General features: G+C 72.5%; 51 protein-coding genes and 1 pseudogene (2 of these 52 running past the window's edge). 21 read left to right on the forward strand and 31 right to left on the reverse strand.

Translation table 11 applies throughout. The features are described 5' to 3' along the window. On the forward strand, positions 1 to 493 hold the 3' portion of the coding sequence (locus ACFVQG_RS09820; protein ID WP_383378821.1) for a SpoIIE family protein phosphatase. Its footprint begins 1628 nt before the window's first position; the window shows 493 of its 2121 coding nt (coding positions 1629-2121); its start codon lies off the left edge, out of view; the stop codon is at positions 491 to 493. A 19-nt stretch (positions 494 to 512) separates the two neighbouring features. Here the strand turns inward: ACFVQG_RS09820 and ACFVQG_RS09825 are convergent, their stop codons facing one another. From ACFVQG_RS09825 to ACFVQG_RS09835, 3 genes are all read right to left on the reverse strand, one after another. Beyond that, positions 513 to 1559: an AI-2E family transporter gene (locus tag ACFVQG_RS09825; RefSeq protein ID WP_383378822.1), complete on the reverse strand. Its 1047-nt coding sequence runs from the start codon at positions 1557 to 1559 to the stop codon at positions 513 to 515. 79 nt (positions 1560 to 1638) lie between these two features. After that, positions 1639 to 2610, reverse strand: coding sequence for a pirin family protein (locus ACFVQG_RS09830; protein ID WP_383378824.1), 972 nt, complete (start codon positions 2608 to 2610; stop codon positions 1639 to 1641). Between the two features lie 113 nt (positions 2611 to 2723). Further along, positions 2724 to 3188: an SseB family protein gene (locus ACFVQG_RS09835; RefSeq protein ID WP_360221135.1), complete on the reverse strand. Its 465-nt coding sequence runs from the start codon at positions 3186 to 3188 to the stop codon at positions 2724 to 2726. A 329-nt stretch (positions 3189 to 3517) separates the two neighbouring features. Between ACFVQG_RS09835 and ACFVQG_RS09840 the strand changes: the two genes are divergently transcribed. The 4 genes from ACFVQG_RS09840 (at position 3518) to ACFVQG_RS09855 (ending at position 7403) form a co-directional block, all read left to right on the forward strand. Beyond that, positions 3518 to 3646: a hypothetical protein gene (locus ACFVQG_RS09840; RefSeq protein ID WP_383378827.1), complete on the forward strand. Its 129-nt coding sequence runs from the start codon at positions 3518 to 3520 to the stop codon at positions 3644 to 3646. A gap of 139 nt (positions 3647 to 3785) precedes the next feature. Continuing rightward, entirely contained in the window at positions 3786 to 5612 is a 1827-nt protein-coding gene (locus ACFVQG_RS09845) for an acyl-CoA dehydrogenase (RefSeq protein WP_383378830.1), read from the forward strand. 135 nt (positions 5613 to 5747) lie between these two features. Further along, complete coding sequence (locus ACFVQG_RS09850) at positions 5748 to 7046, forward strand: M18 family aminopeptidase (protein ID WP_383378833.1); 1299 nt, start codon at positions 5748 to 5750, stop codon at positions 7044 to 7046. 105 nt (positions 7047 to 7151) lie between these two features. Beyond that, positions 7152 to 7403 (forward strand): DUF6458 family protein, encoded by a 252-nt coding sequence (locus ACFVQG_RS09855; protein WP_383378836.1) that lies wholly within the window; start codon positions 7152 to 7154, stop codon positions 7401 to 7403. Between the two features lie 23 nt (positions 7404 to 7426). Here the strand turns inward: ACFVQG_RS09855 and ACFVQG_RS09860 are convergent, their stop codons facing one another. Together ACFVQG_RS09860 and ACFVQG_RS09865 are read right to left on the reverse strand one after the other, a co-directional pair. After that, positions 7427 to 9292, reverse strand: coding sequence for a redoxin domain-containing protein (locus tag ACFVQG_RS09860; protein WP_383378839.1), 1866 nt, complete (start codon positions 9290 to 9292; stop codon positions 7427 to 7429). Positions 9293 to 9415: 123 nt separating this feature from the next. Continuing rightward, positions 9416 to 9808, reverse strand: a complete 393-nt coding sequence (locus ACFVQG_RS09865; protein WP_383378842.1) for a cupin domain-containing protein — start codon at positions 9806 to 9808, stop codon at positions 9416 to 9418. 52 nt (positions 9809 to 9860) lie between these two features. Between ACFVQG_RS09865 and ACFVQG_RS09870 the strand changes: the two genes are divergently transcribed. Together ACFVQG_RS09870 and ACFVQG_RS09875 are read left to right on the forward strand one after the other, a co-directional pair. Beyond that, on the forward strand, positions 9861 to 10871 hold the full coding sequence (locus tag ACFVQG_RS09870; RefSeq protein WP_383378845.1) for a GlxA family transcriptional regulator: 1011 nt from the start codon (positions 9861 to 9863) through the stop codon (positions 10869 to 10871). After that, positions 10868 to 11362, forward strand: coding sequence for an LURP-one-related/scramblase family protein (locus ACFVQG_RS09875; protein ID WP_383378848.1), 495 nt, complete (start codon positions 10868 to 10870; stop codon positions 11360 to 11362). Before ACFVQG_RS09870 ends, ACFVQG_RS09875 begins: the two co-directional genes overlap by 4 nt. Before the next feature lie 23 nt (positions 11363 to 11385). Here ACFVQG_RS09875 and ACFVQG_RS09880 read toward each other — a convergent pair whose 3' ends face one another. Further along, a complete protein-coding gene (locus tag ACFVQG_RS09880) occupies positions 11386 to 12285 on the reverse strand; it encodes a D-alanyl-D-alanine carboxypeptidase family protein (protein ID WP_383378851.1) in 900 nt (299 codons plus the stop codon). 225 nt (positions 12286 to 12510) lie between these two features. On the opposite strand from ACFVQG_RS09880, the gene ACFVQG_RS09885 reads away from it, so the two are divergent. Further along, positions 12511 to 13173, forward strand: coding sequence for a GntR family transcriptional regulator (locus ACFVQG_RS09885; protein ID WP_383378854.1), 663 nt, complete (start codon positions 12511 to 12513; stop codon positions 13171 to 13173). Next, positions 13170 to 14480, forward strand: coding sequence for a nitrate/nitrite transporter (locus ACFVQG_RS09890; RefSeq protein ID WP_383378857.1), 1311 nt, complete (start codon positions 13170 to 13172; stop codon positions 14478 to 14480). Before ACFVQG_RS09885 ends, ACFVQG_RS09890 begins: the two co-directional genes overlap by 4 nt. 19 nt (positions 14481 to 14499) lie before the next feature. Here ACFVQG_RS09890 and ACFVQG_RS09895 read toward each other — a convergent pair whose 3' ends face one another. Together ACFVQG_RS09895 and ACFVQG_RS09900 are read right to left on the reverse strand one after the other, a co-directional pair. Further along, entirely contained in the window at positions 14500 to 15288 is a 789-nt protein-coding gene (locus ACFVQG_RS09895; RefSeq protein WP_383378862.1) for an SAM-dependent methyltransferase, read from the reverse strand. A gap of 58 nt (positions 15289 to 15346) precedes the next feature. Then, positions 15347 to 16171, reverse strand: coding sequence for a maleylpyruvate isomerase family mycothiol-dependent enzyme (locus tag ACFVQG_RS09900; protein ID WP_383378865.1), 825 nt, complete (start codon positions 16169 to 16171; stop codon positions 15347 to 15349). A gap of 182 nt (positions 16172 to 16353) precedes the next feature. Here ACFVQG_RS09900 and ACFVQG_RS09905 point away from each other — a divergent pair, with 182 nt between their 5' ends. Then, the gene (locus ACFVQG_RS09905; protein WP_383378868.1) at positions 16354 to 17148 is read left to right on the forward strand and encodes a carbon-nitrogen family hydrolase; all 795 of its coding nucleotides are present in this window, start codon (positions 16354 to 16356) and stop codon (positions 17146 to 17148) included. A 65-nt stretch (positions 17149 to 17213) separates the two neighbouring features. On the opposite strand, the gene ACFVQG_RS09910 is transcribed toward ACFVQG_RS09905, so the two are convergent. The 3 genes from ACFVQG_RS09910 to pdhA (ACFVQG_RS09920) are packed head-to-tail and all read right to left on the reverse strand — an operon-like array spanning position 17214 to position 20795. Continuing rightward, positions 17214 to 18617, reverse strand: a complete 1404-nt coding sequence (locus tag ACFVQG_RS09910; protein ID WP_383378870.1) for a dihydrolipoamide acetyltransferase family protein — start codon at positions 18615 to 18617, stop codon at positions 17214 to 17216. A 10-nt stretch (positions 18618 to 18627) separates the two neighbouring features. Further along, a complete protein-coding gene (locus tag ACFVQG_RS09915; protein WP_383378873.1) occupies positions 18628 to 19608 on the reverse strand; it encodes an alpha-ketoacid dehydrogenase subunit beta in 981 nt (326 codons plus the stop codon). A 2-nt stretch (positions 19609 to 19610) separates the two neighbouring features. Further along, positions 19611 to 20795, reverse strand: a complete 1185-nt coding sequence (pdhA, locus tag ACFVQG_RS09920) for a pyruvate dehydrogenase (acetyl-transferring) E1 component subunit alpha (RefSeq protein WP_383378876.1) — start codon at positions 20793 to 20795, stop codon at positions 19611 to 19613. Positions 20796 to 21294: 499 nt separating this feature from the next. Between pdhA (ACFVQG_RS09920) and ACFVQG_RS09925 the strand changes: the two genes are divergently transcribed. After that, positions 21295 to 22311: a phosphotransferase gene (locus tag ACFVQG_RS09925; protein ID WP_383378879.1), complete on the forward strand. Its 1017-nt coding sequence runs from the start codon at positions 21295 to 21297 to the stop codon at positions 22309 to 22311. A gap of 72 nt (positions 22312 to 22383) precedes the next feature. On the opposite strand, the gene ACFVQG_RS09930 is transcribed toward ACFVQG_RS09925, so the two are convergent. Then, complete coding sequence (locus ACFVQG_RS09930) at positions 22384 to 23970, reverse strand: protein kinase (protein WP_383378881.1); 1587 nt, start codon at positions 23968 to 23970, stop codon at positions 22384 to 22386. A 408-nt stretch (positions 23971 to 24378) separates the two neighbouring features. Here ACFVQG_RS09930 and ACFVQG_RS09935 point away from each other — a divergent pair, with 408 nt between their 5' ends. Further along, positions 24379 to 26007 carry a protein kinase gene (locus tag ACFVQG_RS09935; protein WP_383378884.1) on the forward strand — a complete coding sequence of 543 codons (1629 nt, stop codon included), beginning with the start codon at positions 24379 to 24381 and terminating at the stop codon, positions 26005 to 26007. A gap of 93 nt (positions 26008 to 26100) precedes the next feature. On the opposite strand, the gene ACFVQG_RS09940 is transcribed toward ACFVQG_RS09935, so the two are convergent. Both ACFVQG_RS09940 and ACFVQG_RS09945 read right to left on the reverse strand, forming a co-directional pair. After that, entirely contained in the window at positions 26101 to 26643 is a 543-nt protein-coding gene (locus ACFVQG_RS09940) for a bacterial proteasome activator family protein (protein WP_383378888.1), read from the reverse strand. A 66-nt stretch (positions 26644 to 26709) separates the two neighbouring features. After that, positions 26710 to 27243: a PadR family transcriptional regulator gene (locus tag ACFVQG_RS09945; RefSeq protein ID WP_383378891.1), complete on the reverse strand. Its 534-nt coding sequence runs from the start codon at positions 27241 to 27243 to the stop codon at positions 26710 to 26712. Between the two features lie 284 nt (positions 27244 to 27527). On the opposite strand from ACFVQG_RS09945, the gene ACFVQG_RS09950 reads away from it, so the two are divergent. Further along, positions 27528 to 27839 (forward strand): hypothetical protein, encoded by a 312-nt coding sequence (locus ACFVQG_RS09950; RefSeq protein ID WP_383378894.1) that lies wholly within the window; start codon positions 27528 to 27530, stop codon positions 27837 to 27839. A 21-nt stretch (positions 27840 to 27860) separates the two neighbouring features. Here the strand turns inward: ACFVQG_RS09950 and ACFVQG_RS09955 are convergent, their stop codons facing one another. Further along, the gene (locus ACFVQG_RS09955; protein ID WP_383378897.1) at positions 27861 to 28841 is read right to left on the reverse strand and encodes an NAD(P)H-quinone oxidoreductase; all 981 of its coding nucleotides are present in this window, start codon (positions 28839 to 28841) and stop codon (positions 27861 to 27863) included. Positions 28842 to 29025: 184 nt separating this feature from the next. Between ACFVQG_RS09955 and ACFVQG_RS09960 the strand changes: the two genes are divergently transcribed. Further along, positions 29026 to 30042, forward strand: coding sequence for an ATP-binding cassette domain-containing protein (locus ACFVQG_RS09960; protein WP_383378900.1), 1017 nt, complete (start codon positions 29026 to 29028; stop codon positions 30040 to 30042). Beyond that, positions 30039 to 30884: an ABC transporter permease gene (locus ACFVQG_RS09965; RefSeq protein ID WP_383378903.1), complete on the forward strand. Its 846-nt coding sequence runs from the start codon at positions 30039 to 30041 to the stop codon at positions 30882 to 30884. Before ACFVQG_RS09960 ends, ACFVQG_RS09965 begins: the two co-directional genes overlap by 4 nt. Positions 30885 to 30999: 115 nt before the next feature. Here the strand turns inward: ACFVQG_RS09965 and ACFVQG_RS09970 are convergent. Next, positions 31000 to 31671, reverse strand: a pseudogene (locus ACFVQG_RS09970) (potassium channel family protein); the annotation flags it as partial. 252 nt (positions 31672 to 31923) lie between these two features. On the opposite strand from ACFVQG_RS09970, the gene ACFVQG_RS09975 reads away from it, so the two are divergent. After that, positions 31924 to 32928, forward strand: coding sequence for a potassium channel family protein (locus tag ACFVQG_RS09975; RefSeq protein ID WP_383379751.1), 1005 nt, complete (start codon positions 31924 to 31926; stop codon positions 32926 to 32928). A 70-nt stretch (positions 32929 to 32998) separates the two neighbouring features. Here the strand turns inward: ACFVQG_RS09975 and ACFVQG_RS09980 are convergent, their stop codons facing one another. The 5 genes from ACFVQG_RS09980 to pdhA (ACFVQG_RS10000) are packed head-to-tail and all read right to left on the reverse strand — an operon-like array spanning position 32999 to position 38988. Continuing rightward, the gene (locus ACFVQG_RS09980) at positions 32999 to 34375 is read right to left on the reverse strand and encodes a molybdopterin molybdotransferase MoeA (RefSeq protein ID WP_383378906.1); all 1377 of its coding nucleotides are present in this window, start codon (positions 34373 to 34375) and stop codon (positions 32999 to 33001) included. Continuing rightward, positions 34372 to 35352: an NTP transferase domain-containing protein gene (locus tag ACFVQG_RS09985; RefSeq protein ID WP_383378909.1), complete on the reverse strand. Its 981-nt coding sequence runs from the start codon at positions 35350 to 35352 to the stop codon at positions 34372 to 34374. Before ACFVQG_RS09985 ends, ACFVQG_RS09980 begins: the two co-directional genes overlap by 4 nt. A gap of 26 nt (positions 35353 to 35378) precedes the next feature. Then, positions 35379 to 36851 carry a dihydrolipoamide acetyltransferase family protein gene (locus ACFVQG_RS09990; RefSeq protein ID WP_383378912.1) on the reverse strand — a complete coding sequence of 491 codons (1473 nt, stop codon included), beginning with the start codon at positions 36849 to 36851 and terminating at the stop codon, positions 35379 to 35381. Next, positions 36851 to 37855: an alpha-ketoacid dehydrogenase subunit beta gene (locus ACFVQG_RS09995; protein ID WP_383378914.1), complete on the reverse strand. Its 1005-nt coding sequence runs from the start codon at positions 37853 to 37855 to the stop codon at positions 36851 to 36853. The genes ACFVQG_RS09990 and ACFVQG_RS09995 overlap by 1 nt, the downstream gene beginning before the upstream one ends. Then, entirely contained in the window at positions 37855 to 38988 is a 1134-nt protein-coding gene (gene pdhA, locus ACFVQG_RS10000; RefSeq protein WP_383378917.1) for a pyruvate dehydrogenase (acetyl-transferring) E1 component subunit alpha, read from the reverse strand. The genes ACFVQG_RS09995 and pdhA (ACFVQG_RS10000) overlap by 1 nt, the downstream gene beginning before the upstream one ends. Positions 38989 to 39163: 175 nt before the next feature. Between pdhA (ACFVQG_RS10000) and ACFVQG_RS10005 the strand changes: the two genes are divergently transcribed. Continuing rightward, positions 39164 to 39661: an Lrp/AsnC family transcriptional regulator gene (locus ACFVQG_RS10005; RefSeq protein ID WP_383378920.1), complete on the forward strand. Its 498-nt coding sequence runs from the start codon at positions 39164 to 39166 to the stop codon at positions 39659 to 39661. Between the two features lie 88 nt (positions 39662 to 39749). On the opposite strand, the gene ACFVQG_RS10010 is transcribed toward ACFVQG_RS10005, so the two are convergent. Next, entirely contained in the window at positions 39750 to 40337 is a 588-nt protein-coding gene (locus ACFVQG_RS10010; RefSeq protein WP_383378924.1) for a TetR/AcrR family transcriptional regulator, read from the reverse strand. Then, the gene (locus tag ACFVQG_RS10015; protein ID WP_383378927.1) at positions 40334 to 41860 is read right to left on the reverse strand and encodes a 3-hydroxyacyl-CoA dehydrogenase; all 1527 of its coding nucleotides are present in this window, start codon (positions 41858 to 41860) and stop codon (positions 40334 to 40336) included. Before ACFVQG_RS10015 ends, ACFVQG_RS10010 begins: the two co-directional genes overlap by 4 nt. A gap of 159 nt (positions 41861 to 42019) precedes the next feature. Here ACFVQG_RS10015 and paaN point away from each other — a divergent pair, with 159 nt between their 5' ends. Next, a complete protein-coding gene (gene paaN, locus ACFVQG_RS10020; RefSeq protein WP_383378930.1) occupies positions 42020 to 43711 on the forward strand; it encodes a phenylacetic acid degradation protein PaaN in 1692 nt (563 codons plus the stop codon). A 3-nt stretch (positions 43712 to 43714) separates the two neighbouring features. On the opposite strand, the gene ACFVQG_RS10025 is transcribed toward paaN, so the two are convergent. From ACFVQG_RS10025 to ACFVQG_RS10035, 3 genes are read right to left on the reverse strand one after another with little or no spacing between them, the layout of a single operon-like run. Continuing rightward, the gene (locus tag ACFVQG_RS10025; protein WP_383378933.1) at positions 43715 to 44509 is read right to left on the reverse strand and encodes a TrmH family RNA methyltransferase; all 795 of its coding nucleotides are present in this window, start codon (positions 44507 to 44509) and stop codon (positions 43715 to 43717) included. Further along, positions 44506 to 45723 carry an HTTM domain-containing protein gene (locus ACFVQG_RS10030; RefSeq protein WP_383378936.1) on the reverse strand — a complete coding sequence of 406 codons (1218 nt, stop codon included), beginning with the start codon at positions 45721 to 45723 and terminating at the stop codon, positions 44506 to 44508. Before ACFVQG_RS10030 ends, ACFVQG_RS10025 begins: the two co-directional genes overlap by 4 nt. Next, positions 45720 to 46667, reverse strand: a complete 948-nt coding sequence (locus tag ACFVQG_RS10035) for a DUF5819 family protein (RefSeq protein ID WP_383378941.1) — start codon at positions 46665 to 46667, stop codon at positions 45720 to 45722. The genes ACFVQG_RS10030 and ACFVQG_RS10035 overlap by 4 nt, the downstream gene beginning before the upstream one ends. A gap of 333 nt (positions 46668 to 47000) precedes the next feature. On the opposite strand from ACFVQG_RS10035, the gene ACFVQG_RS10040 reads away from it, so the two are divergent. Then, a complete protein-coding gene (locus tag ACFVQG_RS10040; protein ID WP_383378944.1) occupies positions 47001 to 48137 on the forward strand; it encodes an acyl-CoA dehydrogenase family protein in 1137 nt (378 codons plus the stop codon). A 19-nt stretch (positions 48138 to 48156) separates the two neighbouring features. Here the strand turns inward: ACFVQG_RS10040 and ACFVQG_RS10045 are convergent, their stop codons facing one another. The 5 genes from ACFVQG_RS10045 to ACFVQG_RS10065 all read right to left on the reverse strand — a co-directional run bounded on the left by ACFVQG_RS10045 (position 48157) and on the right by ACFVQG_RS10065 (position 53108). Next, positions 48157 to 48486, reverse strand: coding sequence for a rhodanese-like domain-containing protein (locus ACFVQG_RS10045; RefSeq protein ID WP_383379754.1), 330 nt, complete (start codon positions 48484 to 48486; stop codon positions 48157 to 48159). Between the two features lie 65 nt (positions 48487 to 48551). Further along, the gene (locus tag ACFVQG_RS10050) at positions 48552 to 49352 is read right to left on the reverse strand and encodes a hypothetical protein (protein ID WP_383378947.1); all 801 of its coding nucleotides are present in this window, start codon (positions 49350 to 49352) and stop codon (positions 48552 to 48554) included. 62 nt (positions 49353 to 49414) lie between these two features. Then, positions 49415 to 50848: a DUF2252 domain-containing protein gene (locus tag ACFVQG_RS10055; RefSeq protein WP_383379756.1), complete on the reverse strand. Its 1434-nt coding sequence runs from the start codon at positions 50846 to 50848 to the stop codon at positions 49415 to 49417. A 224-nt stretch (positions 50849 to 51072) separates the two neighbouring features. After that, positions 51073 to 51744 carry a response regulator gene (locus tag ACFVQG_RS10060; RefSeq protein ID WP_383378950.1) on the reverse strand — a complete coding sequence of 224 codons (672 nt, stop codon included), beginning with the start codon at positions 51742 to 51744 and terminating at the stop codon, positions 51073 to 51075. Next, positions 51744 to 53108: a sensor histidine kinase gene (locus tag ACFVQG_RS10065; protein ID WP_383378955.1), complete on the reverse strand. Its 1365-nt coding sequence runs from the start codon at positions 53106 to 53108 to the stop codon at positions 51744 to 51746. The genes ACFVQG_RS10060 and ACFVQG_RS10065 overlap by 1 nt, the downstream gene beginning before the upstream one ends. Before the next feature lie 134 nt (positions 53109 to 53242). On the opposite strand from ACFVQG_RS10065, the gene ACFVQG_RS10070 reads away from it, so the two are divergent. Continuing rightward, positions 53243 to 53995, forward strand: a complete 753-nt coding sequence (locus ACFVQG_RS10070; protein WP_383378959.1) for an ABC transporter ATP-binding protein — start codon at positions 53243 to 53245, stop codon at positions 53993 to 53995. Further along, positions 53989 to 55999, forward strand: partial view of an FtsX-like permease family protein gene (locus ACFVQG_RS10075; RefSeq protein WP_383378963.1) — the 5' portion only. It continues 542 nt past the right edge of the window; only the first 2011 of its 2553 coding nucleotides appear in the window; the start codon lies at positions 53989 to 53991; the stop codon falls past the right edge of the window. Before ACFVQG_RS10070 ends, ACFVQG_RS10075 begins: the two co-directional genes overlap by 7 nt.

Below are 55999 nucleotides of genomic sequence, written 5' to 3' on the forward strand. Positions count from 1 at the left end.
CGCCGACCGGCGCGAGGACGACATCGCGCTGCTGCTGCTCTGCCGGGAGGGCGAGGGCTGCGGCGGCACGGTCACGGTACGGCCCCCGGTGCGCCGGACGATGATGACGGTGGCGCAGGCCGAGCCCGAGCGGATCGCCGTGGTCCGGCATCAGCTGCGCGAGCTGCTGCACGACTGGGCCTCGCCGGACCAGGTCGACTCGGCGGTCCTGCTGCTCTCGGAGACGCTCACCAACGTGCTCGTCCACACCGACACCGACGCGCTGTTCACCGCCGAGGTGCGGGGCGAGGCGGGTGAGCGGCGGCTGCGGGTGGAGGTCACCGACGCCAGCGACGACCTGCCGCACATGCGGCGGCCCGGGGAGCTGGCGTCGTCCGGGCGCGGGCTGCTGCTGATCGAGATGCTGGCGGACGCCTGGGGCGTGGATCCACGCGGCGAGGGCAAGAGCACCTGGTTCGAACTGGCCGAGCGCCACGCCCCGGAGGGCTTTTGAGCCTCGTAGCGGCCGAGCGCTACGACCCGGACGCCCCCTGAGCCCCGTAGCGGCCACGTAGTTCGTGGACGACGCCGAAGGCGGCGGCGGTCAGGGGGACCGCGAGGAGCATGCCGAGGACTCCGGCGACGGACGCGCCCGCGGTGATGGTGATCATGACGACCGCGGGGTGCATCTGCACGGTCCGGCTCTGGATCACCGGCTGGAGCACATGCCCCTCCAGTACCTGCACGGCCAGCACCACCCCGAGCACCCACAGCGCGATCACGAACCCGCGGTCGGCGAGCGCCACCAGCACGGCCACCGCGCCGGAGACGAAGGCGCCCAGGTAGGGGATGTAGGCGCCGACGAAGACCAGCGCGCCGAGGCCGATCGCGCCGGGGACGTCGAGGATCAGCAGCCCGACGGTGATGCAGACGGCGTCGATGAACGCGATGAAGGTGGTCCCGCGCATGAAGCCCTCGACGGCCCGGAACGCCCGCCGCGCCATCGCCTCCAGCATCTCGGCGCTGCCGCGCGGCGCGAGGGCGTGCAGCACACCGGCCGCCTTGTCCGAGTCCCGCAGGAAGAAGAAGACCAGCAGCAGGGCGAGTACGGCCATGGCGAGGGTCTCGCCGACGACGCTGACGCCGCTGATGACGCCGGACGCGGCGGTCCCGCCGAACCGGCCGAGCAGTTCACGGGCGTTGGAGGCCATGTCGTCCAGCGAGGTCCCGGCCGCGCCGAAGTGCTCGCTGAGGTCCTCGGCGGCGGTCCGCAGCGAGTCGAGGATCTGGTCGCCGGTGTCGATCAGCGCGGCGACGATGATGTACATCGCGCCGCCGACCACGGCCACCACCGCGACACAGGTCAGCCCCGCCGCGACCGACCGGTTGACGTGCGCCTTCACCAGCCAGCGGTGGAAGGGACCGAGCAGCGCGGTCCCGAGCAGCGCCAGCAGCACCGGCACCACGGCCGTCCGCAGCTCCGCGCACAGCAGGATCCCGACCCACGCCACCCCCGCGACCAGCAGCAGCACGGCACACCAGGCGGCGAGACGGCGGACGGGTTCCGGGAGGAGCTGCACCCCTCCAGCCGATCACGCCCCGGCCGGGCTGTCCTGCGCGGACTGCCCGGCCGGGTGACGTGATGTCAACTCACACGCGTCAGATGCCGTTCTCGGTCATCCCGTGGACCGCCGGGACGGAGCCGAGCCGCCCCTTCTGGAAGTCCTCGAACGCCTGCTGGAGTTCGGCCTGGGTGTTCATGACGAAGGGACCGTAGTGGGCCATGGGCTCCCGGATCGGCTGCCCGCCCAGGAGGACGACCTCCAGGTCCGGGGTGTGCGCGTCCTGCGTCTCGTCCGCGCGGACGGTCAGCGAGCCGCCCTCGCCGAAGACGGCGGTCTGCCCCATGTGGACCGGGCGGCGCTCGGCGCCGACCGTGCCGCGCCCGGCGAGCACGTACGCGAGGCCGTTGAAGTCCTCCCGCCAGGGCAGGGTGATCTCCGCGCCCGGCGCCAGGGTGGCGTGGATCATCGTGATCGGGGTGTGGGTGATCCCGGGGCCCGCGTGACCGTCCAGCTCACCGGCGATGACGCGGAGCAGCGCGCCGCCGTCGGGGGAGGTGAGCAACTGGACGCTGCCGCCGCGGATGTCCTGGTAGCGGGGGGCCATCATCTTGTCCTTGGCCGGGAGGTTCACCCACAGCTGGAGCCCGTGGAAGAGACCGCCGGAGACCACGAGGTGCTCCGGGGGCGCCTCGATGTGCAGCAGGCCGGAGCCCGCGGTCATCCACTGGGTGTCGCCGTTGGTGATGGTGCCGCCACCGCCGTTGGAGTCCTGGTGGTCGAAGACCCCGTCGATGATGTAGGTGACGGTCTCGAAGCCGCGGTGGGGGTGCCAGGGGGTGCCCTTGGGCTCGCCCGGCGCGTACTCCACCTCGCCCATCTGGTCCATCATGATGAACGGGTCGAGATAGCGGTAGTTGATCCCGGCGAAGGCCCGGCGCACCGGGAAGCCCTCGCCCTCGAAACCGCTCGGCGCGGTCGTGACAGCGAGCACGGGACGTGCCACGGCGTCTGCGGTGGCGGTCACGCGGGGCAGCGTCAACGGGTTCTCGACGGTCACTGCGGGCATGTCGGTACCTCCTTGTGCGGCAGTTTAGTTGAGCATTGAACTTTCTGCCAGCCCCAACAGAGAAAGTCCGGAGGGCATTCCCTCCGGACTCTCCAGGTCGCCTCCAGGGCGGCTTATCCGTACATCCGGCGCATGGCGAAGTCGACCATCTCCTCGACCGCCTTCGCGTCGAAGACCATGCGGTGCTCGCCCTCCATGTCCAGGACGAAGCCGTAGCCGGTCGGCAGCAGGTCGATCACCTCGGCGCCGGTGATCACGAAGTACTTGGACTCCTTGCCCGCGTACCGCCGCAGCTCCTTCAGCGAGGTGAACATGGGGATCACCGGCTGCTGGGTGTTGTGCAGGGCGAGGAAGCCGGGGTTGTCACCGCGCGGGCAGTAGACCTTCGACGTGGCGAAGACCTGCTGGAAGTCCTCCGCGATCATCTGCCCGGTGGTGAACGCCCGCACCGCGTCCGCGAGTGAGGGCGGCGACGGCTCGGGGTACAGCGGCGGCTGCTGCCCGTATCCGCCGTTCATCGGCTGCTGCGGAGGGGCGTACTGCTGCTGGGGGCCCACGTTCTGGTCGTAGCCGTACATGAGCGCAAGAGTACCGAGAGCAGTCGGGCGGACGGGTCGGTACCGGTACGCGGGCGGACCGACAGCGACTCGACGGTGACTTGACAGGCGCCGTCCCTGCCGCCGCATGATCCGGGTCATGACCGGGGTGAGCCTGATACCCCTGGTGGGCTGCACCTCCGAGGAGGACGGGACCCCTGCGTCGTTCCTGCGTCGTCCCCTGCCTCGCCCTCTCCCTCGCCCTCTGCCTCGCCCTCTCCCTCGTCCCTCCCTCGTCCCCTCCCTCGTCCCCTCCCTCGCCCTCAGGACGAGCACGACCGGGGACTCCGCGGGCGGTACGGCGGCAGGGCGTGCCGCTGACCGGCGGTCTCCCGCCGGAGACCGACCTCGTCTTCAGCGACGGCTACGAGCGGCGGCTGGCCACGGTGACGGACGGTCCCGGCGACGGTTACACGGCGACACTGACGGTTCCGGTGTGACCTGTCACAGATGACGGAATCGGGGTTGCTTCTTATTACCGACGGGTAGCATCATCGGGAACTACTTGTTGGTACATGAACTAGGTGCGAGGAGTCAGTGCCTCGCCGATCTCCCTACCTCTCTACGGAGCCAGTCGCCATGGGGCACTACAAGTCGAATCTCCGCGACATCGAGTTCAACCTCTTCGAAGTACTCGGGCGCGACAAGCTGTACGGCACCGGCCCCTTCGAGGAGATGGACGTCGACACCGCCAAGAGCGTCCTGGAGGAGCTGACGCGGCTCGCCGAGAACGAGCTGGCCGAGTCCTTCACCGACGCCGACCGCAACCCGCCGGTCTTCGACCCGGAGACGAACACCGCGCCGGTCCCGGAGTCCTTCAGGAACAGCTACCAGGCCTTCATGGACTCCGAGTACTGGCGCCTCGGCCTGCCCGAGGCCATCGGCGGTACGACGGCTCCCCCGTCGCTGATCTGGTCGTACGCGGAGCTGATCCTCGGTGCCAACCCGGCGGTGTGGATGTACTCCTCCGGCCCCGCCTTCGCCGGGATCCTCTACGACGAGGGCAACGACGTCCAGAAGAAGATCGCCGAGATCGCCGTCGAGAAGCAGTGGGGCTCGACGATGGTGCTCACCGAGCCGGACGCCGGTTCGGACGTGGGCGCCGGGCGCACCAAGGCCGTGGAGCAGGAGGACGGCTCCTGGCACATCGAGGGCGTGAAGCGCTTCATCACCTCGGGTGAGCACGACATGTCGGAGAACATCCTCCACTACGTGCTCGCGCGTCCCGAGGGCGCCGGTCCCGGCACCAAGGGCCTGTCCCTCTTCCTCGTCCCGAAGTACCTGTTCGACTTCGAGACCGGCGAGCTGGGCGAGCGCAACGGCGCCTACGCGACGAACGTCGAGCACAAGATGGGCCTGAAGGCCTCCAACACCTGCGAGATGACCTTCGGTGACCGCCACCCCGCCAAGGGCTGGCTGATCGGCGACAAGCACGACGGCATCCGCCAGATGTTCCGGATCATCGAGTTCGCGCGGATGATGGTCGGCACGAAGGCGATCTCCACGCTGTCCACGGGCTACCTGAACGCGCTGGAGTACGCCAAGGAGCGCGTCCAGGGCCCCGACCTGGCGAACTTCATGGACAAGACCGCGCCCAAGGTCACCATCACCCACCACCCCGACGTGCGCCGCTCCCTGCTGACGCAGAAGGCGTACGCGGAGGGCATGCGCGCCCTCGTCCTCTACACCGCATCGGTCCAGGACGCCATCGCCGTCAAGGAGGCCGCGGGCGAGGACTCCAAGGCCGAGCACGCGCTGAACGACCTGCTCCTGCCGATCGTCAAGGGCTACGGCTCCGAGAAGGGCTACGAGCAGCTCGCCCAGTCGCTCCAGACCTTCGGCGGCTCCGGGTTCCTCCAGGAGTACCCGATCGAGCAGTACATCCGGGACTCCAAGATCGACACCCTCTACGAGGGCACCACGGCCATCCAGGGCCAGGACTACTTCTTCCGGAAGATCGTCCGCAACCAGGGCGCCGCGCTGAACACCCTCGCCGAGGACATCAAGAAGTTCCTCGCCCTGGCCACCGGCGGCGAGGAGCTGTCGGGCGCCCGCGAGCACCTGGCCAAGGCCGCAGTCGAGCTGGAGGCGATCGTCGGCCTGATGCTGACCGACCTCGCCGCCACCGAGCAGGACGTCAAGAACATCTACAAGGTGGGCCTGAACACCACCCGCCTGCTGATGGCCTCCGGTGACGTCATCGTCGGCTACCTGCTGCTCAAGGGCGCGGCGGTCGCCGCCGAGAAGCTCCAGTCGGCCTCCGCCAAGGACAAGGCCTTCTACACCGGCAAGATCGCCGCGGCGAAGTTCTTCGCGGCGACCGTCCTGCCGGGCGTCACGCTGGCCCGCAAGGTGGCCGAGGGCGTCGACCTGGACGTGATGGAACTGGACGAGGACGCGTTCTAGTCACCCCTGTCCCGGGTCTTCCCGGGCATCGATCGGGCCGTATCCGGACAACCGTCCGGGTACGGCCCGCTTCGTGCTCCCCCGTGCCGCCGCGGGCCGCGAGGTGACCGTTCCCACGTCGTTAAGGTGAACTCCATGAGCGAACCCTCCCGCTTCGACCGCGGTCACACCGACGACCTCATGTCCTTCCTCGCGGCCAGTCCGACGCCGTACCACGCCGTGGCGAACACCGCCGAACGGCTGGAGAAGGCGGGCTTCAGGCAGGTCGCCGAGACGGACGCCTGGGACGGGACGAGCGGCGGCAAGTACGTCCTGCGCGGGGGCGCGATCGTGGCCTGGTACGTGCCCGAGGGCGCCGCGCCGCACACCCCCTTCCGCATCGTCGGCGCACACACCGACTCCCCCAACCTGCGGGTCAAGCCGCTCCCCGACACCGGCGCGCACGGCTGGCGCCAGGTCGCCGTGGAGATCTACGGCGGCCCCCTGCTGAACTCCTGGCTCGACCGCGACCTCGGACTCGCGGGCCGCCTCAGCCTGCGCGACGGCTCCACCCGGCTGGTCGACGTCGACCGTCCGCTGCTGCGCGTCCCGCAGCTCGCCATCCACCTGGACCGCACGGTCTCCTCGGAGGGCCTCAAGCTCGACAAGCAGCGCCACCTCCAGCCGATCTGGGGCCTCGCCGACCACGTCCGCGACGGCGACCTGATCGCCTTCCTGGAGCAGGAGGCGGGGCTCACCGCGGGCGAGGTGACGGGCTGGGACCTGATGGTCCACTCCGTGGAGCCGCCCGCCCATCTGGGCCGCGACAGGGAGCTGGTGGCGGGCCCGCGGATGGACAACCTGCTCTCCGTGCACGCCGGTACGGCGGCCCTGGCCGCGGTGGCGGCGGCCGACGCCGGGCTGTCGTACATCCCCGTCCTCGCCGCCTTCGACCACGAGGAGAACGGCTCGCAGTCCGACACGGGCGCCGACGGACCGCTGCTCGGCAGCGTGCTGGAGCGTTCGGTGTTCGCGCGGGGCGGTACGTACGAGGACAGGGCGCGCGCCTTCGCCGGGACCGTCTGTCTGTCCTCCGACACCGGGCACGCCGTCCACCCCAACTACGCCGAGCGGCACGACCCGACGCACCACCCGCGCGTCAACGGCGGCCCGATCCTCAAGGTGAACGTCAACAACCGCTACGCGACGGACGGTTCGGGGCGCGCGGTGTGGGTGGCGGCCTGCGAGAAGGCGGACGTGCCGTTCCAGTCCTTCGTCTCCAACAACTCCATGCCCTGCGGCACCACGATCGGCCCGATCACCGCCGCGCGGCACGGCATCAAGACCGTCGACATCGGGGTGGCGATCCTGTCCATGCACAGCGCACGGGAGTTGTGCGGCGTGGACGACCCGCATCTGCTGGCGAACGCGCTGGTGGCGTTCCTCCAAGGGTGAGTTCGGGGGGCTGATCCGGCGGCGAGGACTGCCCTGCGGGCCCGCGGGTACCCGGCCCGAACCGGAAACGCGGAAGTACCGTACCGGGCAGGGAGGCGACAACTCATGGGCCTCGGCGGGTGCATCATCCTCATCGCCGCGGGAGCCATCCTCAGTTTCGCGACCGACTGGGAGATGGAGGGAGTCAATCTCGACCTGGTCGGGATCATCCTCATGATCGTGGGGCTGATCGGCGTCACGACGTTCAGCAGCATCGCGAGGCGCAGGCGCGTGGTGGTGCCCCCCGCGACGCCGGTGATCGACGAGGAGCGGCACCACTCACGGCGCGACGGCTACAGCGATGGGTACGGGGTGTAGATGCGGTGTGCGACCAGGCGCCGTCAGGCGTCCAGACCGGCGAGGACCAGCGGCAGACGGTCCGCGCCGGTGTCCGTGAGCCGGACGGGGACGCCCCAGTCCTGCTGATGGACATGGCAGGCGGGGTGCCCTCCCCCGGTCTTCGACCGGGAGGTGCCCCCAGCCGGGTCGTCGTCGCAGGACGCCGCCGTCGCGGAGACGTGTAGGACCCCTTCGGGCACGGCAGGGTTGAGTTCCAGGGCGCGGGAGAGACCGGTTCCCGCGCCCTCGCCGTGCACCAGCAGCTCGGGCGGGGTGGACGAGACCAGCAGCCGCGTCGAGGGGCCGTACCGGGTGTCCAGCTTCTGACCGGGCGGGGCCTGGAAGACCACGTCGAGCTGGAGCTTCCCGGGGGTGACCTCGGTGGCCGCGCGCCGCGTGCGGTGGGCCACCGCCTTGACGCGGACCGCCTCCTGGGGCAGCCGCAGCCGGGTCAGCCGGTGCCGCGCGGACTCCACGACCACGATGTCCTCGCCGGTCACCACGGCGTCGCTCGGCTCGCGCAGGTCCGTCGCGAGGGTGGTGACCTCGCCGGTCGCCGGGTCGTAGCGGCGCAGGGCGTGGTTGTAGGTGTCGCTGACCGCGACCGAGCCGTCCGGCAGCGCGGTGACGCCCAACGGGTGCTGGAGCAGGGCCTGTCCGGCGGCTCCGTCCCGGTGCCCGAAGTCGAACAGGCCGGTGCCCACGGCGGTGTGGACCGAGCCGTCCGCCGCCACCCAGCGCAGGGCGCTGGTCTCGGAGTCGGCCAGCCAGAGCCGGTCGGCGGTGGCCGCGAGGCCGGACGGCTGGGCGAACCAGGCCTCGGCGCCGGGCCCGTCGACGAGGCCCTCGTTGGTGGTGCCCGCGGTGACGGCGACGGTGCCGTCCTGAGGGTCGTACGCCCACAGCTGGTGGACACCGGCCATGGCGATCCACACCCGGCCCTGCCACAGGGCGACGTCCCACGGGGAGGACAGCTTCACCTCGCGGGCGGGCCCCGCCGTGGCGTCCCCGTGCATCCACTGTCCGCCGGTGCCCGCGAGGGTGGTGACCTCGCCGGAGCCGAGGTCGACGCGGCGCAGGGCGTGGTTCACCGTGTCGGCGACGACGACGGACCGCTCGTCGAGGAGGGCGAGTCCCTGCGGCTCGCTGAAGGTGGCCGCCCCGGCGCCCCCGTCGGCGAACCCGCGCGCCCCGGAGCCGATCCGCCGCACCACCCTCTCCCCGTCCTCGGCCAGCTCCACCAGTTGGTGCCGGGTGGTGTCGCTGACCAGGAAGGTGCCCGAGGGCAGCGGCAGCGCCTTGCCCGGGAAGCGCAGCACGGTCGGCTCCGGCTCCGGCGCCACGTACGGCCCGTCGCCGCGCCGCAGGGTGCCCTTCGCCTCGTGCTCCGCCTCCAGCTCCGTCACCAGGCGCTCGATGGCCTGCACATGGCCCTCACCGGCGTGCTGCGCGACGACGTACCCCTCCGGGTCGATCACGACGAGCGTCGGCCAGGCCCGCACCGCGTACTGCTTCCAGGTCGCCAGCTCCGGGTCGTCCAGCACCGGGTGCTCGACGCCGTACCGCTCCACCGCGTCGGCGACCGCCCGGTGGTCGGCCTCGTGCACGAACTTCGGGGAGTGCACCCCGATCACCACGACCGTGTCCCGGTGCCGCTCCTCCAGCCCCCGCAGCTCGTCCAGGACGTGCAGACAGTTGACACAGCAGAACGTCCAGAAATCCAGGATGACCACACGGCCGCGCAGGTCGGCGAGGCGGTACTGGCTGCCGCCGGTGTTCAGCCAGCCGCCCGCGCCGGTCAGCTCGGGGGCACGGACACGGGCGCGGCGGCGGGTGGTGGGGGCCGGGTCCCGGGACGAAGCGGTCATGGATCAAGGGTGCCACCCGCCACTGACAATCCGGCGGTCAGACGGTCAGACGGTCATGCGGTCATGCGGTCGTCCGGCAGTCGGTCAAGCGGTCAGGCGGTCATGCGGTCGTCCGGCAGTCGGTCAGGACAGCCGGTGCCCGGTCGTCGCGTCCACGTGGTCCGGCACGTCGTCGTGCCGGTCGCCGACCGTGAGCGTGCCGGTGGGCTCGAACATCAGGATCTGGGTCGGCACGGGGGCGTACGGCTTGTGCTCGGTGCCGCGCGGGACGGTGAAGACGGCGTTCTTCGCGAGGACGACGGTGCGCTCCCCGGCCGCCTCGCGCAGGGCGATGTGCAGCTCCCCCTCCAGGACGAGGAAGAACTCGTCGGTGTCGTCGTGCACGTGCCACAGGTGCTCGCCCTCGATCTTGGCCACGCGGACGTCGTAGTCGTTGACGGCGGTGACGATGCGGGGGCTCCACTGCTCGGAGAAGGAGGCCAGGGCGGTGGGGAGGGAGATCGGTTCGGTTGCCATGGGCTCATCCTCCGGGGTGGGATCCCGGCCGCACGAGTGCTAGAAAGCGCATATGCCGCAAGATTCCTCTCACTCGGCGGCGGTGCCGCACCGGGTCGCCGTGATCGTCGACGAGGGCACCAACCCCTTCGAGGTGGGTGTCGCCACGGAGCTGTTCGGGCTGCCCCGCCCGGAGCTGGGCCTGCCGGGCCCGCTGTACGAGGTGACGCTGTGCACGCCCACACGCGCGGGGGTGCGGATGAACCACGGTTTCTTCGCGATGACCGGGGTGCCCGGCCTCGACGCCGTCGACGAGGCCGACACCCTCGTGGTGCCCGGCCGCCCCGACAACGTCGTCCCGCGCGGCCCCGAGGTCCTGGACGCCATCCGGCGCACCCACGCGCGCGGGGCACGCGTGCTGAGCTTCTGCACGGGCACCTTCGCGCTCGCCGAGGCCGGGCTGCTCGACGGGCTCCGGGCCACCACGCACTGGATGTGGGTGGACTCCTTCCGCGCGCTGCACCCGCGCGTGCGCCTCGAACCCGACGTCCTCTTCGTGGACGAGGGCGGGATCCTGACCGCCGCCGGGAGCGCCGCCGCGCTCGACCTGGGGCTGTACGTCATCCGCCGCGACCACGGCGCCGAGATCGCCAACGCCGTCTCGCGGCGGCTGGTCTTCGCGGCGCACCGGGACGGCGGGCAGCGGCAGTTCGTGGAGCGTCCGCTGCCGGAGGTGCCCGACGAGTCGCTGGCCCCGCTGCTGGCGTGGGCGCAGGAGCGGCTGGCCGAGCCGTTGACGGTGACGGACCTCGCCGAGCGGGCGGCGCTCTCCCCCGCCACGCTGCACCGGCGCTTCCGGGCGCAGCTGGGGACGACGCCCCTGGCGTGGCTGACGGGCGAGCGGGTGGCGCTCGCGTGCCGCCTGATCGAGCGGGGCGAGGAACGCCTGGACGTGGTGGCGGCCCGCAGCGGCCTCGGCACCGCCGCGAACCTGCGGGCACGGCTGCGGCGGGAGACGGGACTCAGCCCGTCGGCCTACCGACGGCGTTTCGGACCGGCCGCCGGGGAACCGGTGGTCCCATGAGATACCTCGTACGCGACCGGCTCCTGGGCCTCGGTGACGACTACTGGATCGAGGACGCGCAGGGCAACAAGGCGTTCCTCGTCGACGGCAAGGCCATGCGGCTGCGGGACACCTTCGAGCTGAAGGACACCGAAGGCCGGGTGCTGATCGACATCCGGCAGAAGCTGCTGTCCCTGCGGGACACCCTGCTCATCGAGCGCGACGGCGAGCCCCTGGCCACCATCCGCCGCAAACGCCTCTCCCTGCTGCGCAACCACTACCGGGTGACCCTCGTGGAGGGCACCGAGCTGGACGTCAGCGGCAAGATGCTCGACCGGGAGTTCGCCATCGAGTACGACGGTGAACTCCTCGCCGTCGTCTCCCGCCGCTGGTTCCACCTCAGGGACACCTACGGGGTCGACATCGTCCGGGACGACGCCGACCCCGCTCTGCTCATCGCGGTGGCGGTCTGCGCGATCCATCTGGCGGAGAAGGAGCACGAGAACGCGTAGGGAGTACCAGGCCGCGTGAGGCCTCAGCCGAGCCTGGCGAACCCGTAGTTGAGGATCCGCTTGGCGTCCGTCTCCCGCTGGGTCGCGGAGGTCGAGGTGAGGACCGTGCCGATGACCGTCTTGCCGTTGCGGGTGGCGGCGAACACCAGGCAGTACTTGGCGATGCTGCCGGAGCCGGTCTTCACGCCGATGGTGCCCGAGTAGTTGCTGAGCAGGGTGTTGGTGTTGGACCAGTTGTAGTAGCGGTAACCGCCGCTCGCGGTGGTGACCTTCTGCTGCGTCGACTTGGTCTTGACGACCGAACGGAACGTCGAGTGCGTCATCGCGCTGCGGGCGAGCTTGGTCAGGTCGCGCGGCGTCGAGTAGTTCGAGCCGTTGCTTATGCCGTCGAACGAATCGAAGTGCGTGTTCGTCATGCCGAGCTGGTCGGCCTTGCGGTTCATCTTGCCGATGAACGACTTCACCCGCGCCGCCCGGGTGTCACCGGTGCCGAACTTGTCCGCGAGGGCGTACGCCGCGTCGCAGCCGGAGGGCAGCATCAGGCCGTACAGCAGCTGGCGGACGGTGACCTTGTCACCGACGATCAGCCGTGCGGACGAGGCGTTCTTCGACACGATGTAGTCGCTGTACGCCTTGCGGATGGTGACCTTGGCGTCCAGGTTGAGGTTCGCCTGGGTCAGCACGACCTTCGCGGTCATGATCTTGGTGGTGGAGCCCGTGGCGCGCTTGGTGTCCGCGGCCTTGGTGTAGAGCGTGGTGCCGGACGCGCTGTCCATCGCGTAGCCGCCGAGGGCCGCGATGGTGGGCTTGGTGAGCGCCTGAGCGGGCGTCGCGGTGACGGCCCCAGCCGCGAGCATGGCGCCGGTGGTCACGGCGACCGCGGCGGCTCTGCGAACACGGATGCCCTTGATGCCGGTTATCAAGTCGAATACCCCGATTGCGTGAATGCCCCTGCGGTGCGGCCGGGTTGGGGCGACAGGGTTGGGCCGCAGGAGTGTGACGCGTCAGGGGGGTAAAGGGTTGTACGGCGGATGCCGACTTTCTTCGACGTCGGCATTTCGCCCCCATTCGTACACCTTGGGATAGGTGCCGCGTCCGCATACTGGACCGGCGTTCTCATGCGTACGTGATGTATCTATCCTGTCGGCATGACCTTGGCCGACGTGACCGCCGTGAAGCAACCGCCCGCCGCCGACCGCGTCTACACCCACGTCAAACAGGCCGTCCTGGAGCGCCGCTACGAAGGCGGCACGCTCCTCACCGAGGGCGAGCTGGCCGAGGCCGTCGGAGTCTCCCGCACCCCGGTGCGCGAGGCGCTGCTGCGGCTGGAGGTCGAGGGTCTGATCAAGCTCTACCCGAAGAAGGGCGCGCTGGTCCTGCCGGTCTCCGCGCAGGAGATCAAGGACGTCGTCGAGACCCGGCTGCTGGTCGAGGAGCACGCCGCGCGCAAGGCCGTACCCGCCCCGCCCGGACTCCTCGAACGCCTCGCGGAACTGCTGGAGAAGCAGAAGCGGCAGGCCGCCGCCGGTGACCTCGCCGGGGCCGCCGTCACCGACCGCTGCTTCCACGCCGAGATCGTGCGCAGCGGCGGCAACGAGATCCTCTCCCGCCTCTACGACCAACTGCGCGACCGGCAGCTGCGGATGGGCGTCGCCGTCATGCACTCCCACCCCGACCGGATCGCCAAGACCCTCGCCGAACACGGCGAGATCCTCGACGCGCTGCGCTCCGGCGACGCCGAGGGGGCCGTGGGCCTGGTCCACCGGCACATCGGCTGGTTCTCGCACCTGGCCCGGGGTGAGGTCCGATGAGCCGGGCCACCGCACTGCCCGGTGATCCACCCGGCGGCCGTCGCGCCGTCGCCGTCTGGTCCATCGGCGTCTCGGTCTACTTCGTCGCCGTCATCTTCCGTACGTCGCTCGGGGTCGCGGGCCTCGACGCCGCCGACCGCTTCGGCGTCAACGCCTCCGCGCTGGCCACCTTCTCGATCCTCCAGCTGCTGGTCTACGCGGGCATGCAGATACCCGTCGGCCTGCTGGTCGACCGGCTCGGCACCAAGAAGGTGCTGACCATCGGGGTGGTGCTGTTCACGGCCGGGCAGCTGGGCTTCGCGCTGTCCCCGTCGTACGGCATGGCGCTCGCCTCGCGCGCGCTGCTGGGCTGTGGCGACGCGATGACGTTCATCAGCGTGCTGCGGCTCGGCACCCGCTGGTTCCCGGCCCGGCGCGGACCGCTGGTCGCACAGCTCGCCGGGCTCGCCGGGATGGCGGGCAACCTGGTCTCCACGCTGCTCCTGGCCCGGCTGCTGCACGGCATCGGCTGGACCGCGGCGTTCGCGGGCAGCGCGCTGGCCGGTGTCGTCGTCCTCGTGCTGCTGCTGGTCTTCCTGAAGGACCACCCCGAGGGCCATGAACCGGAGCCGTTCCCGCACCGGGGCTCGGCCTATGTACGACGGCAGATCGCCGCCTCCTGGCGGGAGCCGGGGACCCGGCTGGGTCTGTGGGTGCACTTCACCACCCAGTTCCCGGCGATGGTGTTCCTGCTCCTGTGGGGGCTGCCGTTCCTGGTCGAGGCGCAGGGCCTGTCCCGCGCCACGGCGGGTGAGCTGCTGACCCTGGTCGTGCTGTCCAACATGGTGGTCGGCCTGGTCTACGGCCAGATCGTCGCCCGGCACCACGGCGCGCGGCTGCCGCTCGCGCTCGGCACGGTGGCCGCCACGGCCACCCTGTGGGCGTCGACCCTCGCCTACCCCGCGCTCGCCTCGGCGGACCGGGCCCCGATGTGGCTGCTGATCGTGCTGTGCGTGGTCCTCGGCGCCTGCGGGCCCGCCTCCATGCTCGGCTTCGACTTCGCCCGGCCCGCCAACCCGCCGGAGCGGCAGGGCACGGCCTCCGGAATCACGAACATGGGTGGCTTCGTGGCCTCGATGACCACCCTGTTCGCGGTCGGTGTGCTCCTGGACGCCACCGGCGACGACTACACGGTCGCCTTCTCCTCCGTGTTCGTCCTCCAGGCGCTGGGCCTGAGCCAGATCCTGCGGCTGCGGCGGCGGGCGGCGCGCCGGGAGCGGGAGCGGCTGGTGGCGAGCCGGGTGGAGACGGTGCACGTCCCCGCCTGAGCGGTCAGTGCGCGGGCCCTCAGCTGACGGGTACGAGGGTCAGGTACGCGAGGCCGAGCACGCCCCGGTAGCTCATCCACTGCGCCCGGTGCCGGTCCAGCCGCTCCCGGGTCACGGTGGCCAGCGGATGGTCACCGTGACCGGCGAGCCACACCTCCGTGTCCGCCTGGTACGCCGACTCGAACTCCTCCCACTCGTCCGCGTTCGCGGTCTCCGTCCACTCGGGCCGGAAGCCCGCGGCCACCGCCAGATCGAGCAGGGTGGCGAGGTCGGGGTGGTCGGCGACGGACGCGCCCGGCCACATGCCGGACAGCTCGGCCGGGGTCGGGGTCCGCTGCCAGAACCCCTCACCGAGCAGGACCCGCCCGCCGTCCCTGACCAGTCCGCGCAGGGCGGCGAGGGCGTCGGGGAGGTGCCGGGGCGGGTCGAGCGGACCGAGCGCCTGACTCGAACCGACGCACAGCACCAGGTCGGCGGGGCCGTGCGGGGTGTCCTGCGCTGACTCCTCCAGGAACCGCACCCGGTCCGCGAGCCCCCGTTCCTCGGCGTGGCGACGGCCGCGTGCCAGGTCATCGGCGTTCAGATCGATCCCGACGCCCGTCGCGCCGGGCGCGGCGGCCAGCACCCTCAGCATCAACTCCCCCCACCCGCACCCGATGTCGAGCACGGTCGCGGGCGCCGTACCGGCCAGCCGCCCGGCGATCCGGTCCGCCCGCGCCTCGGAGAGCGGGCCGTGGAAGGTGAGGCGGGTGAGACGGGGCGGGAGGTCGGTGGCCGCGGTGTCCGGGGACGGCTGAGGTTGGGTCATGATCGGGACGGTACGTGGGCGGCGGCCCCGGCGCGAGAAGATTCCGGCGGCCCCCCGGCTACGGCGTCACGGTGAAGTTCCGCAGAATGGCGGCCGTCAGCTCCGGATCGCCTTCCGCCTTCACCCGGTCCTGCACCGACTCCAGGCTGACCCGCCCGCACGCCAGACGGACGTAGGTCTCCCAGTCGAGGGTGAGGGTGGCGGCCGGGCCGAGCGCCGGGGTGGTCTCCACGGTGCCGCGGCCCTGTATGTCGACGCGGACCGTGCGCAGGAACTCCACCGGGCCGTGCACATCGAAGACGATCGCCGAGCTGCGGGGCGCGTCGGCCCGTCCGGCGACGACCTCGGGGAGCAGCTCCAGCAGGACGTCCCGGGCGATGTACGCGCCGGGGGAGTCGAGGTTGCCGGGGCGGCCGAGGGCGGCGCGCAGGTCCTGCTCGTGCACCCACACGTTGAACGCGTGGCCGCGCATGGACTCCTCGAGGGTCAGCTCGGCGCCGAGCGGGCCGCGCACCTTGGTGCCGGGGTCGCGGGACTCGTTGCGGAGCTGGCGGTTGCGGCGGATGACCGTGTACTCCAGCTCGGACGTCATCTCGGGGGCCGTGTGGTGGCGGCGGACGTCCACCTGCATCTCCATGTAGCGCTGGTGATCGTTCGTCACATGGAACAGGTCGCGCGGGAGGGTGTGGATGGGGCGCGGATCGCCGAGCATCTCGCAGTCCAGTCCGATGACGTGGGAGACGATGTCGCGGATGGACCAGCCGGGGCAGGGCGTGCGCCGGTTCCACTCGCCCTCGACAAGGGGCGTCACCAGCTCGGATATCGCTTCGATGGAGTGGGTCCAGGCGTCGGCGTAGGGCTGGAGGGTGGGATGCAGACTCACGGAACGGGACCCCTCGGCGGTCGGTACACGGGCGGTTGGTGGCGGCGTTGCCAGCGGGAGGCGGCGGCTGTCGGCGGGTGTCGTGGAACGCTAAGTTACGCTGCTGTGCGGCACCCCGGCAGTGCTTTCGTGTGACGATCGTAGGCCTGTGTGGACGGCTCGAATGCCAGGACGGTGGTAGTGTGCGCGCCTCTCTCCTCCAAATCGGCGTAGATGACGGTGAATCGGTCGAATCGCGTCGGCGTCGGGTGGCCTCGCTGGTACGGGAACAGGCCGGAGCCGATCTGGTGGTGCTCCCGGAGCTGTGGACCACCGGGGCCTTCGCCTACCGCGCCTTCGCGACCGAGGCCGAGCCGCTGGAAGGGCCGACCTACGAGGCGATGGCCAAGGCGGCGAGCGACGCGGGCGTGTGGCTGCACGCGGGCTCGATTCCGGAGCGGGATCCCGAGGGACCGCTCTACAACACCTCCCTGGTCTTCTCTCCCACCGGCGAACTGGCCGCCGCTTACCGCAAGATCCACCGCTTCGGCTTCGACAAGGGCGAGGCCGTGCTGATGGGGGCCGGGCGCGAACTGGTGACGGTGCGCCTGCCGGAAACCGTGCTCGGGGTGGCTACCTGCTACGACCTCCGTTTCCCTGAACTCTTCCGTGGACTCGTGGACGCCGGTGCCGAGGCCTTCGTCATCCCGGCGGGCTGGCCGGAGCGGCGACGGGAGCACTGGACGCTGCTGGCTCGGGCGCGGGCGGTGGAGAACCAGGCGTTCGTCCTTGCTTGTGGAACGGCCGGGACACATGCCGGGGTTCCACAGGCGGGTCACTCGATCGTGGTAGATCCCTGGGGCGACGTACTCGCCGAGGCGGGCCCCGGCGAGGAGGCACTCTCCGTGTCGATCGACCTCGGCAAGGTCGGCGTCACCCGGGAGCAGTTCCCGGCGCTGAAGGACCGGGTGCTGGGGTTGGCGGAGCCGCGGCGGTGAACAAGGGGCGGCCCCTGTCCCCGGTTCCCCGGAGGCAGGGGCCGCCGTCGGCTCATGGCCTCAGCTCACGCCCAGGTGATCAGCCGCTTCGGCTGTTCCAGGATCGCCGCGACATCCGCCAGGACCTTGGAGCCCAGTTCGCCGTCGACCAGGCGGTGGTCGAAGCTCAGGGCCAGGGTGGTGACCTGGCGGGGCTTGACCTTGCCCTTGTGGACCCACGGCTGGAGCTTGATCGCGCCGACCGCGAGGATCGCCGACTCGCCGGGGTTGAGGATCGGCGTGCCGGTGTCCACGCCGAAGACGCCGACGTTGGTGATCGTCACCGTGCCGCCCTGCATGGCGGCGGGGGACGTCTTGCCGTCGCGGGCGGTCGAGACCAGCTCGCCCAGGGACTGGGCCAGCTGCGGCAGGGTCTTGGCCTGCGCGTCCTTGATGTTGGGGACGAGGAGACCGCGCGGGGTGGCGGCGGCGATGCCCAGGTTGACGTAGTGCTTGACCACGATCTCCTGGTTGGCCTCGTCCCAGGAGGCGTTGATGTCCGGGTTGCGCCTGATGGCGACCAGGAGGGCCTTGGCGATCAGCAGGAGGGGGTTCACGCGCAGGCCGCTGAACTCCTTGTCCTGCTTCAGCTCCTCGACCAGCTTCATCGTGCGCGTCACGTCCACCGTCACGAACTCGGTGACATGCGGTGCCGTGAAGGCCGAGCCGACCATCGCCGCCGCCGTCGCCTTGCGCACGCCCTTGATCGGGACGCGGGTCTCGCGCGCGGTGTCGTACGTCGACGGGGCGACGGGAGCGACGGGCGCGGGGGCCTCGGGCTGGGGCGCCGCCGTCACCGGCTCGGGTGCCTGCCGCGGGGTCGCCGCCGCGTGCACGTCCTCGCGGGTGACGATGCCGTCGGGGCCGGTCGGGGTGACCGTCGTCAGGTCGACGCCCAGGTCCTTGGCCAGCTTGCGCACCGGCGGCTTCGCCAGCGGGCGCTCCCGGACGGGGGTGGTCGCCGTGCCATGGCCGTTCAGCTCGGACTGGATCGCCGAGGACGCCTGCTGCACCTGGACCTCGGGGCCCTTGCGGGGGCGGCGCTTGGTCGAGGTCGTCGCGACGCCGTAGCCCACGAGGACCGGCTGACGGCCCTCGGCCTTGGGCTCCTCCGGCACCGGCTCCGGCTCCGGCGCCGACGGCGCGGCCTGCGGCACCGGCGCCGCCCCGCCGCTCACGTCCACCGCGATGATGGACGTGCCCACGTCGACCGTGGTGCCCTCGGGGAAGTGCAGCGCGCGCACCACGCCGTCGTACGGGATCGGCAGTTCCACGGCCGCCTTGGCCGTCTCGACCTCGCACACCACCTGGCCGTCGGTGACCCTGTCACCGGGCTGGACGTACCACTTGAGGATCTCGGCCTCGGTGAGTCCCTCGCCCACGTCGGGCATCTTGAACTCACGTACGGACGCTTCAGTCATCGTCGTCATGCCCCTCTCCTCAGTACGCCAGGGCACGGTCGACGGCGTCGAGCACCCGGTCCAGACCCGGCAGGTACTCCTCCTCCAGGCGCGCCGGCGGGTACGGGGCGTGGTAGCCGCCGACCCGGAGCACCGGGGCCTCCAGGTGGTAGAAGCAGCGCTCGGTGATGCGGGCCGCGATCTCCGCGCCCGAGCCGAAGAACACCGGGGCCTCGTGGACCACGACCAGGCGGCGGGTCTTCTCCACCGACGCCTGGACGGAGTCGAAGTCGAGCGGGGAGACCGAGCGCAGGTCGAGCACCTCCAGGGACCTGCCCTCCTCGGCGGCGGCGTCGGCGGCCTCCAGGCAGGTCTTCACCATCGGACCGTAGGCGGCCAGGGTGAGGTCGGTGCCCTCGCGGACCACGCGCGCCTTGTGCAGCGGGCCGGGGATCGCCTCGGTGTTGACCTCGGCCTTGTCCCAGTACCGCCGCTTGGGCTCGAAGAAGATCACCGGGTCGTCGCTCTGGATGGCCTGCTGCATCATCCAGTACGCGTCGGACGCGTTGGCGGGGCTGACGATCTTCAGGCCCGCGACATGCGCGAACAGCGCCTCCGGGGACTCCGAGTGGTGCTCGACCGCGCCGATGCCGCCGCCGTAGGGAATGCGCACGACGACGGGCATCTTGACCTTGCCCAGGGAACGGGCGTGCATCTTCGCGAGCTGGGTGACGATCTGGTCGTACGCCGGGAACACGAAGCCGTCGAACTGGATCTCGACGACGGGGCGGTAGCCGCGCAGGGCCAGGCCGATGGCCGTGCCGACGATGCCGGACTCGGCCAGCGGGGTGTCGATGACGCGGCTCTCGCCGAAGTCCTTCTGGAGGCCGTCGGTGACGCGGAACACGCCGCCGAGCTTGCCGACGTCCTCGCCCATGACCAGGACCTTGGGGTCGGAGTCCAGGGCGCGGCGCAGCGACTCGTTGATCGCCTTGGCCAGAGCCATCTTCTCGGCTGCCATGATCAGACCCCCTGTCCCTCTGCGTCCGCGAACGACGCCTGGTAGGCGGCGAACTGGGCGCGCTCCTCGTCGACGAGCGCGTGCCCGTCCGCGTAGACGTTCTCGAAGATGGCGAAGTGGTCCGGGTCGGGCATGGCGCGGACCGCTTCGCGCACTCGCCTGCCCAACGCCTCGCTCTCGGCCTCGAGTTCCGCGAAGAATCCCTCGTCCGCGTGGTGTGCGGCCTCCAGGTAGCGGCGCAGGCGCAGGATCGGGTCCTTCGCCTCCCAGGCGAGACGCTCCTCGTCCCCGCGGTAGCGGGTGGGGTCGTCGGAGGTGGTGTGGGCGCCCATGCGGTAGGTGAACGCCTCGACCAGCGTCGGGCCCTCGCCGCCGCGGGCGCGCTCCAGCGCCCACTTCGTCACGGCCAGGCAGGCCAGCACGTCGTTGCCGTCCACGCGGACGCCCGGGAAGCCGTAGCCCTGGGCGCGCTGGTAGAGCGGCACGCGGGTCTGCTTCTCGGTCGGCTCGGAGATCGCCCACTGGTTGTTCTGGCAGAAGAACACCACGGGGGCGTTGTAGACCGCGGAGAAGGTGAAGGACTCCGCCACGTCGCCCTGGCTGGAGGCGCCGTCGCCGAAGTAGGCGATCACCGCGCTGTCCGCGCCGTCCTTGGCGATGCCCATCGCGTAGCCGGTGGCGTGCAGCGTCTGGGAGCCGATGACGATGGTGTACAGGTGGAAGTTGTTGCCGTTCGGGTCCCAGCCGCCGTTGTTCACGCCGCGGAACATGCCGAGCAGGTTGGCCGGGTCGACCCCGCGGCACCAGGCGACGCCGTGCTCGCGGTAGGTCGGGAAGACGTAGTCGTCGTCGCGCAGCGCCCGGCCGGAGCCGATCTGGGCGGCCTCCTGGCCGAGCAGCGAGGCCCACAGGCCCAGCTCGCCCTGGCGCTGGAGCGCGGTGGCCTCGGCGTCGAAACGGCGGGTGAGGACCATGTCGCGGTACAGCGCGCGCAGCTCCTCGGGGGTGATGCCGGTGACGTACTTGTCGTACTCGGCGTTCTTGACGCGTTTGCCCTCGGGCGTCAGCAGCTGCACCAGCTGGGGCTCACCGCTGGGCGTCTTCCTTGTCGTCGTGCGCTTGCCGGCCGTGCTCTTGCTACCGGCGCTGCTTCGCGGCTTGCGCGCGGCAGTGCTCTCCACGGTCACGTGTGCTCCTCCGTCGGTCCGGCCCCCGGGTTCGCCGGGTGCCTGGGGGTCCCCCCTGCTCCCTTTAGGAGCTCGGGGGAGCGGCTCACCTGGCCCGGACAGGACGCACAGGGTGGGTGCGGCTCGGTCGGGAACAGGCGTGACAGGTGCCCCGGCGAGCGCCCTGCAAAAAGCACGTTACCCAGTGCCGCACATTTCTGTGAAACCCCATCTGACCTGCGTTTTTGCTTGGATTTCCAAGTAAATACGGAAAGCGGGGGACAGCCGCTGGTCACAGCCTTGCAGAGGGCCGGAACAACGGCACGTTAACCCGGTGACCGAGGTCTCGTGAAGAGCTAACGGCCACGGAAAAATCAAGCCGATCAGCCGCACTGAATGGAGCAGCACCAGCTGTGACCGAAAGCGACAGAGTGCGACTTTCTGTGATTAGGCGCAGCTCAGGGGCTAATTTCCGTGCCCTAGCATCTGCCGCGTGTCGCGCCCGTGTGTACCACCCCTCGTGCCCCATGCGCCCCCGTTGGGCGCCCTGCTCCGCCAATACGCCGCCGGTTCCGCACTCACCTGCGAACCCGTCGACCAAGGGCTGCTGAACCGCGGCTACCGGCTCCGCACCACCCGCGGCCGCTACTTCCTCAAGCACCACTTCGACCCCGAGACCGCCGACCCGGCGGCCCTGGAGCGCCGCCACCGCGCCACCCAGCGCCTCGCCGACCTGGGCGTCCCGGTGGCCCCGCCGCTGGCCGGACGGGACGGCCGTACGGTCGCCGTCGTCGGCGGCCACACCTACGCCCTGCACCCCTGGATCGACGGCCGCCACCGGCACGGCGGCCAGCTCACCACCGGGCAGTGCACCCGGCTGGGCGCCCTGCTGGGCGCCGTCCACGCGGGCCTGGAGCAGGTGATGCCGCCCAAGGCGCGCACCCGGCCCGCCACGAGCCCGCACCCCGTGCGCAGCGCCGACCCGGCCGACACCTTCGCCCTCATCGACGACCTGCTCGCGCGGGTGCGCCGCCACCGCCCCGCCGACTCCTTCGACGAACTCGCCCGCCACCGCCTCCTGGAACGCCGCGCCCTGCTGGAACGGCACGCGGACCGGCGTCCCCCGCGCGGGGGCTCGGTCGGCTGGGTGCACGGCGACTTCCACCCGTTCAACCTGCTGTACCGGGGGGACGCCCCGGCCGCGATCGTCGACTGGGACCGGCTCGGCGTACAGCCCCGCGCGGAGGAGGCCGTACGCGCCGCCGCGATCTTCTTCGTACGGCCGGACGGCACGCTCGACCTGCCGAAGGCACGGGCGTACGCGCGCGCGTACCGGCGCGCCGCCGGGGCCACGCCCTCGCAGCTCGCGGCGGCCGTGTACCGCGTGTGGTGGGAACGGCTGAACGACTTCTGGATGCTGCGCTGGCACTACGAGCGCGGCGACACCCGCGCGGATCCGCAGTTCCCGGCGGCCTCCGCGCTGGCGGTGTGGTGGACGCGGGAGTACGACGCGGTGTGTGACGCGTTCGTGGAGTGACGGGCCGTGCGGGGTGGCACGCGCGCGTGAAGGCGACGTCTCACGCGCGCGTGGCGGCCGTCCAGGAGGGTCTCAGCCCCCCAGTGCCCCTTCCAGGCTCCCGGTGCCGCCCTCCGTGCCGCCCGTCTCGGTGTCCGTCGGCGCGGTGTCCGTCGGCTCCGTGTCGGTCGGCTCGGTGTCCGTGGGCTCCGTGTCGGTCGGCGCGGTGTCCGTCGGCTGGGTGTCCGTCGGGTCGTCGGTGGGCGTCGGTGACGGCGTCCACGACGGTGTCGGCGTCGGCGTCCAGTCCCAGTCGCCGCCCGTGCCGGTGCCCTCGTCCGTGCCGGGGTCCGTCTCCTCCTCGGTGGCGTCCTCGCTCGGCGTCGGACTGGCCTCCTCGTCGGTGGTCGTCTGGGAGACGGTCGGCGACTGCGTGGTGCCGGGACCGCCCTTCCCGTCGTCGCCGTTGTTCAGGGCCAGCGCCACCCCGGCCGCGATGGCGATCACCGCGAGCACCGCGAGGATCCACAGCTTGCCGCGCCCGCTGCCCCGGTTGCCGTGGCCCTCGAAGCCGCCGTCGTCACCGCCGCCGTACCCGGTGGGCAGGATCGGCTGCGGGATCTGGGTGGTGCCGGAGGCGTCGGGGTGGGCCATGGCCGAGGCGCCGCCCGCCATGCCCATCACCGCGGTCTTGCGCCCGTCGTGGGCGCTGGTCACCGGCCCGGTGTTCCAGGTGCCGGTGTGGCCGCCCTGGTCGTACAGCATCTGGAGGCCGTACTGCACCAGACCGCGCATCTCCTCGGCGGTCTGGAAGCGGTCGTCGGGCTCCTTGGCCAGCGAGCGCATGACCAGGCCGTCCAGCTCCGGCGGCACGGCGTCGGAGACCTCCGACGGCGGCGTGGGGATGTCCTGGACGTGCTGGTAGACCACCGACAGCGGGGTCTCGCCGACGAACGGCGGGCGCAGCGCGAGGAGTTCGTAGAGCAGACAGCCCGTCGCGTACAGGTCGGAGCGGTGGTCGACGGCCTTGCCCAGGGCCTGCTCGGGGGAGAGGTACTGCGGGGTGCCCATGACCATGCCGGTCTGCGTCATCGTCGTGGACGCGCCGTGCAGGGCGCGCGCGATGCCGAAGTCCATCACCTTCACGGCGCCGTTGTGGGTGATGATCACGTTCGCGGGCTTGATGTCACGGTGCACGATGCCGTGCTGGTGCGAGTAGGCGAGCGCCTCCAGGACCCCGGAGACGATGATCAGGGCCTGCTCCGGACCGGGCGCCTCGGCGTTGAGCAGCAGGTCGCGGATGGTGCGGCCCTCGACGATCTCCATCACGATGTACGGCACCGACTGGCCGCCGACCGTGTCCTCGCCGGAGTCGTACACGGCGACGATGGAGTGGTGGTTGAGCCCCGCCACCGACTGGGCCTCGCGCGTGAAGCGGGCCTTGGAGACCGGGTCCTCGGCGAGATCCGCGCGCAGCAGCTTCACCGCCACCGTACGGCCGAGACGCACGTCCTCGGCCGCGAACACCTCGGCCATGCCGCCCCGGCCGAGCCTGCGGGTCAGCCGGTACCGGCCGTCCCCGACAAGCCCTCCGTTGCCCCAGGTCTCCGGCGCGTCCGAGATGCCGCCGCCAGTCGCCTCGGGGTCGGACGGGCCCTGAGCGCGCTGCTGCTGTGCCATCAGTCCTCGCCGTCGTTTCTGCCCGCGGTGCGCGCGGTGTTGTTACGGTCTCCGTCGGCCACGCTACAGCCTCCGCGCAAACCGCCGGTCCGCATTGGGTGCCGGGACCGGCACGCGACGGACCGGCAATCAAACCCTGCTGACGCGGCGCCGTGCAAATCCTGTGTACCGGGCGTACGCCCGCTGTAACGCTTCCGCGACGCTTCTTTCGCGTACGGTCACGGAACGGGCACCGAGCTTGACGTGTCAGTGGCCTGGGGCAGACTTGGCCGGGAATAGGCACATTGGATCAAGACAGGTCCAGCCGGATCGAGACGACGGCCAGACGGTGGCCCGAGGGAAAGTGGCCGGGCGGTGGCCTGAGGGAAGTCGGCGGCGCCACACGGGCTGTATGGGGGACACGGAGAGATGAGCCAGGACGGCGCACACAACCACTACGCGGGGCGGGCGATCGCGGGCGGCCGCTACCAGCTGCGCGATCTGCTCGGCCAGGGCGGCATGGCCTCCGTCCACCTCGCCTACGACTCCGTCCTCGACCGCCAGGTCGCGATCAAGACCCTGCACACCGACCTCGGCCGGGAGCAGGCCTTCCGCGAGCGGTTCCGCCGCGAGGCGCAGGCGGTGGCCAAGCTCACGCACACCAACATCGTCTCGGTCTTCGACACCGGCGAGGACGACGTCGACGGGGTGACGACGCCGTACATCGTCATGGAGTACGTCGAGGGCCGCCCCCTCGGCTCGGTCCTCGACCAGGACGTCCAGCAGTACGGCGCGATGCCCGCCGACAAGGCCCTGAAGATCACCGCGGATGTGCTCGCCGCGCTGGAGATCAGCCACGAGGCGGGCCTGGTCCACCGCGACATCAAGCCGGGCAACGTGATGATGACCAAGCGCGGTGTGGTCAAGGTCATGGACTTCGGCATCGCGCGCGCCATGCAGTCCGGGGTGACGTCGATGACGCAGACCGGCATGGTCGTCGGCACCCCGCAGTACCTCTCCCCCGAGCAGGCCCTCGGCCGGGGCGTGGACGCCCGCTCCGACCTGTACTCGGTCGGCATCATGCTGTTCCAACTGGTCACCGGGCGGCTGCCGTTCGACGCGGACTCGCCGCTGGCCATCGCGTACGCGCATGTGCAGGAGGAGCCGGTCGGCGCGTCCACCATCAACCGCGCGCTGCCCCCGGCCGTGGACGCGCTGATCGCCCGCGCGCTGAAGAAGAACCCGAACGAACGCTTCCCGACCGCCGAGGCCATGCGGGACGAGTGCCTGCGCGTGGCGTCCTCCTTCCACGCCGCCGCCCCGAGCATCGTGCCCGGCGCCCACACCTCCAGCGGCGCGGGCGTCGGCTCCGCGGTGTTCCCGCCGGTCGACCAGTCCGCCCCGGCGCCCACGGGCGGCGTCCAGACGCCGTACCAGCCGACGCCGCCCCCCAACCCGTACCACACGCCCTCCCCGGCGTACGGCTATCCGCAGCAGGGCGGCTACCAGACCCCGGCCCCGTCGGCGTACACCCCGCAGGGCCCGTCGACCCCGCCGCCGTACAACCTCAGCCCTCAGCAGCCCTCGGCCCCCTCGGGCGGCGGGCGGAACAAGTCGGTGATCATCGGTTCGATCGTGGTCTCCCTGGTCGCGATCGGCGGTCTGATCGTCGCCCTGTCGCTGAACGGCGGCGACGGCGACGGAGGCGACGCGGGCGGCGACGCCAGCCCCTCGGCGTCGGCCTCGGAGACGCAGGCGGCGGGGTACCGCGGGCCGGACACCTCGAAGAAGATCGAGGAGACCGAGTGCAGCGAGCCGCAGGAGTCGTACAACGACCCCGACCAGATCCAGCTCCCGGACTTCCGGTACAAGCACATCGACTCGGTCCGCAAGTGCGCGCAGGCCGCGGGCTGGCAGCTGGACCTCAAGGACATCAACGAGAACACCTACGGCCAGGGCGCCGTCATGCAGCAGTTCCCGTCGGCGGGCACGGACGTCGACCCGAAGAAGATGCCCACGATCGAGCTGACCGTCTCGACGGGCAACCCGCCGTCGTGAGCTGAGACTGCCCCAGAGCAACAGGGGCAACAAGGGCAATGAAGGCAATGAAGAGGCCCGGCATCGGTGATGCCGGGCCTTGTTGTCTACGGGTTACAGGTACGGCCCGCCCGTACGGCCCCCGGGCCCCTGGAGATCCTCCATCTCCGGGGCGGCGCCCGGTGGCAACGCGCGGCGCATCTGCTCCAGTTGGGCGCGGGCCGCCATCTGCTGGGCGAACAGCGTGGTCTGGATCCCATGGAACAGACCCTCCAGCCAGCCGACCAGCTGAGCCTGGGCGATGCGCAGTTCGGCATCGCTCGGGGTGGCCTCGTCGGTGAACGGCAGGGAGAGCCGCTCCAGCTCCTCCACCAGCTCCGGCGCCAGGCCGTCCTCCAGCTCCTTCACCGAGCTGGCGTGGATCTCCTTCAGCCGGACCCGGCTGGCCTCGTCGAGGGGAGCCGCGCGCACCTCCTCGAGCAGCTGCTTGATCATGCTGCCGATCCGCATGACCTTGGCCGGCTGCTCGACCTGCTCCGTCACCGGGGTCTCGTGGGAATCGTCGTCCCCGCCGCCGCCGAGTGCCATGCCGTCCTGGCCCACGACCAGGATCCGCTGGGCGTTCTCCGGCGACCTCTCGTTCCTCGGCATCTCCATGCCGCCATTGTCTCGCACGCCTCCACCTCATCACCGTGGTGCCCCCGGTCGCCGCCGATCGACCTATTACGTCAGCCGCAGCAGCCGTGTCTCGCAGTGGTCGAGCCAGCGCAGCTCCGCCTCCGCGTGGTAGACGCGCTGCTCCAGCACCAGCAGCCGGGCCACCTCCTCCGGGTGCCCGGGCGCCGCCCGCGCGAGAGCCCGCGCTCGCTGGCGTACGTACGCCTCCAGCGCCTCGGCCACATGCCGCCGCTGCGTCTGTACGACCTGGCGTACGTCGACGCCGGGCGCCTCGACCGCCATCACCAGCTTGATCGCCAGCTCGTCGCGGGGCGGGCTGGCCCGCTGCACGGGGCGCGCGTACCAGGCCCGCAGCTCGGCGCGGCCCGCCTCCGTCAGCGCGTACCGCACCCGTCGTGCCTCGTCGGCGCCCTCCTGGACGACCATGCCGTCCCGTTCCAGACGGCCGAGGGTCGTGTAGACCTGGCCGATGTTCAGCGGCCAGCTCTCCGCCGTGCGCGCCTCGAACTCCGTGCGCAGCTGTGAGCCGTAGCGGGAACCGGGCTCCAGGAGGGCCAGCAGGCCGTGTCGTATCGACATAAGCGGATTGTGCAGCGGGATCGGCCCATCGGCGGAGTCCGGAATGCCGGGGCTGACCGGGGATGTGAGGCTTATGGCGTCCGACGACTTGAGGAATCCGGTTCCGGGAGGGGGTCACGGGTGTGACTCCATGGCGGTGTGTGACGAGGGTGGTGGTGGGGTCGGTGGTGGCTGCCGTGACGGGCGCCGTGGTGATGTGCGGCACCGTGACGGCTTACGGGGCTGTGTCGGCGTATGGGGCCGTGTCGGCGTACGGGACCGTGTCGGCCGGGGGTGCCCATGCCGTGTCCGCGTCCGCCTCCCCGTCCGGCGACGATCCTCGGCGGGCCGGGAGCCGGGCCGGGGAGGGGCGGGTGCGGCCGGGGCGGCCGGTGGCGCCGGGGGACGAGGTGGCGCCCACGGTCTCCGTCACGCCTCCGGCCCGGGCAAGCGCCGTGCCCGTGCCCTCCGCGCCCGGCGAGGAGCCCGTACGGCAGGCCGGTGGCGGCACCGAGCCCGTGCTGCGGATCCTGCCGCTGGGCAGCGGGCTGGTCCTCATCGGGCTCGGGCTCGGGCTCGCCTTCGTGGGGCTGCGGGTGCGGCGGGGCGCCGGATGAGGCGCTCCCGTGCGGCGCGGATCAGCCCGTGACCAGCAGGACCTTGCCGACGTGACCGCTCTCCTCCAGCAGGCGGTGCCCCTCGGCGGCCTCCCGCATCGGCAGCTCACGGTCGACGACCGGGCGCACATGGCCGCCGGACAGCAACGGCCACACGTGCTCCCGTACGGCCGCCACGATCGCCGCCTTCTCGCTGAGCGGCCGGGCCCGCAGCGAGGTCGCGCTGATCGCGGCGCGCTTGGCGAGCAGCGCGCCGATGTTCAGCTCGCCCTTGACGCCGCCCTGCATCCCGATGATCGCCAGCCGTCCGTTCACGGCGAGTGCCTTGACGTTGCGGTCCAGGTACTTGGCGCCCATGTTGTCCAGGATGACGTCGGCGCCCGCGCCGCCGGTGGCCTCCTTGATCTCGGCGACGAAGTCCTGGTCCCGGTAGTTGATCAGGATGTCGGCGCCCAGTTCGGCGCAGCGCTCCAGCTTCTCCTTGGTGCCCGCGGTGACGGCGACCTTCGCGCCGACGGCCTTCGCGAGCTGGATCGCCATGGTGCCGATGCCGCTGGAGCCGCCGTGCACCAGGAGGGTCTCGCCGGGGTGGAGGTGGGCGACCATGAAGACGTTCGACCAGACGGTGCAGGTCACCTCGGGCAGCGCCGCCGCCTCGGTGAGGCCGACGCCCTCGGGCACGGGCAGCAGCTGGCCCGCCGGGACGACGACCTGTTCGGCGTAGCCGCCGCCGGACAGCAGCGCGCACACCTCGTCGCCGACCACCCAGCCGCCGACGCCGGGCCCGACAGCGGCGATCCGCCCGGAGCACTCCAGGCCGGGGTAGGGGGAGGCGCCGGGCGGGGGGTCGTAGAAACCCTGCCGTTGCAGGAGGTCGGCGCGGTTGACGGCGCTCGCCGCCACCTCGAGCAGGACCTCGCCCTCGCCGGGCACCGGGTCGGGGACCTCGTCCCACACCAGTGCCTCGGGCCCTCCGGGTTCGGGAATCGTGATCGCATGCATGTGCAGGACGCTACCCCTCGGCCCCGCGGCCGACCCGGTTCCGTCTCCGCATCGGTCTCCGGTCGGAGCCGGAGCCGGGTCGTTGGGCGGGTCCCGGGAAAATCCCGGTGCGCGACCGATGAGTTTGCGGGACGGTGAAGGTCTCCCCATGCGTAACCCCCCGTACGCGGAAGGACATCCCACCATGAACGAGCCAAGCTCGGGCCTGGCCATCGAGACCGCGGGCCTGGTGAAGACATTCGGTGAGACCAGGGCCGTGGACGGCGTCGACCTCGCCGTGCCGACCGGCACGGTCTATGGCGTCCTCGGTCCCAACGGCGCCGGAAAGACCACCACCGTCAAGATGCTCGCCACCCTGCTGCGGCCGGACGGCGGCGAGGCCCGCGTCTTCGGCCACGACGTCGTGCGCGAAGCCGACGAGGTCCGTGGCCGGGTCAGCCTCACCGGGCAGTACGCGTCCGTGGACGAGGACCTGACCGGCATGGAGAACCTGATCCTGCTGGGCCGTCTCCTCGGGCACGGCAAGAAGGCCGCGCGGGAGCGGGGGGCGCAGCTGCTGGCGGCCTTCGGGCTGACCGAGGCCGCGGCGAAGCAGGTCAAGCACTACTCGGGCGGTATGCGGCGCCGTATCGACATCGCCGCGTCCATCCTGAACACTCCCGACCTGCTGTTCCTGGACGAGCCGACCACCGGTCTCGACCCGCGCAGCCGCAACCAGGTGTGGGACATCGTGCGCGCGGTCGTCGCCCAGGGCACCACCGTGCTGCTGACCACGCAGTATCTCGACGAGGCCGACCAGCTGGCGTCCCGGATCGCGGTCATCGACCACGGGAAGGTGATCGCCGAGGGCACCAAGGGCGAGCTGAAGGCGTCGGTCGGCGCCGGTTCCGTCCATCTGCGGCTGCGGGACGCGGCCCAGCGCCCGCAGGCCGAGCAGGTGCTGCGGCTGACGCTGGACGCCGACGTGCAGTTGGAGCCCGACCCGGTGGCGCTGACGGCCCGGGTGGGCGCCGGGGCCGCCAACGGCCAGGGCGCTGCCGAGCAGGCGGCCCGCGCGCTGGCGGAGCTGGCCCGCGGCGGCATCGTCGTCGACAACTTCGCGCTGGGCCAGCCCAGCCTGGACGAGGTGTTCCTCGCCCTCACCGGACACGACACCACCGTGGGCGCCACCGACGGCGCGGAAAGCGAGGCGGCGGCATGAGCACCGCGACCACCACCGAGACCAAGGACCTGGCACCGGTCAGCGCCGAGTCGCTCGCCGCGCTGCTCGTCGCCAAGGAGCGGCCCGCACGGCCCAGCGCCTGGTCGGCGTCGCTGACCTTCGGCTGGCGGGCGATCCTGAAGATCAAGCATGTGCCGGAGCAGTTGTTCGACGTCACCGCCTTCCCGATCATGATGGTGCTGATGTACACGTACCTGTTCGGCGGGGCGCTGGCCGGTTCGCCGAAGGAGTACATCCAGTTCCTGCTGCCGGGCATCCTCGTGATGTCGGTCGTGATGATCACGATGTACACCGGTATCTCGGTCAACACGGACATCGAGAAGGGTGTCTTCGACCGGTTCCGCAGCCTGCCGATCTGGCGGCCGTCGGTGATGGTCGGCTATCTGCTCGGCGACGCCCTGCGCTACACCCTGGCGTCCGTGGTGATGCTGACGGTCGGCATGATCCTCGGCTACCGCCCGGACGGCGGCGTCGGTGTGCTCGCCGGGATAGCGCTGCTGGTCGTCTTCTCCTTCGCGTTCTCCTGGATCTGGACGATGTTCGGACTGATGCTGCGCACCGAGAAGTCGGTGATGGGCGTCAGCATGATGGTGATCTTCCCGCTCACCTTCCTGTCCAACGTCTTCGTCGACCCGCACACCATGCCGGGCTGGCTCCAGGCGTTCGTCAACAACAGCCCAGTCACGCATCTGGCGTCCGCGGTGCGCGGGCTGATGGCGGGCGACTGGCCCGCCGACGAGATCGCCTGGTCGCTGGGGTGGTCGGCACTGTTCGTGCTGGTCTTCGGGCCGATCACGATGCGGCTGTACAACCGCAAGTAGGCCTCTCGGAACCGGGTTTCCGCACACCGCCCGGTTTCCGCACACGGCCGGTTCTCCGTCATACGGCCGGTTCTCCGTCATACGGCCGGTTCTCCGTCATACGGCCGGGCCTCCGTCATACGGGCCGCGCTGGGCCGTTCTCCGGCGCGGTCCGTACGACGATGATCAGCCGGTCCGTCAGCTCCAGCCGCCCGATGGCCGGGTCGTCGTAGCCCAGGACCCGGTGCCCGCGCACGACGCTCACCACCATCTCCTCCGTCTCCCGTGGGCGCAGTCCCGCCTCGGCCCGGGTGACCGGCCGTTCGACCATGTCGAGCCCGCTGCCGCGGCGGATCAGGTCCTCCATCACCATCCCGGCCGCGGGGCTGAGCACGGACAGCCCGAGCAGCCGCCCGGCCGCTCCGGAGCTGGTGACGACCTCGTCGGCGCCGGACTGCTTCAGCAGCGGCGCGTTCTCCTCCTCCCGCACCGCGGCCACGATCTTCGCGTCACTGTTGATCTGCCGGGCCGTCAGCGTCACCAGGACGGCGGTGTCGTCGCGGCCCGTCGAGATCACGATCCGCCCGGCCCGCTGCACCTCCGCCCGCCGCAGGACATCGCTGCGGGTACCGTCCCCGACCACGCCCGAGTAGCCCTCGGCGAGCGCGGCGTCGATCACCTTGGCGGAGGGGTCGACGACGGCGACCTGATCCTTCCTCAGCCCGGCCGCGCAGACGGCCCGGATCGTGGACCGCCCCTTCGTACCGAAGCCGACGACAACGGTGTGGTCACGCATGTGAGTTCTCCAGCTAGGTCGAACCGGTGGACCGGCGGGCTTTGGGCGACGCGGTGGACTCTGGGGGACGAGGTGGGCGATACGGCGATCAGTCAGGGACCATGGTGCCCACTGTCCGGACCAGTACCGCATCGCAGGGGGCCAGCGTTGAAAGGCGACGAGCAACGACCTTCCCAGCCGGGGAGATTGTCCATCCTCAGGTCGCTGTGGTTCCGCTCGCAGCGGGAGGCACGGGACGACGCCGAGGCGGGCCGCTCCATCAGCATGCCCACCCAGACCGTCCTGCCGCCGCTCCAGCAGGTGCTGCGACGGCTGGCGATGGCCCTGCTGGTGCTGATCGCCACCACCTTGATCGTCTACTTCGACCGCGACGCCTACAACGACAACGTCGACGGCTCCGTGGACTTGCTGGACGCCGCCTACTACGCCACCGTCACCCTCTCCACCACCGGATACGGGGACATCACCCCGGCGGGTGACGCGGCGCGGATCACCAACATCTTCGTCATCACGCCCCTGCGCGTGCTGTTCCTGATCATCCTGGTCGGCACCACCCTGGAGGTGCTCACCGAGCGCACCCGTCAGCAGGTCCGCATCCACCGCTGGCGGCACCGCACCCGCGACCACGTGGTGGTCATCGGCTACGGCACCAAGGGCCGCCACGCCGTGGCGACCCTGCTCGCCCAGGGCGTCACCAGGGACCGGATCGTGATCGTGGACGCGCAGGGCAAGAACGCCGAGGCGGCCGGTGATGACGGGCTGGTCGCGGTGACCGGCGACGCCACCCGCTCCGAGACGCTCCTGAAGGCCGAGGTCCACAGCGCCGCACAGGTGATCGTCGCCCCGCAGCGCGACGAGGCGGCCACCCTCATCACCCTCACCGCCCGCCAGCTCAACCGGCGCGCCACGATCGTCGCCGCGGTCCGGGAGGACGAGAACGTCCCGCTGCTGCGCCAGAGCGGCGCGGACACCGTGGTGACCAGCTCCAGCTCCGCCGGTCGGCTGCTCGGGATGTCCCTGGTCAGCCCGCCCGTGGCCCGGACCCTGGACGACCTGATGACCATCGGCAGCGGGCTGGACCTCATCGAGCGCCCGGTGACCCCGCAGGAGGTGGGCCGCTCGCCCCGCGAGTCCACCGAGCTGGTCCTCACCATCGTGCGCGACAAGGACGTACTGGACTTCACCGATCCCCGGGTGGGGGAGCTACGGAAGGGGGACCGGGTGGTCACCATCGCCCGGGCGGCGCCGCACGGTGAGAACGGGGAGTGAACTGGCCTTTCGGGATGGCCAGTTCGCGTGTTTCACGTGAAACACGCGAAACGGCCGTCCGGGCGACGTTTCACGTGAAACACACGCTGATCCCGGAGACCGCCCACGGCAGATCGAGGATCTCCGTGTCCTGACCCGCCCGCGCCCCACCGGGTGGTACGACGGCCAGCGCATCGGCCGCCGCGACTCCCCTCAGCATCGCCGGACCGTTGTAGTGCAGCGGCGCGGCCCGGTCTCCGCGCAGTACGACCGGGATCAGCCGGGTGTCATGGGGATGCCCGTGCACGGCCTCCGTCAGGGGCAGGGCGTACGGCTCCGGGGCCGGGCGGGCGCCGAGCGTGCGCAGCAGCGGCTCGGCGAGCGTGAGCAGCCCGGAGACGGCGGCGAGTGGGTTGCCGGGCAGGCCGACGAGGTGCTGGTTCTCCTGGGTGCGGGCCAGCAGCATGGGATGGCCGGGGCGCACCTTGACGCCGTTCACCAGCAGTTCCGCGCCGATGCGGCGCAGGGTGGGGTGGACATAGTCGACCGGGCCCGCGGCGGTGCCGCCGGTGGTGACGATCAGATCGGCGGTGCTGCCTGTGATCGCCCGGTACAGCGCCTCCGCGTCGTCCCCGAGACGGCGTACGGAGGTGACGTCGGCGCCGAGCGCGCGCAGCCAGGGCGGCAGCAGCGGGCCGAGCGCGTCCCGGATCAGGCCGTCGTGCGGCAGGCCCTCGGTGAGCAGTTCGTCGCCGAGGACGAGGAGTTCGGCGCGGGGGCGGGGAACCGCGGTGAGCGTGTCGTATCCGGCGGCGGCGGCGAGACCGAGCACGGCCGGGGTCACCAGGGCGCCGACCGGCAGCAACTGGTCACCGCTGCGGCACTCCTGGCCGCGTGGACGGATGTCCTGGCCGTGGCCGACCTCGCCGTGGGTGGGGTGCAGCCGTCCCTTGTCGTCGGTGCGGCCGTGTTCGCTGCGGAGCACGGCGGTGGTGTCGGTGGGGATCCGGGCCCCGGTGGCGATGCGGACGGCCTCCCCGTCGCCGAGCGGCGCGGGCTCCGTGTGTCCGGCGAGGACGCCCTCCTCGCGGACGTCCCAGGGGCCGGGCCCTGCGACCGCCCAGCCGTCCATCGCGGAGGTGTCGAAGGACGGCAGGTCGGTGAGGGCGGTGAGGGGGGCGGCCAGGGTGAGGCCGAGCGCGGAGTCAAGGGTCACGGAGACCAGGTCCCGGCGCGCACCGGCGCGCCGCCCGGCCCGCTCGGCGATCGAACGGGCTTCGGGCCAGGGGGTGGCGAGGTGGCGGGCGCCGGGCTTTCCAGGGGCCTGGGACGCCCGGGGCCCTTGAGACGGCTGCGGCTCTTGCGGCTGCGGTCCCTGCGCGGGGTCCGGCTGCTTCACCAGGGCGAGCGCCTCCTCGACGTCGAGGTCATCGGCTTCCTGCCCGGCCCGCACACCAGGGGCGGTCATCCGGCGTCCGGCCGGATGTCCGGGGCGGCGTCGGGTTCGCCGGGCGCCTTGGTGTCCTCGTCGGACCAGCGCAGGGCGAGGGCCGCGGCCTTGCGGGCGGCCTCGGCGACCGCCTCGGGGCCGCCGTTCGCGGCCTGTGCGGCGGCGTAGCCGACCAGGAAGGTGGTCAGTGGCGCCGCGGGCCGGGCCACGTTGTGCGCGGCGTCCCGGGCCAGGTCGAGCAGGACGCCCTTGTCGACGTCGAGTTCGATGCCCAGCTCGTCCTTGACTGCGGAAATCCATTCATCCAACACGTGCCCATGCTCCCTGATGCGTGCCCTGGCGATGGCGATGTCGTCCCAGGTGTCGCAGTCGAAGGCCGCGACGGGGTCCGGGACCCGGGTGAGGTCGAGACCGGCGGTCAGCAGCCGCAGCGGCAGCCCGTCCAGGCCGCCCCGTTCCTCCGTGAGCGCGGCCAGCCCACGACGCAGCGCCGCCGCCCGGTACGCCGCCACCAGCGGCTGTTCCCGGCCTTCGGCGTCGGTGAGCTGGGCGCCCTCGGCACCACTCGTCCGCAGGGTGTCCAGCAGCCGCCCCACGGTCCGCCCGCCGAGGAACGGCAGATCGGCCGAGAGCACCACGACCTGGTCCGCGGTGCTGTGCCGCAGCCCGGCGTCGAGCGCGGCGAGCGGTCCGCCGCCGGGCGGGTCCTCCCGTGTCCACAGCACGGGCCGTACGGTCCCCCGGGGTTCGGCGACGACGACCGTGCGCCGGGCGTCGGCGCAGGCCGCCAGCACCCGGTCGAGCAGGGCCCGCCCGCCGACCGGCACGCCGGGCTTGTCCGTGCCGCCGAGCCGCCGCGCGCCGCCACCGGCGAGCACGACGGCGTCATAGACCCGTCCACCGTCGGCGGCCGGGGGCACGGGGGGCTGCTTCTCGGTCACCCCCCGAGTATGCGGGCCGGAGGGATCACAGGGAACGAGGACGGTCGACCTCATCACCAGGGCCGTTGGGCCCCGTGTGGTCACACGGTGCGCAGCAGCACCGCCGGTTGTTCGACGCAGTCGGCGACATAGCGCAGGAAGCCGCCCGCCGTGCCGCCGTCGCAGACCCGGTGGTCGAAGGTGAGCGAGAGCTGGACGACCTGCCGCACCGCCAGCTCGCCCTCGTGCACCCAGGGCTTGGGGACGATCCGGCCGACGCCGAGCATGGCCGCCTCGGGGTAGTTGATGATCGGAGTGGAGCCGTCCACGCCGAACACGCCGTAGTTGTTCAGCGTGAAGGTGGAGCCGGTCAGGTCCGCGGGCGTGAGTGTCCCGGTGCGGGCCGCGTCGGTCAGCCGGGCGAACTCCGCGGTCAGCGACTCGGCGTCGCGCGTGTGCGCGTCCCGGACGACCGGCACGACCAGGCCGCGCTCGGTCTGCGCGGCGAAGCCCAGGTGCACCCGGTCGAGCCGGACGACCTCCCGGGCCGCCGTGTCGACCGTGGAGTTCAGCTCGGGGAACCGGGCGAGGGCGGCGGTGCAGATCCTGGCCAGCAGCGCGAGGACGGAGATCTTCGGGCCGCCCGTCGCGTTCATCGCGGCGCGGGCCCGCATCAGCTCCGTGGCGTCGGCGTCCACCCAGCAGGTCGCGTCCGGTATCTCACGGCGGCTGCGGGAGAGCTTGTCGGCGACGGCACCGCGGACGCCCTTGAGGGGGATGCGGGTCCCGCCGGGAGCGGCGGGTGCCGCGGGTACGGGTGCGGGCGCTTCCGTGCGCGGCTGCGTCACCGGCGCCGGACGGCCCTGCGGCACCGCCGCGGGGCGGCCCTGTGCGGCCGCCACCCGCAGCGCGTACTCCACGTCCGCGCGCAGGATCAGCCCATCGGGTCCGGAGCCGGTCAGCTCCCGCAGGTCCAGGCCGTTCTCCCGGGCGAGGCGCCGCACCAGCGGCGAGATCACCGGGACGGGGCCCTCGCCCCGGTGGGTGAGGCCTTCGCCGCGATGGCCGTTGGCCTCCTCGGCGCCGGGGGGCGCGGGGGCGGCGCCCGGACCGGGGGACGCGGGACCGGGGGCCGACGGGCGCAGCCTTCTGCGGCGGGCCGGAGCGGCACCAGTGCCGTAGCCGACGAGGACGTTGCCCGAGCCCTCGCCCTCCTGGCGGGCCGGGGCCGCGTCCGCGGGGGACCGCCGTGCGGCGTCGGCGGCCTCGGCGGCGGCTGCCCGGCCGTCCGCCACGGTCACGTCGGAGGCCGCCGCGCCCACCGCGACCGTCAGCAGCGGGGCGCCGACGGGCAGCTCGGTGCCCTCCTCGCCGAAGCGGGCGGTGACCACGCCGCCGTACGGACAGGGCACCTCGACCATCGCCTTGGCCGTCTCGACCTCGACCACCGGCTGGTCGATGGCGACGAGGTCGCCGACCTCGACGAGCCAACGCACGATCTCCGCTTCGGTGAGCCCCTCGCCCAGGTCGGGGAGCTTGAACTCCAGACTGTGCATGTCAGAAGCGCGTGCCATCAGCTCTCGGCCTCCCATTGCAGACGCGCCACGGCGTCCAGGATCCGGTCGACGCCGGGCAGGTGGTGCCGCTCCAGCATCGGCGGCGGGTACGGGATGTCAAGCCCGGCCACCCGGAGCACCGGCGCCTCCAGGTGGTGGAAGCAGCGCTCCGTGACCCGGGCCGCGATCTCCCCTCCCGGTCCGCCGTACCCACCCGACTCGTGTACGACGACCGCTCGCCCGGTCCGCCGTACCGAGGCGCAGACCGTCTCGTCGTCGAACGGCACCAGGGAGCGCAGATCGACGACTTCGAGGTCCCACCCCTCGGCCCGCGCCGCCTCGGCGGCTTCGAGGCAGACGGGTACGGACGGCCCGTACGTGATGAGCGTGGCGCTCCGGCCGGAGCGCCGCACCACCGCGCGGCCTATGGGTTCAACGGTCCGCGGGTCCTCGGGGTTCCAGGCGTCCTTGGACCAGTACAGCCGCTTGGGCTCCAGGAAGACCACCGGGTCGTCGGAGGCGATGGCGGCGCGCAGCAGGCCGTAGGCGTCGGCGACGGTGGCGGGTGTGACGACATGGAGCCCCGGAGTCGCCATGTAGTACGCCTCGGAGGAGTCGCTGTGGTGCTCGACGCCGCCGATGCCACCGCCGTAGGGGACGCGGATGGTGATCGGCAGCGGCATGGCGCCGCGGGTGCGGTTGCGCATCCGGGCGACGTGGCTGATGAGCTGTTCGAACGCCGGGTAGGCGAAGGCGTCGAACTGCATCTCCACGACCGGCCGCAGCCCGTACATGGCCATGCCGACCGCGGTGCCGAGGATGCCCGCCTCGGCCAGGGGGGTGTCCGTGCAGCGGTCCTCGCCGAACTCCTTGGTGAGTCCGTCGGTGACGCGGAAGACGCCGCCGAGGGCGCCGACGTCCTCGCCGAGGACGTGCACGGCCGGGTCGGCGGCCATGGCGTCGCGCAACGCGCGCGTGAGGGCCTGCGCCATGGTGGCGGGCTTCACGGCGACGGTGGTCATCAGCGCGCCCCTTCCTGCTCGGCGTCCAGTTCGGCACGGAGTTGGGCCCGCTGTTCGCGCAGTTGCGCGGTGGGCTCGGCGTAGACGTGGTCGAACAGGTCCATGGGGTCGAGGACCGGGTCCTGGTTCATCCGGGCGCGCAGGTCGGTGGCGAGGGCCTCGGCGTCCTCGCGGGCTGCCTGCACGCCGTCCTCGTCGAGGAGGCCGCGGGCGGTCAGCTCGCGCTCCAGGAGCAGGATCGGGTCGTGGTCGCGCCAGGCGTCCACCTCGGTGTCGCCGCGGTAGCGCTTGTCGTCGTCGGCGTTGGTGTGGGCCTCCATGCGGTACGTCACCGCCTCCACGAGCGTGGGGCCGCCACCCGCGCGCGCGTGCCGCACGGCGTCGGCGAGGACCTCGTGCACGGCGGCGGCGTCGTTGCCGTCGACCAGGCGGCCCGGGATGCCGTATCCGACGGCCTTGTGGGCCAGGGACGGGGCGGCGGTCTGCTTGGCGAGCGGCACGGAGATCGCGAAGCCGTTGTTCTGGACCAGGAAGACGACCGGGGCCTGCCATACGGCGGCGAAGTTCAGCGCCTCGTGGAAGTCGCCCTCGCTGGTGCCGCCGTCGCCGACCATGGCCAGCGCGACCACGTCGTCGCCCTTGAGCCGGGCGGCGTGCGCGAGCCCGACGGCGTGCGGGAGCTGGGTGGCGAGGGGGGTGCACAGGGGGGCCACGCGGTGCGCGTACGGGTCGTAGCCGGTGTGCCAGTCGCCGCGCAGCAGGGTGAGCGCCTCGACGGGGTCCACGCCTCGGGCGACGACGGCGAGCGTGTCGCGGTAGCTGGGAAAGAGCCAGTCACGGTCCTCCAGGACCAGCGCCGCGGCGACCTCGCAGGCCTCCTGGCCGGTGCTGGAGGGGTAGACGGCGAGGCGGCCCTGCTTGGTGAGCGCGGTGGCCTGCGCGTTGTAGCGACGGCCGCGCACCAGCTCGGCGTACAGGCGGCGCAGCAGGCCGGGGTCGGCCTGGGCCGCGGCGTCGGTGCCGAGGACGCGGTGGGGGGCCGCGTCGGGCAGCAGCGGCGCGGGGTCGGTGCGGGGCTGCCAGGCGGGCGGCGGCGACGGCCGATACGCGCCACGCTGCTCCGTGACCGTCATGACGGCACCTCCTCGTGGGAGCGGCTTGAAGAGGCGCGTCGGGTGTGATGCGCCTCACCTACCGATTGTTCGGTCGTCGGCACATTTTGGCTACAGGCGCCCGTGGGCTGTGGACAAACGGTTCTCCACAGCCTGTGATGGACGCAGTACGTCCATGGTAGGGAGGCGGGGGGATATGGCATCTGAACAAATGGCCGACGGCGCGGACGCCGCCAGCCCGCCGCCGCCCCGGCCCCTCGACGCCGTCGACCAGGACATCCTGCGGATGCTGCAGGCGGACGGCCGGGCGTCGATACGGTCGGTCGCCGAGCGGGTGCACGTCTCGCGCGCCAACGCCTACGCCCGGATCAACCGGCTGGTCGAGGACGGGGTGATCCGCGGCTTCGGCGCCCGCGTCGACCATGAGCGGGCGGGGCACGGCACCTCCGCGTACATCACCCTGAAGATCGTCCAGAACTCCTGGCGCACGGTCCGCGAGCAGCTCCGCCAGTTGCCGGGCGCGGCGCACATCGCCCTGGTGGGCGGCGACTTCGACGTCCTGCTGCTGGTGCACACCCCGGACAACCGGGCCCTGCGCGAACTGGTGCTCACCCGGCTCCAGGCGATCCCCGAGGTGCTCAGCACCCGCACGCTGCTGGTGTTCGAGGAGGAGGACCTGGAGCCGCAGGGCTGAGCGGGCCACCCGGCGCACCACCGCGACCAAGCGCCCCCTGGGGCCTGTCGTCCGCCCCGCGGCGCCGACATGATCCAGACGACAGGCCCTAGCCCTGCCGCAACCCCGCGAACGCCACCCGCACCACCGCCTCCGCGACCTCCCGCTCGCCCATGCCCCGGCCGTCCGGCCGGTACCACTCGGCGATGGAGTTGATCATCCCGAAGACCAGCCGGGTGGCGAGCCGCACCTCCACGTCGTCGCGTATGTCGCCGTCCGCGGCGGCGGCCTTCAGCAGTTCGGCCACCCGGTGGTCGAACTCGCGGCGCCGCTCCAGCGCCCACCGCTCGGTGCCGGTGTTGCCGCGCACCCGCAGCAGCAGCGTCACATAGGGCAGCTCGGATATCAGCACCTCGACCATGCGCCGTACGACGTGTTCGAGTCGGTCGGCGGCGCGGCCCTCCCGCGCGGGCTGCTCGTCGAGGATCGCGAAGAGGCCGTCCAGCGCCCGGCTCACCGCGCGGCGCAGCAGTTCCTCCTTGCCCGCGACATGGTGGTAGATCGAGGACTTGGAGATCCCGGCCGCCTTGGACAGGTGCTCCATGGAGGTGCCGTCGTAGCCGCGCTCGTTGAAGACCCGCACGGCGACCGTGAGCAGCGTCTCCGGCGTGTACGTGTCGCGCTTGGCGGTGGTCATGAGGGGCTGCCCTCCCGCTTGTCGGAGGCGTAGGCGTGGCGGTAGAGCGCCAGGGACGGCGCGTACCGGCCCGAGGGGTCGCGCAGGTGCAGATCGTCGAGGAGGGCGTACGCCCAGTTGCGGCCCAGGCGGCGGCTCCACTCGAAGGGACCCAGAGGGTAGTTCACTCCGAGGCGCATCGCGGTGTCGATGTCCTCCTCGGTCGCCACGCCCTTGGCCACGGCGTCGTGCGCCAGGTCGACGATCCGCGCGACCGTGCGGGCGACGATCATGCCGGGCACGTCCCCGATGACGCTGACCTTCTTGCCGAGCGCCTGGAACAGGCCGGTGGCCTCGGTCAGGGTCCGCGAGGAGGTGTCCTGGGAGGAGGACAGGGCGATGCGGGTGGCGCGGCGGTAGTCCAGGGCGAGGTCGAAGTAGACGACGTCGCGGAACTCCACCGACGTCTGGCCGTCGGCGAGGGCGAGCTGGCCGCCGCCGGGCAGCACCAGCCGGGTGCCGTGGTCCTCTTCCTCCTCGCGGACCTGGATGCCCGCCTCGCGGATCAGCGCGAGCAGTTCGGCGGCGGGGCCCAGGTCGCCCTCGACGGTGACGTAGGCGGGCGGCAGGGCCCGCTCGGCGGTGTGCGGTTCGGGGCGCTCGGCGGCCCCGTCGGCATCCGCGTAGTCGTACCAGCCGTGGCCGCTCTTGCGGCCGAGCCTGCCGGACTCGACCAGGCGCCGCTGGGCGAGCGAGGGGGTGAAGCGCACGTCCTGGAAGAAGGACTGCCACACGGAGTGCGTGACGGACTCGTTGACGTCCTGCCCGATCAGGTCGGTCAGCTCGAAGGCGCCCATCCTGAAGCCGCCGCTCTCGCGCAGCACCGCGTCGATGGTGGCGGGGTCGGCGCCCTGCGCCTCCAGGACGGCGAACGCCTCGGCGTAGAAGGGCCGGGCGATGCGGTTGACGATGAAGCCGGGGGTGTCGGCGCAGGCGACCGGCGTCTTGCCCCAGGCACGGGCGGTTTCGTACGCGCGCGTGGCGTAGGTGACGTCGGTGGCGAACCCGGAGACCACCTCGACCAGCGGCAGCAGCGGCGCCGGGTTGAAGAAGTGCAGGCCCACGAAGCGGCCGGGGGCGCGCAGCGCGCCGCCGATCGCGGTGACCGACAGGGAGGAGGTGTTGGTGGCGAGCAGACAGTCCTCGCCGACGATGTCCTCCAGCTCCCGGAACAGCTCCTGCTTGACGTCCAGACGCTCCAGGGCCGCCTCGACGACGAGGGCACAGTCGGCCAGTTCGGTGAGGCTCTCGGCGGGCAGCAGCCGGGCGCGCGCCGCGTCCCGTTCGGCGCCGGTCAGCCGGTCCTTGGCCACCAGCCGGTCGAGCCGGGCGCCGATCGCGTCGGCGGCCTCCAACGCGCGGCCGGGCAGGGCGTCGTGCAGCCGTACGGGGTGCCCGGCGACCAGCGCCACCTGGGCGATGCCCTGGCCCATGGTGCCGGTTCCGACGACGGCCACGGGGCTGGTGAGGTCGAGTGCTGTCATGGCGCGATCCTCCCGCACGCGGTCGGCCCAGATGCGGCGGACCCCCTTGTCCCGACCGATCGTTCGGTTACTCTAACTCTGCACCCACCGACCCTGCCCGCCGTTTCCGCGAGGTCGTGGACTCGACGAGGAGTCCCCCAGACGAGGAGTTGGACCCGCATGGCCGCCGAACTCACCGCTGACCAGCTGATCGCCCAGCACCGGCCCACCCTCGACCAGGCGCTCGAAGCGATCCGCACGCGCGCGTACTGGTCCCCCCACCCCGAGCACCCCAAGGCCTACGGCGAGCACGGCAGCCTGGACGCGGCGGCGGGCAAGGCCGCCTTCGACGCCCTGGTGGGCACCCGCCTCGACCTCGGCCAGCCCGGCACCGACGACTGGGTGGGCGGCGAGGTGTCGCCGTACGGCGTCGAGCTGGGCGTGAGCTACCCGCACGCGGACGTCGACGTGCTGCTGCCCGCCATGCGGGCCGGGCAGCGCGCCTGGCGGGACGCGGGCCCGGAGCTGCGCGCGCTGGTCTGCCTGGAGATCCTCAAGCGGATCAGCGACCGGACGCACGAGTTCGCGCACGCGGTCATGCACACCTCCGGACAGGCCTTCATGATGGCGTTCCAGGCGGGCGGCCCGCACGCGCAGGACCGCGGCATGGAGGCGGTGGCCTACGCGTACGCCGAGCAGGTCCGCACCCCCGGCACCGCCGAGTGGACCAAGCCCCAGGGCAAGCGCGACCCGCTCACCCTCACCAAGCGGTTCACGGCCGTCCCGCGCGGGATCGCGCTGGTCGTCGGCTGCAACACCTTCCCGACGTGGAACGGCTACCCGGGCCTGTTCGCCTCCCTCGCCACCGGCAACGCCGTACTGGTCAAGCCGCACCCGCGCGCGGTGCTGCCGCTCGCGCTGACCGTCCAGGCCGCGCGGCAGGTGCTCACCGAGGCGGGCTTCGACCCGAACCTGGTCGCGCTGGCCGCCGAGCGTCCCGGCGAGGGCGTCGCCAAGACGCTCGCCGTCCGCCCCGAGATCCGGATCATCGACTACACCGGCTCGACGGCGTTCGGCGACTGGCTGGAGGCGAACGCCCGCCAGGCGCAGGTCTACACCGAGAAGGCGGGCGTCAACACGGTCGTCGTGGAGTCCACCGGCGACTACAAGGGCATGCTGTCCAACCTGGCGTTCTCCCTGTCGCTGTACAGCGGCCAGATGTGCACCACCCCGCAGAACCTGCTGATCCCGCGCGCGGGCATCTCCACCGACGCGGGCCCGAAGTCGTACGACGAGGTGGTGGCCGACCTCGCGCGCGCGGTGGACGGTCTGCTCGGCGACGACGCCCGCGCGAACGCCCTGCTCGGCGCGATCGTCAACCCGGACGTCAAGGCCCGCCTGGAGGCCGCGGCGGACCTCGGGGAGGTCGCCCTGGCCTCCCGGGAGATCACCAACCCGGAGTTCCCGGGAGCGGTCGTGCGCACGCCGGTGATGGTGAAGCTGGACGGCACCAAGCCCGACGCCGAGGCCGCCTACATGAGCGAGTGCTTCGGGCCGGTGTCCTTCGCCGTCGCCGTCGACTCCGCCGCCGACGCGCTGGACCTGCTGCGGCGCACCGTCCGCGAGAAGGGCGCGATGACGGTCGGCGCGTACACCATCGACCCGGAGTTCGAGCGGGCCGTGGAGGAGGTCTGCCTGGACGAGTCGGCGCAGCTGTCGCTCAACCTCACCGGCGGGGTGTACGTCAACCAGACGGCCGCCTTCTCCGACTTCCACGGCTCCGGCGGCAACCCGGCCGCCAACTCGGCGCTGTGCGACGGCGCCTTCGTCGCGAACCGCTTCCGGGTGGTGGAGGTGCGCCGGGAGGCGTGAGGCTCACGCGCCCCTGGTGAGACTCCAGTGGTACAGCGTCATGGCCACGCTGGTCGCGAGGTTGTAGCTGGAGACCTGGGGGCGCATCGGCAGCGCCACCAGATGGTCGGCACGCGCGCGTAGCTCGCGGGACAGCCCGCTGCGCTCCGAGCCGAACGCGAGCAGCGCGTCGTCGGGCAGCTTCAGGCCGCGGATGTCCTCGCCCTCCGGGTCGAGCGCGAAGACCGGCCCTGACGGCAGCTCGGCGACGTCCAGCCGCTCCACCGCGGTCGCGAAGTGCAGCCCGGCCCCGCCGCGCACCACCGTGGGGTGCCAGGGGTCGAGCGTGCCGGTGGTGATCACGCCGGTCGCCCCGAAACCGGCCGCCAGCCGGATCACCGCGCCCGCGTTGCCCAGGTTGCGCGGCTGGTCGAGCACGACGACGGGGGCGCCACGCGCGGCCTGCCCGAGGGCGCGCAGATTCGCCTCGCGCGCGGGGCGTACGGCGAGGGCGGCCACCGCGGTGGGGTGCGGACGCGGCACCAGGGCGGCGTACGCCGCCTGCGGCACCTCGGTCAGCAGCGCGTCCAGCGCCCGCCGTACGTCCGGGGCCAGCTCGTCGGCGAGGGCGAGCGCGGCGCGCCGGTCGGCGGTGACCGCCACCGGAACCTCGGCGCCGAAGCGCAGGGCGTGCTTGAGGGCGTGGAACCCGTCGAGGAGCACGGCGGAGCCGACGAGCCGCCGCCAGTGCGCCAGGGCGTCCGCGGGGTCGGCGGTTTCCGCGTGCTCTGCGGGGTCCTGGCGGCCGGGGTCGTTCATGCCGGGAAGCCTACGGGGCTGCGCTCGGTGTCCTCCGGGGCGGGCGGCGCGGGCGGTGGCGTACCCCGGCCGCCGCGCGGAAGCAGCCGCTCACGCGCGCGTGCCGCCCAGCCGCCGACACGGCGCAGGAACGTCGTCGGCAGGAAGACCGCGTCCGCCGCGATCATCGCCAGCGAGAAGAACGGCAGCCCAAGCACCACGGCGATCACGGCATGCTCGGTGATCATGACCGCGAGCAGGACGTTCTTGGCCCGCCGGTGCAGCAGCGTGAACGGGAAGGCGACCTGCACGATCACGGTCCCGTACGTCACCAGCAGGACCATCGTGCCGCTGCTGGACAGCGCGTCGGCGAGGGCGGGCCAGGGCGAGAAGTAGTCCAGGTGCAGCGGGTAGTGGACCGCCGTGCCGTCCTGCCAGCGCGAGCCCTGGATCTTGTACCAGCCCGCCGTGGCGTAGATCAGACACGCCTCCGCCATGATCACCAGCAGCGCGCCGTTGTGCAGGATGTTCGCGAGCACGTCGAGCAGGATCCGCGGCTCGGCGGTCTTCGGGCGCCGGGCCACCGCCCACCACAGCGCCTGCGCCGCCCAGACGCCCCACAGCAGCACCGGCACCAGCGGGTCCGAGTCGAACAGCCGCCCGGATCCGGTCGCGGCGGCCAGCACCAGCCCGAGGACGCCCCACAGCACCGGTCCCGTACGGTCCACGGAACGCTCGCCACGCGCGCGTGCCCGCCGCCGCAGCCGCTCGCGCCGGGCGTCCAGCGACCACACCTGGCCGCAGCGCGTGAACACCAGGTAGATCGACATCAGGTGCAGGACGTTGTCGCCGCCGTCCCCCATGAAGACGCTGCGGTTCTGGAGGGAGAGCACGCCGATCATGAACAGCACCGACATGGTGCGGGTGCGCCAGCCGATCATCAGCAGCAGGCTCGACAGCACCGCGAGCGCGTAGGCGGCCTCGAACCAGAGCCGGGCGTCCGACCACATCAGCACCGTGAAGGAGCCGTTGAGCCCGGTCAGCTGCTGGCCGAGGTCCCAGCCCCACGGGCCGTTCGGGCCGTACAGCTCATGCCGGTGCGGATACTCCCGCAGCAGGAACAGCAGCCAGGTCCCGGCGAACCCGATGCGTATCACGGCGGTCTGGTACGGGCCGAGGGCCGACTCGGTCACACGCGCGATGCCGCCGGAGACCGCCAGGGCGACGCGGTTCACCCGATGCCTCCCTCGGCCTCGTCGTCCGGCACCGGCCACCAGGGCAGCTCCCGGTGGACCGACTTGAGGGAGACGCGTTCCTCGCTCCACTCGGGCGGCGCGACATTGGTGGTGCTGGCCCGCACCTGCACCCGCTCGAAGACCCCGTCCGGCCCGGCGGCGCCCGCCCGGTCGAGGCGCATCACCACGATGCGCCGCATGTACGCCTCGCTCATGGCGCCCCGCTCACCCGAGGGGCGGTTGTCGGCGTCGTGCGCGCCGGCGTAGAAGTCCCAGGCCCGGCGCAGTTCGTTCTGGATGGTGTGGCTGGGCAGCAGATTGCCGTCGATGGCCCGGCCGTCCTGCGCGGCCAGGTCGTACCAGCCGGTGACCCGTGAGCTGCCGTCCGGGGTGCGCACCTGCGCCCGCGCCAGCACGGCGATGTTCTGCTGCAACGGGTTCGGCGCGAACAGTTTCCAGTTCTGCTCGAACTCCGGGTAGACCCACTCCTCGATCGCCTTGCCGTGCCGCTGGGTGACCGTGTTCGACGGGGCGACGTGCAGGAACACCATCCCGAGGTGGACACAGACGACGACCGCGACGACCGCGAGCACCAGGGCGACCCCGACCTGGTAGGCGGGACGCAGCGCGGCCACCCCGGAGCGCGGCGGGGCCGGGGCGTACGGAACGGGCGTCTCGTCGGTGAGGCGCGGACCCCCGATGGGACGCGGACTGTCGATGAGACGCGGACTGTCGATGAGAGGCGGACTGTCCGCGAGCCGGGGGCTGTCGGCGGGCAGGTCGTCCGGGGCCGGGTTATCGAGGCGCGGCGGGTCGTCCGGCGCCGGGTTATCGAGGCGCGGCGGGTCGTCCGGCGCCGGGTTGCCGAGGGGCGGCGGGTTGTCCGGGGGCGGGGCGTTCACGCCGTCGCCGCCGTGCGCGTCCCCTGCGCCGTACGCGTCCATTCCGCCCCGTTTCCCGATCAGGTCCGTCCTTCGCCACCCCGCCCGCGCACACCTGTGTACGCGCTCGCACGGGCACGGTACTCAGGGCGACCGGCCCGGCACAGCCCCATCGGATGAGCCGCGCGCCACACGCGCGGGGGCAAGCGGTTGCTCGGCGGGCGGGCCGACGGCGGCGCCGTACGCCCGGCAGGGCGGAGGACACCTTACGGCCCCGCCACCACCGTTCCCTTCTCCTAGAACCTGTTCTATCTTGGCGGCTGACTTGACGCACCGTCAGATCGCGGACCGGGTCCAGCGGCCGGGTCCGGCGACGCCGCCGGGAGGACAGGGACCGTGGACTTCACCTTCACCGAGGAGCAGCAGGCGGCTACCGAGGCGGCGCGCGGCGTCTTCGCCGATGTCGCCCCGGACGCGGTGCCCAGCCCGGCGGTCACCGCGGGCGCCGTGGCCGAGGGGCACGACCGCGCGCTGTGGGCCCGGCTGGCCGACGCGGACCTGCTGGGGCTGCTGCTGGCCCCGGAGTACGGCGGGGCCGGGCTGAACGCCGTGGCGCTCTGTCTGGTGCTGCGCGAGTCCGCGAAGGTGCTGGCCCGGGTGCCGCTGCTGGAGAGCACCGCCGCCGCGGCCGTCGTACAGGCCTACGGCGCCCCGGAGCTGAGGTCGGCGCTGCTCGCGGGCGTGGGCCGGGGCGAGACCGTGCTGACGGTCGCCGCGCACGGCCGCACCGGCCACGACCCCGCCGAACGCGCGGTGACCGCCCGGCGCGACGGCGACGGCTGGGTGCTGGACGGGGTGCAGACGGCGGTGCCCTGGGCCTACGACGCGGACTTCACGCTCGTACCCGCAACCGCCGTATCGACCACCGTGCTCGCCCTGGTGCCGCGCGGCCACGCGGGTGCCGTGCTCGCCGAGCAGATCTCCACCACCGGGGAACGGCTCGGCGAACTCCGGCTGGAGTCGGCACGGATCCCGGCCGCACGCGTGATCGACGCCGAGGGTGCCTGGGAATGGTTGCGGGCGCTGCTGGCGACCGGGACCTGCGCGCTGGCGCTCGGGCTGGGCGAGCGTGTCCTGCGCATGACCGCCGACTACACCAGCGGACGGGAGCAGTTCGGGCACCCGCTGGCCACCTTCCAGGCCGTCGCCATGCAGGCCGCGGACCGCTATATCGACCTACGGGCGATGGAGGCCACGCTGTGGCAGGCCGCCTGGCGGATCGGCTCGCAGGCCGCGGCGCCGGGGGCGCTGCCCGTCTCCGGGGACGTCGCCGTCGCGAAGATCTGGGCGGCGGAGGGCGTACGACGGGTCGTGCAGACCGCGCAGCATCTGCACGGCGGCTTCGGCGCCGACATCGAGTACCCGCTGCACCGCTATCACGCCTGGGCCAAGCACCTGGAACTGTCCCTCGGCCCCGCGGCGGCCCACGAGGAGGCGCTGGGCGATCTGCTGGCGGCGCATCCACCGGGCTGAGCGCCGCGGCGGCGGACCGCTAAAGAACGAAGCCCGGCTCACCCTTGTCGTTCACGACCGGACGGCCCGCGGCCTCCCACACCTGCATGCCGCCGTCGATGTTCACGGCGTCGATGCCCTGCTGGGCCAGATACATCGTGACCTGCGCGGACCGCGCGCCGGAGCGGCAGATCACATGGATCCGGCCGTCCTGCGGCGCCGCCTCGGTCAGCTCTCCGAACCGGGCGACGAACTCACTGATCGGGATGTGCAGCGCCCCGGCGGCATGCCCCGCCTGCCACTCGTCGTCCTCCCGGACGTCCAGCAGGAAGTCGCCGTCCTTGAGGTCCGTGATCTGGACCGTGGGCACACCAGCTCCGAAGTTCATGCCGCCGACGCTACCCGACGCCACGGACCGGATACGGCCCTGGGACCTCAGCCCTGCCCGAGCAGCTCCGCCAGCTCCGCCTCCCGGCCCTGGACCTCCGCCAGCAGCTGCTCGGCGATCTCCTCCAGGAGCCGGTCGGGGTCGTCGGGGGCCAGTTTGAGCATCGAGCCGATCGCGCCCTCCTCCAGCGTCCGGGCGACCTGCGTGAGCAGTTCCTTGCGCTCGGCCAGCCACTCCAGGCGGGCGTACAGCTCCTCGCTGGCGCTGGGCCGGGGCTCCGCGGGCGCCGGACCGGCCGCCCACTCCTCGGCCAGCTCCCGCAGCAGCGCCTCCTCGCCCCGGGCGTAGGCGGCGTTCACACGCGTGATGAACTCCTCACGCCGCTTGCGCTCGCCGTCCTCCTGCGCCAGGTCGGGGTGGGCCTTGCGGGCCAGCTCGCGGTAGAGCCTGCGGGCCTCGGCGCTGGGGCGGACCCGCTGCGGGGGCCGCACCGGCTGGTCCGTGAGCATCGCCGCGGCCTCCGGGAACAGGCCGTCGCCGTCCATCCAGCCGTGGAACAGCTCCTCCACGTCCGGCATCGGCAGCACCCGCGCCCGCAGCTCCTCCGCCGTGCGGCGGTCCTCCGGGTCACCGGTGCGCTCGGCGCGGGCCTCGGCGATCTGCGCGTCCAGCTCCTCGAGGCGGGCGTACATCGGGCCGAGGCGCTGGTGGTGCAGCCGGGAGAAGTTCTCGACCTCGATCCGGAAGGTCTCCACGGCGATCTCGTACTCGATCAGTGCCTGCTCGGCCGCCCGTACGGCCCGCTCGAGCCGCTCCTCGGGCCGCGACTGCTCAGCTTCCGGGGTCATCACCCGACCAGCCTAGGCCCTGTCAGCCCTCGTGGGGCGGACCGGCCCCGGGGCACTCGCGCTCACACCCCCATCTCCGCCGCCACCCGCCCGGCCCGCACCCCCGCCAGCAGGGCGGCGTGGTCGGCCTCCGTGCGGTCGGCGTAGGCCAGGGCGAAGGCGGCTATCGCCTCGTCCAGCTCCTCGTTCTTGCCGCCGTACCCGGCGATGAGCCGGGGGTCGGCGCTGTGCGAGTGGGCGCGCGCCAGCAGGGCGCCGGTCATCCGCGCGTAGTCGTCCATCTGGTCGGCGGAGAGGGCGGCGGGGTCGACGCTGCCCTTGCGGTTGCGGAACTGCCGGACCTGGAAGGGGCGCCCCTCGACCGTCGTCCAGCCCAGCAGGATGTCGCTGACGACCTGCATCCGCTTCTGCCCCAGCACCACCCGGCGCCCCTCGTGACCGGCCGTCGGCGCCTCGAAACCGGCGGCCACCAGATGCGGCACCAGCGCCGAGGAGCGGGCCTCCTTCACCTGGAGGATCAGCGGCTCACCGCGGTGGTCGAGGAGCAGCACGACGTACGACCGGGTGCCCACGCTGCCGGTGCCGACGACCCGGAACGCCACGTCGTGCACCGAGTGCCGGGCCAGCAGCGGCAGCCGGTCCTCGGAGAGGGTCGTCAGATACTCCTCCAGGGACACCGCGACCGCCGCCGCCTCCGCGTCCGGTATGCGCCGCAGCACCGGCGGCGCGTCCACGAAGCGGCGCCCGCCGTCCTCGGTCGGCTCCGTCGACTTCGCCGCGAAGCGCCCGCTGGTGTTGGCCCGCGCCTTCTCCGAGACCCGCTCGAGGGTGCCGAGCAGATCATGGGCGTCGGTGTGGGAGACCAGTTCCTCGTCCGCGATGGCGTTCCACGCGTCCAGCACCGGCAGCCTGGCCAGCAGCCGCATGGTGCGCCGGTACGCGCCCACCGCGTCGTGCGCCGCCGCCCGGCATATGTCCTCGTCGGCGCCCGCCTCCCGGCCCGCGAGCACCAGCGAGGTGGCGAGGCGCTTGAGGTCCCACTCCCAGGGGCCGTGCACCGTCTCGTCGAAGTCGTTCAGGTCGATCACCAGGCGCCCGCGCGCGTCGCCGTACAGACCGAAGTTCGCCGCGTGGGCGTCACCGCAGATCTGGGCGCGGATCCGGGTCATCGGCGTGCGCGCCAGGTCGTACGCCATCAGCCCCGCCGCACCGCGCAGGAAGGCGAACGGCGTGGCGGCCATCCGCCCCACCCGCATCGCCGTCAGCCCGGGGATCCGGCCGCGGTTGGACTCCTCGACCGCCTGCACCGCGTCGGGCCGGAGCGCGGACAGGTCGAGCGTGGCATGCGCACGTCTCGGGATCCGCCCCCGCAGCGCCTTCCCCGCCTCCTTGGGCGAAGGCACCGCCGCCCGGTCGGCCTCGCCACCGGGCCGCCACTCGGCGAACCCCCGCACCCGCGGCAGCCGCCCTGGCCCACCAGTAGCCACTGTCCGCACACCAGCGTCCGTCACTTCGACCGCCTCCCCCGTACCTGACCGCACCCGCACGCTCGAACATCAACTCGTGCCGACCGTACAACCACCGGCCCGAACGGCGTCAGCCCCTGTGGATAACCTCCCGCCTGTGGAAAACTCCGCCCACCGGGAGCCCGGGAGAACGACGGGGTGATGAGGGCGACGAGGGTGATAGGCACCGCGGGCACCGCGGGCACCGAGGCGGCCTACGCCCGCAGATACGCCAGCACGGCCAGCACCCGCCGATGCGTCTCCTCCGCCTGCGGCAGATCCAGCTTGGTGAAGATCCCGCTGATGTGCTTGCCCACGGCCGCCTCGGACACCACCAGCGCACGGGCGATCGCCCCGTTCGACCGCCCCTCCGCGATCAGGGCGAGCACCTCCCGCTCCCGGGGCGTGAGCCGCTCCAGCGGATCCCGGCGGCGGCGCAGCAGCTGCCGTACGACCTCGGGGTCCACGACCGTGCCCCCGGCCGCGACCTCGGACAGCGCGGTCACGAACTCCTCGACCTGCCCCACCCGGTCCTTGAGCAGATAGCCGACGCCCGAACCGTCACCGGAGTCGAGCAGTTCGGCGGCGTACGCCCGCTGCACGTACTGGCTGAGCACCAGCACCGGCAGCCCGGGCCGCCGCTCCCGCAGCCGGACCGCGGCGTGCAGGCCCTCGTCCTGGAAGCCGGGCGGCATGCGCACATCGGTCACGACGATGTCCGGCGTCTCCGCCTCGACCGCGGCGACCAGCGCCGCCGCGTCACCGACGGCCGCGACCACCTGGTGCCCGAAGCGGGCGAGCAGGCCGATCAGCCCCTCCCGCAGCAGCACGCTGTCCTCGGCGAGCGCTATCCGCAAAGGCCGGTCGACCAGGCCGCCGAGGTCCACTAGGCCACCGGGCCCCCCGACGTCCCTGCTGTCACCGAACGCGGCTGACAAGGAATCTCCACTCGCAACACGGTCGGTCCGCCCGCCGGACTGGCCAGGGAGAGTCTGCCATCCAGCACCGACACCCGGTCCGCGAGTCCCGTCAGCCCACTGCCCGCCCCGGCCCGCGCCCCACCGCGCCCGTCATCGCTGACCGACAGCACCAGCCGCCCGCCCCGGTGCTCACCGCTCACCCGCGCCCGGCTCGCCCCGCTGTGCCGGGCGACGTTGGCGAGCGCCTCGCTCACCACGAAGTACGCGGCGGACTCGACCGCCTCCGGCAGCCGCCCCGGCAGTTCCAGCGTCACGTCGACGGGAACCGCGGAACGGTCGGCGGCGTCCGCCACGGCGGCCGTGAGCCCGTAGTCCGTGAGCACCTTGGGATGGATGCCCTGGATCAGCTCCCGCAGCTCCGCCAGCGCCGCGGTCGCCTCCTGGTGGGCCTTGGTGAGCCGCTCGGCGAGCGGACCGCCCGGCGGCGCGTCGAGGCGGGCCAGACCGAGCGTCATCGTCAGTGCCACGAGCCGCTGTTGGGCCCCGTCGTGCAGATCGCGCTCGATACGGCGGCGCTCCGCCTCGAAGGCGTCGACCAACCGCACGCGCGAGCGGGTCAGTTCGACGACCCGCTCGTCCAACTCACCCTCGCGGGAAGCGATCAGCGCCCGCGTCAGTGCCGCCCGTGCCCCCGCTCCGACGCCCAGCAGATAGGCGCCCGCGCACAGCAGCACCAGCCCGAGCACGGCCACCGCGAAGGCGGCGGGCCAAGTCGTGACCGTCCACAGCTTGAGGACCTTCGCCTCCCGCCCGCCCCCCGCCGTCGCCATCAGCAGCGGCGTCGCGGCCACGGCCGCCGGACAGAGCAGCGCGACGGTGACCACGAGCGCGTCGACGGGCCACAGCAACCCCGCGAACAGCACGGCGTACCCCAGCTCCCGCCAGGTCGCCCGCGCCCGCAGCCGCGTCCTCAGCCAGGCCCACGGTCCCCCGGCGTCGGGCACCCGATGCGCCACCACCGGATCCGCCCCCGCCACCACCGGATCCGCCCCCGCCCCCACCATCCGCAGCCTGCGCCGCTCCAGCCGGGCGACCGGTATCCCGGCCAGTGCGAGGGCCACGAGCAGCGGCAGCCCCACACCCACCACCGCGAGGACCCCGCCGAGCGCGGCCAGCAGCACCAGCGCCACCAGCAGGGCCGCCCCGACGAGCACCCCGCTCAGCAGGTACCCCACGGCCCGCCACGGCCACGCCGACAGCAGGTAGCGCGGGTCGGCCAGGGCCTGCCAGACGGTGCGCGGGGGCGCGGTGCGCGGGGTGCGAGGGGGCATGCGGATCACCGTAGAAGGCACCCTCCCGCGCGGGCCATCGCCCAGGGGCGACCAACGGGGGTAGGCCTGGCCCTACCCCAAGTCTCGGTCCCACCGCACTGCGCACCACCGCCCCCGGACGGTGGGGTGGGGCCATGACCTCAGCAGCCGTCCAACTCCACGCCGTCAGCAGGCACTACGGCACCGGAGACCGCACCGTCGCCGCCCTCGACGACGTGTCGCTCGCCTTCCCCCGGGGCACGTTCACCGCCGTCATGGGCCCCTCCGGCTCCGGCAAGTCGACGCTGTTGCAGTGCGCCGCCGGGCTGGACCGGCCCACCTCCGGCTCGGTCCGGATCGGCGGCACGGAGCTGACCGGGCTGAGCGAGCGCGGGCTGACCCTGCTGCGCCGGGACCGCGTCGGCTTCGTCTTCCAGGCCTTCAACCTGCTGCCGTCCCTCACCGCCGAGCAGAACGTCGCCCTGCCGCTGCGCCTGGCCGGACGCCGCGTCCCCAGGGCCCGGATCCGCGAGGTCCTCCACCAGGTCGGTCTGGGCGACCGCGCCCGGCACCGCCCCACCCAGCTCTCCGGCGGCCAGCAGCAGCGCGTCGCCCTCGCCCGCGCCCTGGTCACCCGCCCCGACGTCCTCTTCGGCGACGAGCCGACCGGCGCCCTCGACTCACGCACCGGGCGCGAGGTGCTGGCCCTGCTGCGCGGCATGGTCGACCGCGAGGGCCAGACAGTGATCATGGTCACACACGACCCGGTGGCCGCCGCCCACGCGGACCGGGTCGTCTTCCTCGTCGACGGCCGCCCGGCGGGCCGCCTCGACGGCGCCGACGCGGACGCCATCGCCCAGCACATGACCACCCTCACCACGACTCGTGAGGCGGCCCCCACATGCTGACCACCGCCCTCCGCACCCTCCGCGCCCGCTGGACCACCCTCATCGGCACCTTCCTCGCCCTCTCCCTGGGCGTCGCCCTCCTCACCGTCACCGGCCTGACCCTGGCCGCCTCCCTGGAAGCCCCCACCCGCGCCCCGGAACGTTTCGCCACCACCACATCCACCACCACCACATCCACCACCGCCACCGCCACGTCCACCGCCACCGCCACGTCCACCACCACCGCCACCGCCACCACATCCACCACCACCGCCCCCGCCCCCGTCGTCGTCAAGGCGCGGGACACCGTGCGCGTCCCCACCCCCACGGGCGACCGCGTCAGGAAGATCCCCCACCCGCGCGGCATACCACCCACGACCGTCGCCGCACTGCGGCACCTCGGCCCGGTCACCGAGGACAGGACGTACCCCGTACCCACCCGCACCCCCTCCGGCCCCCGCGTCCTGACCGGCCACCCCTGGCCCACGGCCCGCTACGCCCCGTACGACCTGACCACCGGCCGTGCCCCCCGCACCCCCGCCGAAGTCGTCGTCAGCGACCGCCACGCGCGCGTGGGCGACCGTCTGCGCACCGGCCACGGCACCGTGCGGGTCGTCGGCACGGTCGCCCCTCTCGGCTTCGAGGACCCGATCTTCCACACCGCCGCCCGCGCCGCCCAGTTGGCGCCGGTGAGCACCCAACTGGTCGTGACGGCACCCCCGTCGGCGGTCCGCAAGGCGTTGCGGCACGAGCCCGTCGACGTGCTCACCGGCGACGCCCGCCGCCTCGCCGACGCCGACCCGGACCGCGACACCGAAACCCTCACCGCGCTCAACGCCCTGTTCGGCACGGCCGGAGGCGTCAGCGCGTTCGTGTCGGTGTTCGTGGTGGCGTCCACGTTCGCGTTCGCGGTGGCCCAGCGGCGCCGGGAGTTCGGGCTGCTGCGCACTGCCGGGGCGACCCCTGGCCAGATCCGGCGGACGGTGCTGGCCGAGGCGCTGCTGGTCGGCGTACTGGCCGCCGCGGCGGGCTGTGCGCTCGGCGGCCGGGCCGCGCCGCCGCTCGCCGCGCGCGTGGTGGACGCCGGTCTCGCCCCGGCCTGGTTCCGCGTCGGCGACGCCACCTGGCCGTACCACGCGGCCTTCTGGACGGGCCTCCTCGTCGCCCTGTGCGGCGTGCTGGCCGCGTCCTGGCGGGCGGGCCGCACGGGGCCCGTGGAGGCGCTGCGGGAGGCCTCCGTGGACGCCGGGGCGATGACGTGGGGCAGGGGGCTGTGCGGCGTGGCCCTGCTGCTGACGGCCGCGGGCACGCTCACCGTCGCCCTGGTCACCGAGCCGGGCGACCTGCTGCACCGCAAGACCTACGTCAGCCGTCCCATGCTGCTGATCGCCGCGGTCGCGCTGCTCGCCCCGCCGCTGGTCGGCCCGCTGACCCGGCTGCTCACCCGCCTCCCGGCCCGGCTCCCCGGCGCGGGCGCCCTGCTGGTCCGCGAGAACGCCACGACGAACGTGCGCCGTACCGCCGCGCTCGCGGCGCCGGTGCTGGTCACGGTCGCCCTCACCGGCTCCCTGCTGGGCGCCACGGCGACCCTCTCCGCGGCCCGGGCGACGGAGACCCGCGAGCAGACCACGGCCGACTACGTCATCACCGCCCCCGCCGTCACCCCGGCCACCCTGCGCGCCCTGAGCACCGTCCCCGGTACCCGCGCCGTCTCCCCCTCCGCCACCACCGCCGTACACGTCCTGGAGGACGACGTGGCCCTCGTCAGGTCCGAGGCCCGCGCCGCCGACCCCGCGCGGCTGGCCGCGACCACCCGCCTCCCGCTCACCGCCGGAAAGGTGACCGACCTGGACGACGGCTCGATCATCGTCAACGAGGAAATCGAGGAAGGGGCCCGGCACCGCGTCGGAGAACACGTCGACGTGTGGCTCGGCGACGGCACCCGCAGGTCGCTGCGGATCGCCGCCGTGCTGCGCACCGGCACCGGCGACAACGGCGTCTACGTCACCCCGGCCAACGCCCCCG

The sequence above is a fragment of the Streptomyces sp. NPDC057877 genome (assembly GCF_042796855.1).
Lineage (GTDB): Bacteria > Actinomycetota > Actinomycetes > Streptomycetales > Streptomycetaceae > Streptomyces.

Coding starts and splice junctions, on each gene's coding strand:
- ACFVQG_RS09830 (WP_383378824.1), bottom strand. CDS start 2,610: ATGCCCGCAGTGACCGTCGAGAACCCGTTGACGCTGCCCCGCGTGACC.
- ACFVQG_RS09835 (WP_360221135.1), bottom strand. CDS start 3,188: ATGTACGGCTACGACCAGAACGTGGGCCCCCAGCAGCAGTACGCCCCT.
- ACFVQG_RS09845 (WP_383378830.1), top strand. CDS start 3,786: ATGGGGCACTACAAGTCGAATCTCCGCGACATCGAGTTCAACCTCTTC.
- ACFVQG_RS09850 (WP_383378833.1), top strand. CDS start 5,748: ATGAGCGAACCCTCCCGCTTCGACCGCGGTCACACCGACGACCTCATG.
- ACFVQG_RS09855 (WP_383378836.1), top strand. CDS start 7,152: ATGGGCCTCGGCGGGTGCATCATCCTCATCGCCGCGGGAGCCATCCTC.
- ACFVQG_RS09860 (WP_383378839.1), bottom strand. CDS start 9,292: ATGACCGCTTCGTCCCGGGACCCGGCCCCCACCACCCGCCGCCGCGCC.
- ACFVQG_RS09865 (WP_383378842.1), bottom strand. CDS start 9,808: ATGGCAACCGAACCGATCTCCCTCCCCACCGCCCTGGCCTCCTTCTCC.
- ACFVQG_RS09870 (WP_383378845.1), top strand. CDS start 9,861: ATGCCGCAAGATTCCTCTCACTCGGCGGCGGTGCCGCACCGGGTCGCC.
- ACFVQG_RS09875 (WP_383378848.1), top strand. CDS start 10,868: ATGAGATACCTCGTACGCGACCGGCTCCTGGGCCTCGGTGACGACTAC.
- ACFVQG_RS09885 (WP_383378854.1), top strand. CDS start 12,511: ATGACCTTGGCCGACGTGACCGCCGTGAAGCAACCGCCCGCCGCCGAC.
- ACFVQG_RS09890 (WP_383378857.1), top strand. CDS start 13,170: ATGAGCCGGGCCACCGCACTGCCCGGTGATCCACCCGGCGGCCGTCGC.
- ACFVQG_RS09895 (WP_383378862.1), bottom strand. CDS start 15,288: ATGACCCAACCTCAGCCGTCCCCGGACACCGCGGCCACCGACCTCCCG.
- ACFVQG_RS09910 (WP_383378870.1), bottom strand. CDS start 18,617: ATGACGACGATGACTGAAGCGTCCGTACGTGAGTTCAAGATGCCCGAC.
- ACFVQG_RS09915 (WP_383378873.1), bottom strand. CDS start 19,608: ATGGCAGCCGAGAAGATGGCTCTGGCCAAGGCGATCAACGAGTCGCTG.
- ACFVQG_RS09930 (WP_383378881.1), bottom strand. CDS start 23,970: ATGGCACAGCAGCAGCGCGCTCAGGGCCCGTCCGACCCCGAGGCGACT.
- ACFVQG_RS09935 (WP_383378884.1), top strand. CDS start 24,379: ATGAGCCAGGACGGCGCACACAACCACTACGCGGGGCGGGCGATCGCG.
- ACFVQG_RS09940 (WP_383378888.1), bottom strand. CDS start 26,643: ATGGAGATGCCGAGGAACGAGAGGTCGCCGGAGAACGCCCAGCGGATC.
- ACFVQG_RS09945 (WP_383378891.1), bottom strand. CDS start 27,243: ATGTCGATACGACACGGCCTGCTGGCCCTCCTGGAGCCCGGTTCCCGC.
- ACFVQG_RS09955 (WP_383378897.1), bottom strand. CDS start 28,841: ATGCATGCGATCACGATTCCCGAACCCGGAGGGCCCGAGGCACTGGTG.
- ACFVQG_RS09960 (WP_383378900.1), top strand. CDS start 29,026: ATGAACGAGCCAAGCTCGGGCCTGGCCATCGAGACCGCGGGCCTGGTG.
- ACFVQG_RS09965 (WP_383378903.1), top strand. CDS start 30,039: ATGAGCACCGCGACCACCACCGAGACCAAGGACCTGGCACCGGTCAGC.
- ACFVQG_RS09975 (WP_383379751.1), top strand. CDS start 31,924: ATGCCCACCCAGACCGTCCTGCCGCCGCTCCAGCAGGTGCTGCGACGG.
- ACFVQG_RS09980 (WP_383378906.1), bottom strand. CDS start 34,375: ATGACCGCCCCTGGTGTGCGGGCCGGGCAGGAAGCCGATGACCTCGAC.
- ACFVQG_RS09985 (WP_383378909.1), bottom strand. CDS start 35,352: ATGAGGTCGACCGTCCTCGTTCCCTGTGATCCCTCCGGCCCGCATACT.
- ACFVQG_RS09990 (WP_383378912.1), bottom strand. CDS start 36,851: ATGGCACGCGCTTCTGACATGCACAGTCTGGAGTTCAAGCTCCCCGAC.
- ACFVQG_RS09995 (WP_383378914.1), bottom strand. CDS start 37,855: ATGACCACCGTCGCCGTGAAGCCCGCCACCATGGCGCAGGCCCTCACG.
- pdhA (WP_383378917.1), bottom strand. CDS start 38,988: ATGACGGTCACGGAGCAGCGTGGCGCGTATCGGCCGTCGCCGCCGCCC.
- ACFVQG_RS10005 (WP_383378920.1), top strand. CDS start 39,164: ATGGCATCTGAACAAATGGCCGACGGCGCGGACGCCGCCAGCCCGCCG.
- ACFVQG_RS10010 (WP_383378924.1), bottom strand. CDS start 40,337: ATGACCACCGCCAAGCGCGACACGTACACGCCGGAGACGCTGCTCACG.
- ACFVQG_RS10015 (WP_383378927.1), bottom strand. CDS start 41,860: ATGACAGCACTCGACCTCACCAGCCCCGTGGCCGTCGTCGGAACCGGC.
- paaN (WP_383378930.1), top strand. CDS start 42,020: ATGGCCGCCGAACTCACCGCTGACCAGCTGATCGCCCAGCACCGGCCC.
- ACFVQG_RS10025 (WP_383378933.1), bottom strand. CDS start 44,509: ATGAACGACCCCGGCCGCCAGGACCCCGCAGAGCACGCGGAAACCGCC.
- ACFVQG_RS10035 (WP_383378941.1), bottom strand. CDS start 46,667: ATGGACGCGTACGGCGCAGGGGACGCGCACGGCGGCGACGGCGTGAAC.
- ACFVQG_RS10050 (WP_383378947.1), bottom strand. CDS start 49,352: ATGACCCCGGAAGCTGAGCAGTCGCGGCCCGAGGAGCGGCTCGAGCGG.
- ACFVQG_RS10065 (WP_383378955.1), bottom strand. CDS start 53,108: ATGCCCCCTCGCACCCCGCGCACCGCGCCCCCGCGCACCGTCTGGCAG.
- ACFVQG_RS10070 (WP_383378959.1), top strand. CDS start 53,243: ATGACCTCAGCAGCCGTCCAACTCCACGCCGTCAGCAGGCACTACGGC.